Raw genomic sequence first — 56,738 nt, forward strand, 5'->3', positions numbered from 1 at the left:
AGACCGTGACCGCTCGCTCCGGCGCTAGTTACTTCGGCAGCGACGACTCGTTCGCGATGATCCGCGGCGGCCACATCGACCTGGCGATCCTGGGCGCAATGCAGGTCACCGACCGTGGCGACCTCGCCAATTGGATGGTGCCGGGCAAGATGGTCAAGGGCATGGGCGGCGCGATGGATCTGGTCGCCGGCGTCAAGCGGGTGGTGGTGCTGATGGAGCACACCGCCAAGAGCGGCGAACACAAGATACTGTCCGAATGCACGTTGCCACTGACCGGGGTGGGCGTGGTCAACCGGATCATCACCGAGCTGGCGGTGATGGACGTGACGCCCGAGGGGCTGGTGCTGGTGGAAATGGCCCCGGGCGTGGCCTTGGAGGAATTGCGGGATAAGACCGGCGTCCCGCTCCTAGCCCCTGAGGTTTAGTTTACCGAGTGGATGTTTTGTGACGTCGGCGTGAATCCCGGAAGCGGATGGTTGTGCGCCCGTTTATTCTGAACAGGCGGCTTCGCCCTGAAAGCAGGGTTTGACGGGCTTTCCGGGATCGATCCGGATTATTTGCTGGGCGACTGCGATTGGGGGACGATGACCCGGTTCATTCCCGCACAGCCCCGGCCACCGCCAACATGTCCAAGTATCTTTCCGCATCCTTGTTGCTACTTCTCTGTGCGGGATGCGCTGAGGATTGGCGGCCTCGTTCCGCCGGTTCGCGAGACGCCGCCGGCCAGCGTGCCGAAGGTTCGATCGCTCCTGCGCAACCACAGGCCGAATCACGACGCCGCAGTTTCGCCAGCCTGCCTGACAAGGGAAATCTGGTCGGTTATCCGAAACAGCGCGTTGTGCGCCATGACGGCGCCTATACCTGGCACCGCGCGGATATCAGCGAGAGCCATGCCTTGCGTGCCATCGCCGATGGCTCGATGCGCATTACCACGCCGTCTGGCGAGGCTTTGGATTTCAGGTACGAGCGCCACATCGAACACCCGTCGGGCGACTGGACCTGGGTGGGCCGGATCGAGCGCGGTGCCCAATCCGAAGAGGCAATCGTCACGTTCGGTGATCGCGCCGCATTCGGCTCCATCGCACAGCCGGGCAAGGCTCCTTTGAAGCTCACCATCCGCGATGGTGTTGCCTGGCTGGTCGAAACCGATCCGGCCAAGGTCGCGTTGATCGACAACTCCGCGACCAGACCGACGGAAGCCGATTACCTGGTGCCGCCGAAGTTGGCCGCCGTTGGCAACAAGGCTTACGCGTCCAGCCCTTCGATGGAAGCGTCGATTGCGACAGCCGCTGCCACAGCAACGGCCGCCGATACCACCGTGGACGTCCTGCTGGGCTACACGAACGGCTTCGCCGCGGCGCAGGGCGGTCCGTCGCAAGCGGTCACGCGTCTCAACTATCTGGTCGAGGTCTCCAACCAGGCCTATGCCAACAGCCAGGTCGCCCACCGCATCCGTCTGGTCCATGCGGTGCAGGTGAGTTATCCGGACAACACTTCCAATGACACTGCGCTCGAGGCGTTGACCGGTTTCCGGGCGCCTAGCACGCGCACCACGCCCGATCCCGCCTTCGCGGCATTGCGTGCGGCACGTGACCAGTACGGCGCCGACCTGGTCTCGCTGGTGCGTGACTTCCAATCGCCTGAGAACGATGGTTGCGGCATCGCGTGGCTGATCGGTGGTGGCCGGTCGGGAATCGGCCCCAGCGACGAGTACTTCGGCTACTCGGTGGTAAGTGACGGCAGCGATCCTGGGGCCGACGGAAAAACTTACTTCTGCCGCGACGAATCACTGGCGCACGAGCTGGGCCATAACATGGGTTCGCAACATGACAGGACTGCGGCGACCGAGAACGGCACGCTCAAGTACGGTCTGTACGATTTCTCGTTCGGCTACAAGAGCGGTGCCGGCGCCGGCAACTTCTACACGGTGATGGCGTACGGAGATACAGGGCAGACGAGCTATCGGGTCTTTTCCAGCCCACGCACGTCGTTCTGCGGCCAACCCTGCGGTATTGAGGGGCAGGCGGACAACGCGCGCAGCCTGACGCAGGCCATGCCGATCGTCGCGACTTTCCGTTCCACGGTGGTGCCGACCCAGCTTCCGTTGGACCTGTTTGCGATCGCCAAGCTGGGTGGCTCATCGACCAGCGAGGTCCATTCGCTGGGCGGCGCTGGGACATTCCAGTCGTTCACGCGGCACCTGGCGACTGCACTCCACCAAACTGGCTCTAACTACGCATGGCAGTTCCAGCTCGGTGACTACAACCGGGATGGCTTCGTGGACCTGTATGTGATTGCCAAGCAGGGCGGGTCGGGTACCACCGAGGTGCATGTGCTCAACGGCGCCGACGGCTTCCGCACCTACCTGCTGCACGCGGCTTCGGCGCTTCATCCAACGGGCTCCGACAGCGGTTGGGTGTTCAGGGTGGGCGACTACAACCGTGATGGCGTGTTGGATCTGTACGCGATCGGACGCAATGGGGGATCCGGACGGACGGAGGTTCATGTCTTGGACGGCGCCAGCAATTTCCGCTCTTTCCTTGCCCACATCGCCACCGCCCTGGGGCGGACTGGGAGCGATGCCTCATGGGATTTCGCGCTGGGCGACTTCAATCGTGATGGCTTCGTAGACCTATTCTCCATCTCCAAGCTGGGTCCAGGCTCGGGAACGACCGAACTGCATGTCCTCAACGGAGCGAATGGCTTTCAGACATTCATGTTGCAGACCCCGACGGCATTGCACCAAACCGGGTCGAACAATATGTGGATCTTCAAGGTGGCTGATTTCAACGCCGATGGATACCTAGACTTGTACGCGATCAACAAGCAGGGCGCCTCGTCCCGGACCGAAGTGCATGTGCTGGATGGAGCTCGCGGATACCTCGCGTTCTCAGCAAATATCGCCACAGCATTGCATTCGACCGGAGCGGACAACTCTTGGGAGTTCGAGCTGGGTGGTCCGCGTTAACGCGGACCTTGGCTCGGTACCGCATTGCAGAACGTGGCCTCGCCCCACAACCAGTAGGCGCATGTTTTGTTCGGCGGGCAATGCCAGCGGTCTCGCCACCACCGGGCCGCCGGTGACGGGGGCCGCCGACGGTCAATCCGAGGAATGGAATCAGTTGCGTGCGGCGTAGCGGTACGCACTCGCAGAACTCTGCGAGGTAGTGCCTGCAATGGAGGCTGCATCCTTTACGCTGAAGCCCGCATGGGATGCGCACGCGCCGAATAGACGCTCGATAGCATGGGAGAGCGTCCCATCCAACTGGCCGGATTCCTGCTCGAATTCCGAGCCGCGAAGCTGTGCATCAAGCAAGAGACGCAGGGATTCCAGGCGAACCCAGAACATGCTGCCAGCGACGAAATATGCCTGCTTTTTGGGTGGACGCATGCCGATACGGGCTGCCATGTAGTGCACCGCATCCACATTCGCGCCCCAGAAAGTTTCCAGTGGCTGGAGGTGGGCCTCGGGACCGATGAGTCCCAAGTACTCATCTTCATCGAATGCACGGATGATCTGACCTGCACGATCCGGTGACGTAAGGCGGCTGACCATTTCCCGGCGCCACTCGTCGCCATCGGGGCGGTGTAGCGATCGTTTTGTGTGCAGCTTAAGGATGACGTCGACGCCTTCGTCAAGCAATCGGTTCGCTACCCGCAAGAAGGGCAGAATGTCGCGGCCGTGGTTTTCGACGATCTCAATTTCGGCCTGCATGCCGCGTTTCGACAGGCAGTCACGCATGGCCTGCGCCCTGTCCGACGTTGTCGTCACCACCACGCGCCAATCCAGTCCCGTGGCCTGCAGCGAATCCAGGATTTCGCCGAAGACATCCGCGTACCACGCGTGAATCACCACACACGGCCGCAAGGGGTTAGCCAGCCGCGGGCACGTGATAGCCGAGCGTTGCAATGCTCGGCGCGTCGCCTCCAACCAGGCATGGTCGAGCGCTGTGTCCGGTTCGAGAATCGCGCCCTCGGCCCATTCGTTCCAGGCGTTGATGAATACCAGTCGATCTGACGGCGCTTGATCGGCAAGGCGCGAGGCGATGGTCGTGTGCAACCAGTCCCGATAGCCGCGCGGCGATGCATGTAGGTAGACGCGTCCTTTGCCCGGACGGCGCGGCTCGTTGTCCCAACCAGTGTTGACGCCCGGATACAGTTGGTACGCGGGCATGGGACGCGAGGCGTAGTCCTCGGCGAGTTCGCGCCAGTCCAATGTTTGACCTTCGAACTCGGGATTCAGTAGGCGTTGGTCCGCGGTGAGGTTGGTCGGGCTGGACAGGTTTGGGGGGAACTCGACCGCCGCATCGAAGCCGATGTCGCGCGGGTCTGGGCGCTCGAAGCCCTGCACATAAGCAATGTGGATCTCGCCGACCTGGTGGATGCGGCACCAGTCGCGCCAGCGTTCCGCGGTTTGCTTGGCATCGGGCAGGAGGCCGGGACGGTAAACCAGCAATAGCGGCTTGCCATCCACTCTCAGGTAGCGCGGATCGCGAAGGTAAGGCGCGATGTGCTCGATGAAGGCAAGGTCGTCTTCCGGGCTGTGCTGCTGCGCAATCAGGATGTCGTCGCCGCGCCCATCCCAGCGTCGCGACCAGTTCTCGTTGGCCCAGCACAGACAGAAGGGCAGTTGCAGCGTGGGGTCGTCCAACCATTGCCGCAGCGGTTGTTCGAGCAGGGTGCGGCCCGAGAACCAATAGAAGTAGAAGCAGAAGGCGCCGATGCCGTACTCCGTGGCGAGCTTGGCTTGCTCGCGCATCGTGTCGACGTGGCGCAGGTCGTAGAAGCCGAGGTCCGCGGGCAAGCGCGGCTGCGCATGGCCTTCGAACTGGGGCAGCGCCCGCGTGACGTTGCGCCACTCGGTGAAACCCTTGCCCCACCACGCGTCGTTTTCGGCAATGGGGTGGAACTGCGGCAGATAGAACGCGACCAGGGTTGCGGGAAGCGGTGACGGCAGTGGTTCTTGTCGGTAGGCGACGTGGCCGACCGCCGGTTCGTCGGAACGTACGCGCGCGCGTCGAACCGTGGGCGCGCCTTCTTGTCCGCGCGGCCCGCGGGGAACGATGTGCGAGTAGCGATCCAAGAATTTCTGCCGCGCGCGGTCGCGCACCGGCTCGCTCATGGGGATGAGCCGGAAACAGAACCGCAGCGCCTTGAACAGCATCGTCTTGGCGTGTTGGCTGACAGGCATCAGGGCGTCGTCACAGGTTCTGATAGTTCGGCCCGGCACCACCTTCCGGCGTGACCCAGGTGATGATTTCGTACGGGTCCTTGATGTCGCAGGTCTTGCAGTGCACGCAGTTGGCGGCGTTGATCTGCAGGCGCTTGCCGGCGGTGGCGTCGTCGACGATCTCGTAGACGCCCGCGGGGCAGAAGCGGGTGCAGGGGTTGCCAAACTCGGTGGTGCAGCGGGTGATGCAGATCGAGGTGTCGGCGACCTTGAGGTGCACCGGCTGGTCCTCGTCGTGCTCGGTCGCGGCGTAGTAGACCGAGGCGAGGCGGTCACGCGGGGCTAGCGTGCGGTCGAGGTAGTCACGCTTCGGCAACTCGTGCTCGCTCAGCTTGTCCAGCGACGACCAGTCCGGCTTGTTCTTCAGCGTCCACGGCGAGCGGCCGCCGGTGAGGGTTTCCCAGGCGGCGTTCAACATGCCGAACCACAGGCCGCGCTTGAAGCCGGGCTTGATGTTGCGGACCTTCTTCAGTTCGGCCATCGCCTCGGAGGCGCGCAGCTTCGCGTCGAAGCCTTCCGGCGCCAGCGCCGACTGCGCCAGGTGCTCGGCGGCGAGCATGCCGCTGCGGATCGCCTGGTGCGTGCCTTTCACTTTCGGCACGTTGAGCAGGCCGGCGGTGTCGCCGATCAGCAGCGCGCCGGGCATTTCGACCTTCGGCAGTGACTGGTAGCCGCCGGTGACGATCGCGCGCGCGCCGGCGGAGACGATGGTGCCGCCTTCCAGCAACGGCTTGACCATCGGGTGGTTCTTCCATTGCTGGAAGGCTTCCCACGGCTTGTATTGCGGATCCCGGTAGTCGAGGCCACTGACGTAACCCAGCGCGATGCGGCCCTTGTCGAGGTGGTACAGGAAACTGCCGCCGTAGGTGGCGTTGTCGGCCGGCCAGCCGAAGCTGTGCACGATCTTGCCCGGCGACACGCGCTCCTCCGGGACGTGCCACAGCTCCTTGATGCCGATCGAGTAACCCTGCGGGTCGCTATCGGCGTCGAGCTTGAACTGCTTGACCAGGCGCTTGGTCAGGTGCCCGCGCGCACCCTCGGCGAACACGGTGACCTTGGCACGGATGTCGATGCCGGCGGTGTAGCCGGGCTTGTGCGATCCATCCCTGGCCACGCCCATGTCGCCGATGCGCACGCCGATGACCTGGCCGCTGTCGTCGTGCAGGGTTTCGGACGCGGCGAAGCCGGGGTATATCTCCACGCCCAGCGCCTCGGCCTGCGGCGCCAGCCACGCGCACATCGCGCCGAGGCTGACGATCACGTTGCCCCGGTTGTGCATCCCCGGCGGCACCGGCAGCTTGCGGCCGCCGGTCTTGCTCAGCAGCCAGAATTCGTCGTCGGTGGCCGGCACGCAGATCGGCGGCGGGTTGGCGCGCCAGTTGGGCAGCAGCGCGTCGAGCGGGCCGGTCTCGATCACCGCGCCGGACAGGATGTGCGCGCCGATGGTCGAGGACTTCTCGATCACGCAGACCGAGATCTCCGGGTTGAGCTGCTTGAGCCGGATCGCGAACGCCAGGCCAGCCGGGCCCGCGCCGACGGTGACGACGTCGTATTCCATGACGTCGCGCTCGACGTGCTGCGTTCCGGTTGATTCGCTCATGCTGGCTGCTCCGCGTGCGGCTTGCTGGTCTTTGCACCGCGGATTGTCGCGGGTTTGCGCCGGGAGCGCCAAATCGGCCGTGCTAGGGCCCGTTAACGCTCTCGGGAAAGCCCCCGTTGCTTCGCCCAGGCTGTCAGGTGATCGTGCGTAGCGCCCCGACAGGCTGGCCGCCTGTTCAAGTCGCGAGCGGGCGCCTGGCGCCTGGGCGAAGCAACCCGCAGGGCTGCACCTGAGTACGCACGGGGCCGCGTCATCCCTCGGTCGTGTATCGACATACACTCACTCTTCCTTGCCCCGCACGCACTCAGGTGCAGCGGGGCCTATCCCTATAGCGTTAACAGGCCCTTGTCCGGCATGCCCCTGCGCCCGCTGCCGCTGCGCGATGCCGAGCTGGCCTTCGACCCGCAATGGCTGGCCGCGGCGGAGGCCGATGCGTTGCTGGCGGACTTGCGCGAGGCGTTGCCGTGGACGGTCCACCGCATCCGCCTGTTCGGGCGTGAACACGATTCGCCGCGGCTGAGCTGCTGGATCGGCGATCCGGACGCAAGCTACCGCTATTCCGGGACGCGCTTCGCGCCGCAGCCGTGGCCACCGGTGCTGAACCCGGTTCGCGAGCGGCTGGCGACGGAGCTGGGAACCGGCTTCAACAGCGTGCTGGCCAACCGCTACCGAGACGGCCGCGACGCGATGGGCTGGCACAGCGACAACGAGGCCGAACTCGGGCCGACGCCGGTGATCGCGTCACTGAGCCTGGGGGCGACCCGGCGTTTCGTGCTCAAGCACCGAGCGGAGCCGACGCGCAAGCTCGTGATCGAGTTGCCGCACGGGAGCTTGCTGGTGATGGCCGGGGCGACCCAGCAGCATTACCGCCACGCGTTGCCTCGCACCGCGCGGCCGGTGGATGAGCGGATCAACCTGACATTCCGGCGGATCCTGCCGTCCGCGACGAGCTGAATCCGCCGGTTCCGTACGCGCGGCGACAGTCGCAATCGGCGGTTCTCGATGAAGCGCTGCGAACCGCCCAACCTGCCATCGCAGCGTCGCACGGGCAGCAGTGGCTAGCGGTGCACGCCGCCACGCTCGTGGCCATCGCCGCTGGTCAGCACCCATCCTGCCAGGTCCTGGCTGATCGCCCCGAGCGAGCGCTCGAACGCCGTCACCACGTCGGGCACCGCGGTGCTGGCCGAAGGCTGCGCCTGCACGAACGTGTGCGCGGCGACGACCTGCTGGTCCTGCGCGTGCAGCAGCTTGGCGTTGACCTCGATCGTGGCCGCCGGCGTGGCCGCGCCCGGCGCGTAGTCCGCCTCGAAGCGGCGCAGGTCGAGCACCAGCTTGTAATCGGCGCTGATGCCGCTGCCCTGGCGGGCGACGGCCGGAATCTTGCCGGAGTCTTCCAGGGTGCGCAGCAACGTGGCCTCGAGCATGTCGCTGGGTCGCTGCGCCCAGTTCGCGTCCTTGTAGACCTGGATCTCGTTGGGCGTCGGCCGCACCGCGATGCGCAGGCTGTCGATCATCCGCGCCGCACTCGGCGGGCTCATCGACAGCTGCCAGCGCACCGTCGGCCAGCGGGCGTCGGCGGCGACGCGCGGCTCAGGGGCGTAGATCGTGCCCTGCTGGCGTGACTTGCCGCCGAGCAGGGCGCAGCCGCCGAGCAGCACGCCGGCAGCTAGCAGCACGCCGGCGCGGGCCACGCCGCGGAGCGTGGGAGTCGGGATCGTCATGGTCATTGCGGTTCGAACTCCTTGGGGGCGTCGCGACCGAGCAGGTAACCCGCCGGGCCGCCTTCGAGGCGGTCGCTGACCCGACGCAGGTCGCGCACCAGCGAGCGCAGTTCGCCCAGGGTCGGGCCGAGCTGGGCCAGGCCATCGTTGGCGAAGCTGCTGATCGCGGCGCGGTTCTCGTTGACGATGCCGTTGGCGCCGGCCGCCGCCGAATCGAGCTTGCCCAGCGTGCTGTCGAGCTTGGCCATCAGCGCCGGCAGTTTCTGCACGACCTCGCGGTCGATGTCGGTGACCGCGCCGTTGGCGCTGCGCAAGGTGGCCTCGAGTTGCTCGCTGGACTGGCGCGCGTTGACGATTAGCGCGCGCAGGTCCTCGCGCTGGTCGGCGATCGAGCCGGTCAGCGACTCGATGTTGGCCAGCGTGGTCGACACGCGCTTGACGTTTTCCTCGCTGAGCACCTGGTCCATGCGCGCGACCAGCCGGTTGGCGGTGTCGGAGATGTTCTGCAGCGCCGAGGCCTCGGTGCGGATCACCGGGATCTCGCTGCGGTCGACGTCGGTCAAGGCCGGGCTGCCGGGGCTGCCGCCGGTGAGCTGGATGATCGGGCTGCCGGTCAGGCTGGGCATGGTGATCTTGGCGCGGGTGTCGGCCTTGACCGGCGCGTCGGCCTGCAGGCGCAGGCGGGCGAGCACCCGGCGCGGGTCGTCGGGGGCCAATCGCAAGGTTTCCACCGTGCCCACCGAAATGCCGTTGTATTGCACCGAGCTGCCTTCGGACAGGCCGGTCACCGGCTCGTTGAAGATCACCGCGTACTCGCGCCAGCTCTTCTCCGACGAGTACTTCGCGGCCCACAGCGCGAACAGCAGCAGCATCAGCGTCACCACGATCGTGAACGCACCGATGAGGACGTAGTTGGCCTTGGTTTCCATCGTGGAGTCCTAGTTGGCGGCGCTGGTAGGCGGCGGCGCTGGATGGCTGTCGCGGGCCTCGCGCGCGGCGCGGGCGCGGGGGCCGTGGAAGTATTCCTGGATCCACGGGTGGTCCAGGGTTTCGACCTCCGCCAGCGGCGCGCAGGCGATGACCTTGCGGTCGGCCAGCACCGCGATGCGGTCACAGATAGCGTAGAGCGTGTCGAGGTCGTGTGTGATCAGGAACACGGTCAGGCCCAGGGCTTGCTGCAAGGTGCGGATCAGCTTGTCGAACGCAGCTGCGCCGATCGGGTCCAGGCCCGCGGTGGGCTCGTCCAGAAACAGCAGCGGCGGGTCCAGCGCCAGCGCCCGCGCCAGCCCGGCGCGCTTGCGCATGCCGCCGGAGAGCTGCGACGGCAGCTTGTTGAGTGCGTCCGCGGGCAGCCCGGCGAGTTTGATCTTGAGCAGCGCCAATTCGTAGCGCAGCGAGTCGGGCAGGTCGCGGTGGTACTCCTTGAGCGGCACCTGCACGTTCTCGCCGACGGTCAGCGAGGAGAACAGCGCGCCGTCCTGGAACAGCACGCCGGTGTTGCGTTCTATCACGCGGTGCTGCTCCGGATCGCCGGCGCGCGCGTCGATGCCGAGCACCTCTATCTCGCCCTCGTCGGGGGTGCGCAGGCCCAGGATCGAGCGCATCAGCACCGACTTGCCGGTGCCCGAGCCGCCGACCACGCCGATGATCTCGCCGGGTCGCACGTCGAGGTCGAGGCCGTCGTGCACGACCTGTTCGCCGAAGCGGTTGACCAGCCCGCGCACGCGGATGATCGGCGTATCGGCATCGATTCCCTCGCACGGGTCGTGCGGGACGGAGGCGACGTTCGCGCTCACCAGCCCATCTCCATGAACCAGATCGCGAAGAACGCATCGAGGATGATCACCAGCGAGATCGCCTGCACCACGCTGGAGGTGGTGCGTTCGCCGACCGACTGCGCGGTGCCCTTCACCTGCAGGCCTTCCAGGCAGCCGATCAGGCTGATCACCAGCGCGAAGATCGGCGCCTTGACCAGGCCGACCACGAAATGCCGCAGCTCCATCGTGTCGTGCATGCGCCCCAGGTACTGCTGCGGCGGGATGTCGAGGCCGTAGGCGCCGACGGTCAGGCCGCCGAGCAGGCCGAAGATCATCGCCACGAAGGTCAGCAGCGGCAGCATGATCACCAGCGCCAGCACGCGCGGGATCACCAGCAGGTCGACCGGGTCCATGCCCAGGGTGCGGATCGCGTCGACCTCCTCGCGGCTGACCATCGCGCCGATCTGCGCGGTGAACGCGCTGGCGGTGCGGCCGGCCAGGATGATCGCGGTCAGCAGCACGCCGAACTCGCGCAGGAATGCGATGCTGACCAGCTCCACCACAAAGATCACCGCGCCGAAGTCGCGCAGGATGTTCGAGCCCAGGAACGCCACCACCGCGCCGACCAGGAAACACAGCAGCGCCACCAGGGGCACCGCGTCCAGGCCAACCTGCTCCATGTGATGCACGGTCGCGGTGGCGCGGAAACGGCTGGGCTGCTTGAGCGTGCGCAGCCCCTTGACCAGCACCTCGCCGAAGAAGCCCAGCAGCGCCAGGAACTCCTTCCAGTTGTCGGTAATCGCGAAGCCCAGGCGGGCGAGGGCGGCGTTGAAGCCGTATTCGCGCTTGCGCTTGGGGCGGTCGTCGGGGACGTCCTCGATCGCGCTGACCAGCGCGCGGTGAGTGTCGTGGAACACGAACGCGTCGAAGTCGAGCGCATGCCGGCGCGCGAAGCGCATCAGCTGCAGCACGCCGACCGAGTCGAGGCGGTCGACCGCGCTGGCATCGACCTGCTCGACCGAACGCGGTACCTCGCCGAGGCGGTCGCCGATATCGGCCGCGTGTTCGAGGGTCCAGCGCCCACTCAACCGCAGTCGCGAGGGCGGGCCGGCGTCGACATCGATCTGCGGGGGCTGCGCGGTGGGTGCGGTCATAAAGCCCGGTCTGCGGGGTGCACGCGGAGGATACAGGCTGTCCCGTGATGCGGGATCTTCATCCGCGACGCCGCGGTGCTGTTGGCCGGCCACGCGTGCGTGCCATGCTTTGCACATGACGATGCACAATCCCCCGCCGACCCCGGACCTGCTGCCTCCGGGCGCCGCCGCGCCGGTGTCGATCCCGGCGCCGGCTGCGTCGACAATCCCGTCCAGTTCCGCCAGCTACGCGGCGCGCGTGAACTTCGTGATCGAACTGGCCCGCCGCCTGCACGCGTACGGCACCACCGCGCCCCGGCTGGAAGGCGCGATCAGCGCCGTCGCGCATACCCTGCGGCTGGAATGCGAGCCGTGGTCGAACCCGACCGGCATGATCCTGACCTTCAGCGACCCGCAGCGCCCCGGCGACAGCGACACCACCCGGGTGCTGCGCCTGCCGCTGGGCGAGAACGATCTGCACCGCCTCAGCGAGACCGACCGCATCGCCGAGGAAGTGATGGCCGACCGGCTCGACCTGGCCGCCGCGCATGCGGCGATGCGCGCGCTGGACCGGCCGCCGTCGCCGCGCGCGCGCGCGATGCAGGTGCTCGGCTACGGCCTGGCCGCGACCGCGATCGCCGGGCTGCTGCGGCTGCCGTGGCTCGACATCGGCGTGTCGGGCATCAACGGCCTGCTGATCGGGCTGCTGGTGCAGGCCTCGGACATGCGCCCGCGCCTGCGCGAGGGGCTGGAGGCGATCGCGGCGACGCTGGCCGCGAGCGTCGCGATCCTGGTCGCCAGCTTCGTCGCGCCGCTCAACCAGAACACGGTGATCATCGCCTCGCTGATCGTGCTGCTACCGGGGCTGGCGCTGACCAACGCGGTCAACGAGCTGACCAGCCAGCACCTAGTGTCGGGCACCGCGCGCTTCGCCGGCGCGGTGACCACGGTGCTCAAGCTCGCGATCGGCACGGTGATCGCGCTGTACTTCGCCGACCTGCTCGGCCTGCATCCGGATGTGCGCGCCTGGCGGCCACAGCCGGTCTGGGTGGAGTGGGGTGCGCTGGCGCTGGCCGCGTTCGCGTTCGCGGTGCTGTTCCGCGCCGACCGCCGCGATTACCCGAAGGTGATGGCGGCCGCGGCCGGCGGTTACCTTATCTCGCGGTTTGGCGGGCTGGCGTTCGGCAGCCCGGCGGGGATCTTCCTCGCCGCCCTGGTCATGACCGCGGCCGGCAATGCCTACGCACGCTGGTGGCAGCGACCCGGCGCGATCATCCGGGTGCCGGGGATCATCATGCTGGTACCGGGCAGCACCAGCCTGCGCGGCCTGCTGACCCTGCTCCAGCAGCAGGACGTCAACGCCGGCCAGGACGCACTGCTTGCGGTGCTGAATATTCTGCTGGCGCTGATCGCCGGGCTGGTATTCGGCAACCTGCTGCTGCCGACGCGGCGGAATCTGTAGGCGCGGAGCGGGGAAGGGGGAAAAGGGAACGGGGAAGCCAAGGCAAAAACAAGGCGGGCTCGCTGCCCCGGCTTTTGCTTCCCCGTTCCCTTTTCCCTGTTCCCCGTTCCCGCTGTTTACTCTCCAGAAAAACGCCGGCGCGAGGCCGGCATTTTTTCTGTGTTTCCACAATTCCCGAAACTACTTGATCAGGAACTCGTCCAGCGCGCGGCCGGCACCGGTGTGCGCGGCCAGCCAGCGCGGCTGCTTGCCGCGGCCGGCCCAGGTTTCGCCGGCGTTGTCGGGGTTGCGGTATTTCGGCGCGACCTTGCCCAGCGACTTGCCCTTGCTGGTCTTCTTCGCCGCGGGCTTGGCCGTCGACTTCGCGGCGCTGGACGCGGGGCTCCCGCCGAACAGCTCGGCGATGCTGTAACCCTCGGCTTTGGCCAGCTGGGTCAGTTTCTTGCGCACCGCGGCCAGCGGCTTGCGCTTGCTCAGCGTGGTCTTGCGCTTCTTGGCCTGGCTGATCAGCGACTCGAGTTCCTTCGCCGACAGACGGGTGATATCGATGGACATGAAACCTCCGGGGGATTATTGACGGACGCCTGGCGGAAACCTTGGCCATTCGTGGCGTGCCGCGCCATCGTAATGGCGCGGCCAGGTTCCGTAAACCAATGCGCTATTTCCGCAGTTATCGCGACAAGCGCCGTCGGGGGTTTCCGCGGCGGTTATCCGGCCACGCCCAACCGCGCCAGCAACGCGCTGCGGTCGAGGTTTTCGGCCTCCTCGGCGCGGCGATGGCGATACTCGAAGCTGCCCGACGCCAGGCCGCGCTCGGATACCACCACCCGGTGTGGGATGCCAATCAGCTCGATATCGGCAAACATCGCACCCGGGCGCAGGCCGCGGTCGTCGAGCGCGGTTTCCACGCCGGCGGCATTGAGTTCCCGGTACAGCGCCTCGGCCGCCTCGGCCACGGCCGGGTCCTTCTTCGGGTTGATCACGCACACCACCGCCTGCCACGGCGCCATCGCCTCCGGCCAGGCGATGCCGTTGGCGTCGAAGTTCTGCTCGATCGCGGCGGCCACGATCCGCGACACGCCGATGCCGTAACAGCCCATCGCCGGGGTCGCGGCCTTGCCGTTGTCGTCGAGCACCGTGCACTTCATCGCCTCGGCGTACTTGCGGCCGAGCTGGAACACATGCCCGACCTCGATGCCGCGGGCGATGGCGAGGGTGCCGCGGCCGTCGGGCGACGGGTCGCCGGCGACCACGTTGCGGATGTCGGCGACGGTGTCCGGCTCGGGCAGGTCGCGGCCCCAGTTGACGCCGGCCAGGTGGTAGCCGGTCTCGTTGGCACCGACCACGAAATCGGCCATCGCCGCGACGCTGCGGTCGGCGACGATGCGGATCGCGTTCTTTGGCGCCACCGGGCCGAGGAAGCCCGGTTCGCTGCCGAGGTGTTCGGCGATCTCGGCCTCGGTCGCGAGGCGGTAATCGCCCAAGCCCGGCAGCTTGGCCAGCTTGATCTCGTTGACGGCATGGTCGCCGCGCACCAGCGCCAGCCCGAACTGCGGCTTGGCATCCGCGTCGACACCCATCAGCGCAACCGACTTCACCGTGCGCTCAAGAGCAATGCCCATCAGCGCGGCGACCTCCTCGCAGGTCTTCTGGGTCGGCGTGTCGATCTGGTGCATCGCCTCGGTCGCGGCCGGGCGTTCGCCCGGCGCCACGGCTTCCGCCGCTTCCAGGTTGGCCGCGTAGCCCGATCCATCCGAGTCATCCTCGATGCAGTACGCGATCGCGTCCTCGCCCGAGTCGGCGAGCACGTGGAACTCCTGCGAGGCGTCGCCGCCGATCGCGCCGCTGTCGGCCTGCACCGCGCGGAACTTCAGCCCGAGGCGGGTGAAGATGCGGCTGTAGGTGTCGTGCATGTTGCGGTACTCGCGCACCAGGTCCGCGTCGCTGATGTGGAACGAGTAGGCGTCCTTCATCAGGAATTCGCGCGCGCGCATCACCCCGAAGCGCGGGCGGATCTCGTCGCGGAACTTGGTCTGGATCTGGTAGAAGTTCACCGGAAGCTGCTTGTAGCTGGCCAGTTCGTTGCGCGCGAAGTCGGTGATGACCTCCTCGTGCGTGGGGCCGTAGCAGTACTCGGCGTCCTTGCGGTCCTTGATCTTGAGCAGCTGGCCGCCGAATTTCTGCCAGCGCCCGGTCTCCTCCCACAACTCGCGCGGCTGCACCGACGGCATCAGCACCTCGATCGCGCCGGCGGCGTCCATCTCCTCGCGCACCGCGCGCTCGACCTTGCGCAGCACCCGCAGCCCCAGCGGCGACCAGGTGTACAGGCCGGCGGCGAGCTTGCGGATCATGCCGGCCTTGAGCATCAGCTTGTGGCTGATGACCTCGGCGTCGGCGGGGGTTTCCTTGCTGGTGTGGAGGTGGAACTGCGACAGGCGCATCGGCGGGGCTTCTTGCGAGGGAAGCGGCCATTTTGCCGTGCACGGGGCGTCGGCGCGAACCTGCGGACTATTCGCGGTCGCCGTGGACCTCGATGCCCTCGCGCGGCTCCACCGCGATGCGCTCGACCGGATGTCCGGCATCGCGCCCCTGCGGCGGTCGTGAAGTTACGTGCACGACCCCGGCGCGGTCGCGCCAGCGGTACAGCACGGGGCGTGCGTCCTGCGCCTGGGCGCTTCGCGCGGCGGCTGCGCGGGCCTGCTTGCGCTGCGCCTGCGCGGGGGCGTCGCGCGCCACCCACCACGCCAGGCCACCCCCGAGCACGATGCCGCCGACGATCGCCCAAGCCAGCCTCACGCGCTCGCGCCGCGGTCAGTTCGCGCCGCTGGACGCCGGTTCGCTGGCGAGCGCGACCTCGCAATAGGTCTTGACGCCAGCCTCGGCCAACTGGGTGCGGTTGGCGCGTTCGGTTGCGGTGAGGGTGCGGTCGGGCTTGCCGTCCTTGTTCTCGTCGATGCCGACCGGGGCGGTGCCCTGCAGCAGCTTGAGGTTGCTGCGCGCGTTGCTGCAGTCGGCGTTGGCGACCACCGGCTTGGCGGCGACCTGGACCGCGGCGGTGCCCTTGGGGGTGATCGCGCGGCTCTTGTGCGCCTGGTTCGGCGGCGGCGAGTCCGAGTAGTGGGTCACGCCCTTGGCGTCCTTCCACTGGTAGACCTCGCCGGCGACGGCGGGCAGGGCGAGCGCCAGTCCGAGCGCGGCCAGCACGGTGGCGGTAAGCGGCGCCGGGGCGTTCGGGGTGCGGGGTGTGCGGCTCATGGATCGGCTCCGGAACAGCGGGTGCGGGACGGGGGAAGCCGATTGCAGCACCCTGCCGGGGCGCAGGCAAGCGCTACACTTCCGAAATGGAATCAACGCCAAACCCCCGCCCGCGCGGACGCGGGATCTACCTGCTGCCCAACCTGTTCACCACCGGCGGCCTGTTCGCCGGGTTCTACGCCATCATCGCCGCCACCCAGGGGCATTTCGACGACGCCTGCATCGCGGTGTTCGTGGCCGCGATCCTCGACGGCGTCGACGGCCGGGTCGCCCGGCTGACCAACACCCAGAGCGAATTCGGCGTCCAGTACGACTCGCTGGCCGACCTGATCAGCTTCGGCCTGGCGCCGTCGCTGGTGATGTTCCACTGGGCGCTGGCGTCGATGAAGCTCGACGGGGTGACGCCGGGCAAGATCGGCTGGATCGGCGCGTTCCTGTACGCCGCGTGCGCGGCGTTGCGGCTGGCGCGCTTCAACTCGCAGGTCGGGCAGGTCGACAAGCGCTGGTTCATCGGCCTGGCCAGCCCGGCCGCGGCCGGGCTGGTGGCCAGCTTCGTGTGGACCTGCGTCGATTTCGGCTATCAGGGCGAGCCGCTGCGCTACGCGGCGCTGGCGGTGACCGTGGTCGCGGCGCTGCTGATGGTCAGCCGCCTGCGCTACTTCAGTTTCAAGGGCGGGCCGCGCAACGACCGGGTGCCGTTCCTGGCGATCGTCGTGGTGCTGGCGGCGCTGGTCGGGATCGCGATCTACCCGCCGGGCGTGCTGCTGGTGATCACCGGCGGTTACGCGCTGTCGGGCCCGGGTTACTGGGCGTACCGGCGCCTGCGCAAGTTGCCGGCCGAGGTCGGCGCGTGATCGCCGCCGCCGCCGCGTCGGCTGCCAGCGGCTCGCCGTGGAGCGCCGAGCAGTGCGAGTGGCTGCAGGCAATGGGGCACGACGTGCTGGTGCTCGCGCCGCGGCATAGCCCGCCCGCGGCTGCGGTGGCGGCGGCCGAAATACCATCGGCCACGTCCGCGGAACCGAAGGCGCCGAGCCCGGACCACGCGCTGCTGCGCGCGCTGGCGCGCGCCGCCGGAAGACGCGACCCCGCCGACGTGGCTGCGCTGGTGCCGGACCCGGTGGCATTGCGCGGCAACCCGGCGGCCAAGCGCGCGCTGTGGCCGCGGCTGCGCGCGCTGCGCCGAAGGGCGGCGCCGGCATGAGCGCCCGCGCGTCCGATGCCGGCAGCCCGCGCGCCAAGGTCGACCCGGCCACGACCGCGCTGCGGCCGATGCGCGAGGACGACCTGCCGACGATCCAGGCGATCGAGGACCGTGCCTACCCGTTCCCGTGGACGATCGGCATCTTCCGTGACTGCCTGCGCGCGGACTACCCGGCGTGGGTGCTGCACCGCGACGGCGCCATCGTCGGCTACTTCCTGATGAGCCTGGGCGCCGGCGAGGCGCACGTGCTCAACGTCTGCGTCGCGCCCGAGCACCAGGGATGCGGCCACGGCCGCCGCCTGCTGCGCAGCATCCTGCAGCTGGCGCGCGCGCGCGGCGCGCAGCGGGTGTTCCTGGAAGTGCGCCCGTCCAACACCGGCGCGATCAAGCTGTACTTCGACGAAGGCTTCAACGAGATCGGCCGCCGCCCGCGCTACTACCCGGCCAAGGACAGCCGCGAGGACGCACTGGTGATGGCGATCGAGCTGCTGCCGCCGGAGTGACCACAGCGACACCGGAGCAAGGCCCAGTGCAGCACAACAGACGGATTTGGGTGGCAACCGCGTTGGTGGCTGCATTGAGTACGGTGTCCGCGGCCGCCGCCGAATCCGGGGCCGTGGTGCCGGTGCTGTGGGAGTCGCCGGGATGCAGGCATGAAAAGCTCGGCCCGCTCGTAGTCCAGACCGGAGAGCGGGTTAGCGAGATCACCCAGGACGAGCGGGTGCCGACCGTGCGCTACCAACGCGCTGTGGTGCGTCTGGCGGATGCAGCGGCGGCGAAGGGCGCCAACGCGGTGGTGTTGCGCCAGCACCAGGCCGTCTACTTCACCCGGCTGGGGCGGAAAAGCCAGGACCCGGTTTTCATCAAGTTGGATGGCGCCGCGATCCGGCTGCCGGCCGATGCCAGCCACTGCATGTTGGTCGCCGCCGATGTGGCGGAGTTGGAGCGAAGGGCGCGCACCGGGAAACCGGTGAACGTGTCGTCGCGGCACGCCTACGGCGAGTGAGCGTGTAGGCGCCGAGCCGAAACGTGTGAGGCCCTTGTTCGCCAGTGGGACTGCTTCGGGGCGTAGAACTTATAGGGCGGGTTTCAACCCGCCGTAGCCGGTGACCATCTCCGGATCCGCCCGTAGACGCGCGCGATCAGGCGCGATGGCGGGTTGAAACCCGCCCTACGGTTCACCCGAGCTTCGCGCGTTGCGCCGCCAAGCCTTCGCGCTGCACGTTCCAGTCGAACAGGCGCTGGCGCTCCTGTTCGACCACCGCCGGCGGGGCGTTCTGCACGAAGGTCTCGCTGGCGAGCTTGCCGGTGCACTTGGCGATCTCGCCCTCGACGCGCTTGAGCTCCTTGTCCAGGCGCGCGCGTTCGGCGCCCAGGTCGACCAGGCCCTGCAGCGGTACCAGCAGCTTGAGCTCGCCGACCATCGCGGCGGCACTCGCCGGTGCCTCACCCGCATCGGCGAGGAACGCGATCGACTCGAGCTTGTTGAGGAAGCGCAGCTGCGAGTCGAAGCGCTCCACGCGTGCGCGGTCGGCGGCATGGCCGTCGGCGAGCAGCAAGGTGACCAGCTTGGCCGGCGCGACGTTGAGCTCGCTGCGCAGCTGGCGCAGCTTGGACACCATCGCTTTCAGCCATTCGATATCGGCCTCGGCGCCCGACGCGTCGCTGTCGCCGACATCGCCCGCCTGCGGATACGGGCGCAGCATGACCGTCGTCTCGGCGATGCCCAGCTTCGGCGCGACCGCCTGCCACAGCTCCTCGGTCACGAACGGGATCAGCGGGTGCAGCAGCGACAGCAGGCGTTCGAGCACGTACAGCAGGGTGTGGCGGGTGCTCTGCGCCGCGATCGCGTCGTCGCCGTTGAGCGCCGGCTTGGCCAGTTCGAGGAACCAGTCGCAGAAGCTGTTCCAGGCGAACTCGTACAGCGACTGCGCGAGCAGGTCGAAACGGTACGCGGCGAAGTGGGTCGCCGCTTCGGCGGCGGTCTTGTCGAGTTGCGCGAGAATCCAGCGCTCGGCCTCCGTCTTCGGCTGCGGCACACCGCTGAAGCTGGCGGTCCGGCCCACCGGCGTAGCCGTTGGGCGTTCGTCGGGGCGCGAGCCAGTGGCTCGCGAGCGCCCCTCCTCACCCTCGGTGTTCATCAGCACGAAGCGCGTGGCGTTCCACAGCTTGTTGCAGAAGTTCTTGTAGCCTTCGGCGCGGCCCATGTCGAAGCGGATGTCGCGGCCGTGGGTGGCCAGCGCGGCGATGGTGAAGCGCAGCGCGTCGGCGCCGAACGCCGGGATGCCCTCGGGGAATTCGCGGCGGGTGGCCTTCTCGATCTTCGGCGCGTCGGTGGGCTTCATCAGCCCGGTGGTGCGCTTGGCGACCAGTGCATCGAGCGAGATGCCGTCGATGAGGTCGAGCGGGTCGATGATGTTGCCCTTCGACTTGGACATCTTCTGGCCGTCCTTGTCGCGGACCAGGCCGGTGATGTAGACGTCCTTGAACGGCACCTGGCCGGTGAAGTGGTCGGTCATCATGATCATCCGGGCGACCCAGAAGAAGATGATGTCGAAGCCGGTGACCAGCACCGACGACGGCACGAACGTGTCGAAGCCGCGCTGCTGCATCGCCTCCGCGTTCGGCCAGCCCATCGTGCTGAACGGCCACAGCGCCGAGGAGAACCAGGTCTCCAGCACGTCGTTGTCCTGCGACAACGCCACGTCGCTGGCGAGCGAGTGCTTGGCGCGAACTTCGGCCTCGTCGCGGCCGACGTAGACCTTGCCGGTGGCGTCGTACCACGCCGGAATGCGGTGGCCCCACCAGAGCTGGCGGCTGATGCACCAGTCCTGGATGTTCTCCATCCAGTGGCGGTAGGTGTTGATCCAGTTCGCGGGCACGAAGTTGATCTCGCCCGGCTTGCCATCGATGCCGCCGGCCAATTCCAGGCCGCGTGCGGCGAGGCCCTCCATCTGCACGAACCACTGGTCGGTCAAGTACGGCTCGATCGCCTGGCCGCTGCGGTCGCCGCGCGGCACCTGCAGCTTGTGCGGCTTGGTCTCGACCAGCAGGCCGGCGGCTTCGAGCGTGGCGAGCACGACCTTGCGCGCTTCGTAGCGGTCGAGGCCGTGGTACTCGGCCGGGATATTGACCAGCGCGTTGGCATCGTGAATCGCGGCGCCGGGTGCGCCCGTCTGCGCCGAGGACGCGGCGCCATTGACGGTCGTGTCGGCATGGACGCGCCCGACCACCTTGGCATCCGGTGTAAAGATGTTGATCAGGCCGCGGTTGGGCAGCGCGTCGAACACGCCGGTGTTCACGTGCCGCTGCCACACCTGGTAATCGTTGAAGTCGTGCGCCGGGGTGACCTTGACCACGCCGGTACCGAACTCGCGATCGACGTAGGCATCGGCGATCACCGGGATCCGGCGGCCGGTCAAAGGCAGGGTGACTGTCTGCCCGACCAGGTGCGCGTAGCGCTCGTCGTCCGGGTGCACCATCACCGCCGCGTCGCCGAGCATCGTCTCCGGACGCGTGGTCGCGACCACCAACGAACCGTTGCCATCGGACAGCGGGTAGGAGATCGACCAGAGGAAGCCGTCCTCCTCTTCGTTGACCACTTCCAGGTCCGAGATCGCAGTCTTCAGCACCGGGTCCCAGTTGACCAAGCGCTGGCCGCGATAGATCAGGCCCTGCTCGTGCAGCTTCACGAACGCCTCGACCACCGCGTCGGCGGCCATCGGGTCCATCGTGAACACGCTGCGGCTCCAGTCGCCCGAGGTGCCCAGGCGACGCATCTGCCGTTCGATGGTGTCGCCCGAATGCTGCTTCCAGTCCCAGACCTTGGCGATGAAGCCATCGCGGCCGAGCGAGTCGCGGGTCTCGCCGTTGCCTTCCAGCGCGAGGTTGCGCGCCACCACCATCTCGGTGGCGATGCCGGCGTGGTCGGTGCCCATTTGCCACAGCGTGTCGTAGCCGCGCATGCGGTGGTAGCGCACCAGCGCGTCCTGCAGCGTGTGCTGGAAGGCGTGGCCCATGTGCAGGGTGCCGGTGACGTTCGGCGGCGGCAGCAGGATGCTGTACGGCTCGCCCTTGCCGCTGGGCTGGAACACGCCGCTGCTTTCCCACTGCTGGTACAGGCGGGTCTCGAACTGGGTGGGGTCGTAGCTGGGGGAGAGCGTGATCATGGCGGCGTCTGGTTGTTCAGCTGATGCTCGTCATTCCCGCGAAGGCGGGAATCCAGTGACGTTGGTTCTTGCCTTAGCTCTTTCGGGTTGCCAGGAGGAACAAGCGAAAGTCACTGGATTCCCGCCTTCGCGGGAATAACGAGCAAGAACAACTTCAGTATGGATTCCAGCAGCCGCGGGCACGACGAGCGTGGGAGTTGGTGTTCTTCCGCGTTACATGTCGTGCTTTTTCACATCGAAACCACGCGCCTGGTACTGCTTCCAGCGTTCGCGCAGCGGGCCGCGCGCGCCGTCGTCGGCGGGCACGACTTCCAGCACGCGGTCGAAGCCGTCGCCGACCGCCGCGTCGCGCAGGTTGATCACCAGCGCGCGCATCGGCGTGTCGGTGTCCGGGGTTGCGATCAGCACCGGTGCGAGCTCGTCCTCGTCGTCACCGGCGATCTGGTGGGCGATGTAGGCGTCCGGGTCGAACGACCACAGCAGGTCATCGAGTTGTTCGGCCTGCTGCGCGTCGCGCGCCAGCACCAGCGTCGGCAGGTCGGCGTCGTGCGCCTTGCGCGCCAGCTCGCAGACCAGCAGCAGCGGTTCCTCGCGGAACCGCGGCTTCTGGATCAGGTAGAAATCGGCGCGCGGCACGGGGTCAGGCGGCGCGGTCGGCGGCGCGATCAACCAGCCACTGGCTGAGCAATCCGACCGGTCGCCCGGTCGCCATGCCGCGCTTGCCTTCATCGTTGGCGACGCCGGCGATGTCCAGGTGGGCCCAGCGCTGGCCTTCGACGAAGCGCGCCAGGAAGCAGCCGGCGGTGATCGCGCCGGCCCAGCGGCCGCCGATGTTGTAGACGTCGGCGAAGGTCGACTCGAGCTGGGTCTGGTACTCGTCCCACAGCGGCAGGCGCCAGCCGCGGTCGAACACGTGTTCGCCGGCGCTGAGCAGTTCGTCGGCGAGGTCGTCGTCCTTGCTCATGATGCCGCTGGCGTACTTGCCCAGCGCGACCACGCACGCGCCAGTGAGCGTCGCCACGTCGAGCAGCGCCGCCGGCTCGAAGCGCTGCGCGTAGGTCAGCGCGTCGCACAGGATCAGGCGGCCCTCGGCGTCGGTGTTGCCGACCTCGATGGTCTTGCCGGACATGCTGGTGATGACGTCGGACGGCCGGTAGCTATCGGCGTCGGGCATGTTCTCGACCGCCGGCACGATCACCACCAGGTTGACCGGCAGCTGCATGCCGACCGCGGCCACGAACGTGCCCATGACGTTGGCGGCGCCGCACATGTCGTACTTCATCTCCTCGATGCCGCCGGCGGTCTTGAGGTTGATGCCGCCGGTGTCGAAGGTGATGCCCTTGCCGACCAGCACGTAGGGCTTGGCGGCGCCACCGTTGTTGTACTTGAGCACGATCAGCTCGGGCGGGTTGGCCGAGCCGCGCGACACCGCGAGCAGCGAGCCCATGCCGAGCTCCTGCATCTGCGCGCGGTCGAGCACCTCGCAGTCGGTCTTGTCGAAGCGGGCCGCGAACTCCTGCGCCTGCTGCGCGAGGTAAGCGGGGTTGCAGATGTTCGGCGGCAGGTTGCCCAGTTCGCGCGCGAACTTCACGCCGGCGGCGATCGCCTGGCCGTGGGCGAGGGCGGTAGTGTCGCTGCCGGTGAAGCTGAGCTTGCGCAGCCCCGGCTCGTCCTTCTTCTTGGCCTTGTCGCCCAGGGTCGCGGTGTAGCGGTAGCAGGCGTGATCGGCGGCGATCGCGGCCTGGCGAATCGCCCAGCCCGCATCGCGGCCGGTGACCGGCACTTCCGACAGGGTGAACAACGCATGCGCGACCGGACCGACCTTGAGCGCGCGCGCGGCGTCGCCGGCGGCCTTGATGTACTGCGGCACGCCGAACTTGCCGGCATCGCCCAGCCCGACCACCAGCACGCGCGGCGCGGTGACGCCGGGCAGGTCGTGCACGATCGCGGTCTTGCCGGTCTTGCCGCTGACGTCGCCGCGCTCGAGCAGCGCGCGCAGGCGGCCGCCGCTGGCTTCATCCAGTGCGGACGCGGCAGGCGTCAGGCTGCGGTCGGCAAAGGCACCTACCACGATGCAATCGGCGGCGACGGCGGCGGGTGCGTCGTGGTTCAGGTCGAATTCGAGGGTCATGCAACAGATTCCCAACAGATAAAGAGTGGACGCTTTCCGTACAATCCGGCGGTTCAGGCGGTTGGATGGAAGCCCTGCAGCCGCCTGCTCCACGCCGTCGAACGAACCCCCGAGTCTAAAGCAGCGCCCCCCGATGCCCAAGCTTGACCGCTACCTGTTCGGTGAATTCGCCCAATCGACCTTCGCCGCCCTGGTGGTGCTGCTGATCGTCTGCGTGGGCGGCGCCTTCACCGACGTGCTGACCGACATCACCCGCGGCCGGGTGCCGGCCGGGATGATGCTGTCGCAGCTGGGCCTGGTGCTGCTCAACTGGCTGCCGCTGATCCTGCCGCTGGCGCTGATGCTGGGGATGATGCTGGCGGTCGGCCGGCTGTACCGCGATTCGGAAATGCCGGTGATCGCCTCGATCGGTGTTGGCCCGCGGCGCATGCTCAAGCCGCTGCTGATGGTGGTGGTGCCGGTGGTGGCGGTGGTCGCGCTGTGCTCGCTGTGGCTGGGGCCCTGGGCCGAGCGGGTCTCGCGGCAGATGATCAACGAGGCCAACCGCAACCTGCTGGTCGCCGGGCTGGAGCCGGGCCGCTTCACCTCGATCGGCAAGGGCGGGGTGGTGTTCGTGGGCAACATGTCCAACGACGGCAGCCGTTTCAGCCGGGTGTTCGTGTACCGGCAATCCGACGACAGCCTCGACGTCACCACTTCCAACAACGGCCAGCTCACCGTCGGCGACGACGGCCAGCGCTACCTGGTGCTCAACGATGGCTTCGAGGTCCAGGGCCCGCGCACCGAAGGCCGCAACTTCAAGCTGCTGCGCTATGCCCGCAACGAGGTGCTGATGCCGGCCGGCGAGAAGAAGTACGACCCCAACGACCCGGAAACGCTGCCGACCACCAGCTTGTTGGCCGATCCCCGGCGCGAGGCCAACGCCCAGCTTCACTACCGGCTGGCACCGCCGCTACTGACCCTGGCGTTCGCGCTGATGGCGGTGCCGCTGGCGCGCAGCACCCCGCGCCAGGCGCGCTACGGCCGCATGCTGATGGGCTTCCTGGCCTACCTGGTGGGCATGAACCTGATGCTGGTCGGCACCGGCTGGCTGGAAACCGGCAAGCTGGCCCCGGCCCTGGGGCTGTGGTGGCTGGTGCTGCCGCTGCTGCTTGGCGCGGCGGTCCTGTACCTGACCGATGGCCGCATGCGCCGCGCGCGCGGCTTGCCCAAGGCGGCGCGCGCATGATCCGCGCCGCCGCGGCGCCAGGAGCTTGCCGATGAAGCTGGTCCTATGAAACCTTTCCCCAAGATCCACGACCTCTACGTCGGCAAGGTGGTGCTCGGCACCGTGCTGCTGACCTGGACGGTGCTGCTCGGACTGGACGTAATGCTGGCGGTGGTCGGCGAGTTCGGCGACGTCGGCAAGGGCGACTACGGCTTCGCCCAGGCGCTGATGTACATCGCCTACCAGGTGCCGCGCCGCGCCTACCAGCTGTTCCCGACCGCGGCGGTGATCGGCACCTTGATGGCGCTGGGCCAGCTGGCAGCGACCTCGGAACTGACCGCGCTGCGCGCGGTCGGGCTGTCGCGGCGGCGGCTGAGCATCGCCGTGGCCGGCGCGCTGGCGGTGCTAACCCTGGTGATGGTGATCAGCGGCGAGACCGTCGGGCCGATGGGCGAGCGCCGTGCCAACGCGCTCAAGGCCTCGGCCAAGTCGCAGAACATGATCGTCGCCCAGTACTCGGGCCTGTGGGCGCGCGAGGGCGACGTGATCCTCAACGCGCAGGGTGGGCAGGAACGCGACAACGGCAGTGACCGCTGGCTCGAGCTGCGCGACGTGCGCATGTACGAGTTCGCCGACGATGGCCGGCTGCAGTCGCTGGCGCTGGCCAAGGTCGCCGAGCACCGCCCCGGCGGCTGGTTGCTGCGCGACGTCACCCGCACCACGTTCGGGCCCAAGTCGGCCACCCAGGTGCACGTCGCGCAGGAGCGCTGGGCCTCGCAGCTGGATGCGGCCGCGCTGACCGCCGGCAGCGACCGACCGCGCTACTTGGCTTCGCGCGAGCTGCACAGCGCGATCACCTACCGCAAGCGCAACGGCCTGGAGTCCAGCGAGTTCGAGGAGCACTACTGGGAGCGCTGGTTCTACCCGCTCAACGTGCTGGCGCTGTGCCTGGCGGCGATCCCGTTCGCGTTCGGCACCCTGCGCAGCGGCGGGCTGGGCAAGCGCTTGTTCATCGGCATTGTCTTTGCGCTCGGCTTCTGGCTGCTGCAGACCCAGTTCGTGAAGCTGGCCGGGGTGTTCAAGTTCGACTACCGCGTCGCCTACCTGCTGCCGACGCTGATCATGCTGGGCGTGTCGATGTTCCTCTTCAAGCGGCGCTCGGGGTGAGCTGAGGCCGCTTGCACGGCATTGCCGTGCGGCCTGAAGCGAACGCCCGGCGCGCTGCGCCGGGCCGGGGTTCGTAGGATGGGTTGAGCGCAGCGATCCCAATCGCGCGGGTTGATTGGGTTCGACAGGCGAGCAGGATCAAGAGCTTTCGCACGCTGCGCGCGCGAGTCACTTTTGTCTCGGCAAAAGTAACCAAAACCGCTGGCCCCGGACGCTCGCCGCGAGCGATAAAGCTGCTCCCGGTTCCCTGCGCTCCTCGAACAAAGGGTACGGCGCCCAAACTCGCTGCGCTCAAACAAGGGCGCCTTTTCCCCCTTTGCCCTCCGGTGCGGACTTCGGCACATCCATGTGCCTCACCCGCTTCGCGGGCGCCTGCGGCGGTCCAAATCTTTCCAGACGATTTGTCTGGCGAGCTCTACGGCGCGGGCAGAGCAAAGGCTTCAGGCAACGGCAAATCTGGCGGTCATTCCGAAAGCAGTGAGGAACCTGCTGTTCGCGAGGTGATTCAGCCTTGCTTCGGCTCCCGCCTCATCCGCGTACCACTAACGCGGTCGTGCCAAGTCAGCCGTTCGCGGTCCAGCCACGCCCACCAGAAACCCAAGCCACCCAGCAGCAGCGATGCGCTGCCGAACACGTAGCGCAGCCCCAGCGCGCGCCACGTCGGCGCCGCGCCATCGATTCCGACTACGCGCAGGCGCCACGGCCGCATCCCCAGGGTCTGCCCACCGCGGCGCCAGCTCAGCGTGGCGTAGGCGCCGGTCAGCGCCCAGCACAGCGCCCACAGCAGCCATTGCAGCGCACTGAACGGCGCCAGAGGCTGGTTGTGGTGCGCGACCAGGAACGCCGCCGCCACCGCCATCCACAGCGCCGCCGCGGGCCACAGGTCGTAGAACAGCGCGAGCAGGCGCCAGCCGATCAGCGCGGCCGGCGGGTTCGATGCGTCGATGTGGGTGTCGTTCGATGCCATCGCAAAAGGATAGTCGCTAAGCTGCGGCGGTGACTTCGAACGCGTCCTCCCGCGCCAGTGCCAACCCGCGCCGCACGCCCGCCGAACGCCGCACGCAGGCGATGGCGATGCCGCCGACGCCGGACGCCGATGCGCTCGCGATCGAGCGCTTCCTCGACGCGCTGTGGGCCGAACACGGTCTGGCCCGGCCCACGCTGGACAGCTACCGACGCGACCTGCAGGGCTTCGCCCGCTGGCGCGCCGGCCGGCACGGCGGCTTGCCGGCCGCCGATCGCGCGGCGCTGTTCGACTACCTCGCCTGGCGCACCCACGAAGGCTATTCGCCGCGCAGCAACGCGCGCCTGCTGTCGGCGCTGCGCGCGTTCTTCGCCCAGGCGGTGCGCCGTGGCGAGCGCGGCGACGATCCCACCGCCTTGCTCGATCCGCCGAAGCTGCCGCGTTCGCTGCCCAAGGCGCTGACCGAAACCCAGATCGAGGCGCTACTGGCCGCCCCGCAGGTCGACACGCCGGAAGGCCTGCGTGATCGCGCGATGCTGGAGCTGATGTACGCCGCCGGCCTGCGCGTAAGCGAACTGGTCAACCTGCCCGCGACCGCGCTCAACCTGCGCCAGGGCGTGCTGCGGGTGACGGGCAAGGGCGGCAAGGAGCGGCTGGTGCCGCTGGGCGAGGAAGCCCAGCACTGGCTGGAGCGCTACCTCGCGCAGGCGCGGCCGCAGCTAGCGGCCGGGCGCGCGCGGGCACCGTTGTTCCTCGTCGCCAGCGCCACCGCGCCGAGCCGGCAGCAGTTCTGGGTGCTGGTGAAGCGCTACGGCGCGATGGCCGGGATCGAGCCGGGCAAGATCAGCCCGCACGGCCTGCGCCACAGCTTCGCCACCCACCTGCTCAACCACGGCGCCGACCTGCGCGCGCTGCAGATGCTGCTCGGCCACAGCTCGCTGTCGACCACCCAGATCTACACCCTGGTGGCGCGCGAACAGCTCAAGCAGCTGCACGCCAGACATCATCCGAGGGGGTGAGCGGACGCGTTTGCGAGCCGCAGGCTCGCGCGGCCGCGAACGCCCGGCCATGGATGGCCGGGCCGGGCGATCCGAAGCTAGTAAAGTTGCGCCATGGATGGCAGCGAGAAGCCCAAAAATGCGTCGCGTTTGCGAGCCGCAGGCTCGCGCGGCCGCGAACGCCCGGCCATGGATGGCCGGGCCGGGCGATCCGAGCTAGTGAGGTTCCGCCATGGATGGCGACGAGCCCCTCAAAGAAGCGTCGCGCTTGCGAGCCGCAGGCTCGCGCGTCCGCGAACGCCCGGCCATGGATGGCCGGCCCGGGCGATCCGAAGCTAGTGAAGTCGCGCCATGGATGGCAGAGAGAAGCCCCAAAAATGCGTCGCGCTTGCGCGGCACTGCGGCGCGGTCTGCCGAACGCCCGGCCATGGGTGAGCCCAAGGTGTTTGCGAGGCATCGCCTCGCGCCTTGGGTGAACGCCCTGCGCGCTGCGCAGGGCCGGAAAGCCGGGCCGGGCGATCCGAGCCAGTGGGACTGCGCCATGGATGGCAGTGAGGCCCCAAAGAAACGTCGCTGGCTCGCTCATCCGGGGAACACCGCAGCACCCTGCGCTCAGGCCCCGGCAAGGCGGCCCATGCCACAATCGCCAGAACCACTGCCCCAGCCGGCAGTCCAAGCAGTCGTCTCCCGCATGGATCTCTTGATGAAGCGCATCCTTTTCGCCGCGCTCGGCGCGATCAGCCTGTCTGCCTGCGCCCAGGCCCCGTCGTCGGGGAGCCTCGCCAAGCCCGGTGCCGCCGCGGCGACCGCCAGCACGACGGCCGCCGCGCCGGCGCCCCAGGCCGGCACCCCCGACGCCCGCGCGCTCGCGGCGATCCGCGTGCTCAACCCGCAGGTCAAGGTCGATCGCGTCGGCGCGGCGCCGCTGCCGGGCTTCCGCGAGGCCCTGGTCGGTGGCCAGGTGGTGTACGTCAGCGACGATGGCAAGTACCTGTTCCTGCCCGGCGCCGGCGGCGCGTTGTTCGATGTCGGCGCGAAGAAGAACCTCAGCGAGGGCGCGCTGGCGACGATGCGCCAGCAGCTGCTGAAGACGATCCCGGCCAGCGAGCGCATCGTGTTCGCGCCGCCGAACCCGAAGCACACCGTCACCATCTTCACCGACGTGGAGTGCGGCTACTGCCGCAAGCTGCACAGCGAGATCGGCGAGTACAACCGGCAGGGCATCGCGGTCGAGTACCTCGCGTTCCCGCGCATGGGCATCGGCAGCGAGGATCACAGGAAGATGGTCTCGATCTGGTGCGCCAGCGACCGCAAGAAGGCGCTGACCGACGCCAAGGCCGAGCGCACGATCGCCAGCCGCGACTGCAAGAACACCGTCAACATGCAGTACGACGTCGGTCAACGCGCCGGCCTGACCGGCACCCCGATGATTCTGGCCGCCGACGGCACCCAGCTCGGCGGCTACGTGCCGCCGGCCGCGCTGCGCGCGCGCCTGGACGAGATGGCCGCGCCCACGCCGGTCGCACCGGTTGCCGCCGGGGGCTGAGCGTCGAAGCACGTGGGGCCGGGCTTGCCCGGCGCCACGGCAACAAGCCGGACGTGGGCGTTGCGTGGACCTGAGCCGGGCAAGCCTGGCTCTACAAAGTCCGAAGGTCTCGCCGTAGCCTGCAAGGCACCGCGGAACGGCCGGTTGCTACAATCTGCGGCCCGATGCCGCACGGTCCACCGGACATGATCGTCCTCGAGGGCGCCCCCGCCCTGTCTTCGTTCCGCCGCGAACGGCTCCAAGCCCGCCTGCAAGCCCTCCATCCCGAACTGCGCCTGATCGACGCCTGGCCGGTCTACTGGGTCGAACCCGAGGCCGGCGCGACGCCCGACGACGCGACCCTGCGCCGCATCCTGCAGGCGCAACCGGCGGCCGCCCCGCGCGCCGCCGGCGCGGTCTCGCGCTACGTCACCCCGCGCCTGGGCACGCTGTCGCCGTGGGCGAGCAAGGCCACCGAGCTGCTGCACGGCGCCGCGCTGCCGGTGAAGCGCGTCGAGCGCGGCACCCGCTACGACCTGGCCGGCTGGCCCACCGACGCGGCCACCCAGGGCGCGTTGGCGAAGGTGCTGCACGACCCGATGACCCAGTCGCTGCTCGACGCGCGCGACGACGCGGCCGCGCTGTTCGCGGTGCCCGCGCGCGGCGAACTCGAACGCATTCCGCTGGCCGAACTCGAGGCCGCCAACGCGCGCCTCGGCCTGGCCCTGGCCGACGACGAGATCGCCTACCTGCGCGAGCGCTACGCCGCGCTGGGCCGCGAGCCGGCCGACGTCGAGCTGATGATGTTCGCGCAGGCCAACTCCGAGCACTGCCGGCACAAGATCTTCAACGCGTCGTGGACGCTCGACGGCCGCGAGCAACAGCTGCGCGAGACCCAAACCCGTGAACAGCCGGCCTCGCTGTTCAAGATGATCAAGCACACCCACGCGATCACGCCCGAGAACACCCTGTCGGCGTACAGCGACAACGCCGCGGTCGTGGCCGGCTACCCGACCCGGCGCTTCCGCCCGGACCCGGCCAGCGGCGGCTACCGCGCCGAGGACACGGTGGACTCGGCGTTCTGCATCAAGGTCGAGACCCACAACCACCCGACCGCGATCGCGCCGTTCCCCGGTGCGAGCACCGGCAACGGCGGCGAGATCCGCGACGAGGGCGCGACCGGCCGCGGCGGCAAGCCCAAGGCCGGCCTGTGCGGCTTCTCGGTCTCGCACCTGCGCATCCCGACGCTGCCGCAGCCGTGGGAGGCTGAGCGCGCGCTCAACCCGCGCATGGCACCGGCGCTGGAGATCATGCTCGATGGCCCGATTGGCGCGGCTGCGTTCAACAACGAATTCGGCCGCCCCAACCTGGCAGGCTACTTCCGCGCGTTCGAACTCGACGAAGGCACGCACACGCGCGCCTATGACAAGCCGATCATGCTCGCCGGCGGCCTGGGCGCGATCGACCGGGTGCAGGTCGCCAAGCTCGGCCTGAAGCCCGGCCACGCGGTGATCGTGCTCGGCGGGCCGTCGATGCTGATCGGCCTGGGCGGTGGCGCGGCCAGTTCGGTCGCGTCGGGCGACAGCCACGAGGCCCTCGACTTCGCCAGCGTGCAGCGCGACAACCCGGAGATGGAGCGCCGCTGCCAGGAAGTGATCGACCGCTGCGTCGCGCTGGGCGCGCGCAACCCGATCGACAGCGCGCACGACGTCGGCGCCGGCGGCTTGTCGAACGCGATTCCGGAACTGCTGCACGACTCTTCGCTCGGCGGCGTGATCGACTTGGCCCAGGTGCCCAGCGATGACCCGTCGCTGTCGCCGATGCAGCTGTGGTGCAACGAATCGCAGGAGCGTTACGTGCTCGGCCTGCCGGCCGACCGCGTCGCCGAGTTCGCGGCGATCTGCGAGCGCGAGCGCTGCCCGTTCGCGGTGGTGGGGTACGCAACGGCCGAGGAACACCTGGTCGTCGGTTACGGCGCCACGGTCGACAACGCCCGCGACGCCGGTCGCGATTGGCCGATTAACCTGCCGATGGATGTGCTGTTCGGCAAGGCGCCGAAGATGCACCGCGACACCCGCCGCCCGCCGCCCGCGCCGTGGCCGGCGCTGCAGTGGGACGGACTGGACCTGCACGACGCCGCGTTGCGCGTGCTCGCGCACCCGACCGTTGCCTGCAAGAACTTCCTGGTCACGATCGGCGACCGCACGGTCGGCGGCCTGACCGCGCGCGACCAGATGATCGGCCCCTGGCAGCTGCCGCTGGCCGATTGCGCGATCACGCTGTCGGGATTCGACGGATTCGTCGGCGAGGCGATGGCGATCGGCGAACGCACGCCGCTGGCGCTGCTCGACGCGGCCGCGTCGGCGCGCATGGCGGTCGGCGAGGCGATCACCAACCTGTGCGCCGCGCCGGTGGAAGCGCTCAACCGCATCAAGCTGTCGGCCAACTGGATGGCCGCGGCCGGGCACCCGGGCGAGGACGCGCTGCTGTTCGACGCGGTCAAGGCGGTCGGCATGGCGCTGTGCCCGGAGCTGGAGCTCAGCATCCCGGTCGGCAAGGATTCGCTGTCGATGCAGGCGCAGTGGAGTGTCGACGGGACGCCGGAAAAATCCGTATCGCCGGTATCGCTGATCGTCAGCGCGTTCGCGCCGGTGGTCGACGTGCGCGAACAACTCACCCCGCTGCTGTCGCGCGACGGCGAGACCGAGCTGTGGTTGATCGGCTTGGGCGCGGGCAAGCAGCGCCTGGGCGGCTCGGTGCTCGCGCAGTGCCACCCGCACGCGGCGGACCGCAATGGCGGCGGCGCGGACGCCACGCTGCCCGCGTTCGCCGGGCCGGCGCAGGACCGCGGCGATGGCGGCGTGCCCGACCTCGACGACCCGCACCGCCTGCGCGATTTCTTCGAGTTGGTCCGCGACGCGCGCGAAGCCAGGCTGCTGCTCGCCTACCACGACCGCTCCGACGGCGGCGCGTTCGCGACGCTGTGCGAGATGGCGTTCTGCTCGCGGCTGGGCCTGGACATCAGCCTCGACGGCTGGGGCGAGGATCCGTTCCGCACCCTGTTCAACGAGGAGCTCGGGGCGGTCGTGCAGATCGCGTGCGAGGACCGCGCCGAGTTCGCCGACCTGGTCGCGCGCCACGGCCTGATCGATTGCGCGCAGCGCATCGCCAAGCCGACCACCGCGCCGGCGATCCGCGTGCGCGACGACGGCAACACCCTGGTCGAATGGCCCTGGGACGAGCTGTTCGACGCGTGGTGGTCGACCAGCCACGCGCTGCAGAAGCTGCGCGACAACCCCGAGTGCGCCGACGAGGAACGCGCAATCGCGCGCGACTTCAACGCGCCGGGGCTGAAGCCGAAGCTGGCGTTCGATCCGAAGGACGATATCGCCGCGCCGTTTATCAACCTCGGTGCGCGGCCCAAGGTCGCGATCCTGCGCGAGCAGGGCGTCAACGGCCAGATCGAGATGGCCGCGGCGTTCGACCGCGCCGGCTTCGAGGCGTTCGACGTGCACATGAGCGACCTGATCGCCGGGCGCGTCGCGCTCGACGGCTTCAAGGGTTTCGCCGCGTGTGGCGGCTTCAGCTACGGCGACGTGCTCGGCGCCGGCCGTGGCTGGGCGACCTCGATCCTCGAGCGCAGCGCGCTGCGCGACGCGTTCGCGGCATTCTTCGCGCGCCCCGACACGTTCTCGCTGGGGGTGTGCAACGGCTGCCAGATGCTCGCCCAGCTCAAGCCGATCATTCCCGGCGCCGCGCACTGGCCGCGCTTCCTGCGCAACCGCAGCGAGCAGTTCGAGGCGCGCCTGGGGCTGCTGGAGGTGGTCGAGACGCCGTCGCTGTTCTTCCGCGGCATGGCCGGCTCGCGGATTCCGGTCGCGGTCGCGCACGGCGAGGGCCGTGCCAGCTTCGACGGCGATGGCAGCGATCCCTCCGCCGCGCGCGTGGCGCTGCGCTATATCGATGGCGACGGCCAGGTCGCGACCCGCTACCCGGCCAACCCGAACGGCTCGCCCGCCGGCATCGCCGGCCTGACCAGCGACGACGGCCGCGCGACGATCCTGATGCCCCACCCCGAGCGGACCCTGCGCAGCGTCAACCTGAGCTGGGCACCGCGCGAGTGGGGCGAGGATTCGCCGTGGCTGCGGATGTTCCGCAACGCGCGGGTGTTCGTGGGCTGAGCTGCGCATGCAGTCCCGGTGCAGACGGACCTGCGCCGGCCGGCGAATCCGTCGCTGACTGAACCCCGCGTCCGCGCCGGCGGCGAAGCGCCGTTTCAAACTGCTAAAGTCGGAAGATCACGGCTTTGGAGCGCGGTGTGAACGCAGTGGCAGACCCCATCGGCGGCAACGCCGACCGCGGTACCGACGACGGCCTCGACGATCGCCTCGATAACCAGATCGTCGACGCGCTGCTCGCCAAGGGCCGGCTCAAGGAGCCCGACCTGGTGCGCGCGCGTCGCCTCCAGGACGATGCCGGCGGCAGCCTGCTGTCGCTGCTCGCCCGGCTCGGGCTGGTGTCCGAGCGCGACCACGCCGAGACCGTCGCCGAGGTGCTGTCGCTGCCGCTGGTCAGCGCCAAGGATGCCCCCGAGCTGCCGCCCGAAGGCGTCGCGCTGACGCCGAAGTTCATGAAGCAGTTCCACGTCTGCCCGCTGGCTGAAACCGACGCCGCGGTCGACGTGCTGGTCGCCGACCCGCAGGACAGCTACACGCTCGACGCGGTGCGCCTGGCCACCGGCCGCGAGGTGCGCGCGCACGTCGCCCTGCGTTCGGAGATCGACGACCTGGTCGAGCGCTGGTACGGCCAGGGCCGCAGCGCGATGGGCGCGATCGTCGAGACCGCCGAAGGCGAGGGCAGCGACCTGGAGGACGTCGAGCACCTGCGCGACCTCGCCTCCGAGGCGCCGGTGATCCGCCTGGTGAACCTGGTGATCCAGCGCGCGGTCGAGCTGCGCGCGTCCGACATCCATATCGAGCCGTTCGAGAACCGGCTAAAGGTGCGCTACCGCGTCGATGGCGTGCTGATCGAGGGCGAAAGCCCGCCGGCCAACCTCACCGCCGCCGTGATCAGCCGCATCAAGATCATGGCCAAGCTCAACATCGCCGAGCGCCGCCTGCCGCAGGACGGCCGCATCATGCTGCGCGTGCAGGGCAAAGAACTCGACCTGCGCGTGAGCACCATGCCGACCGCGCACGGCGAGTCGGTGGTGATGCGCCTGCTCGACCGCGAGACGGTGGTGTTCGATTTCGAGCGGCTGGGCTTCACCGACGCGTTCCTGCCGCAGTTCCAGAAGGTGCTCGACCAGCCGCACGGCATCCTGCTGGTGACCGGCCCGACCGGCTCGGGCAAGACCACCACGCTGTACACCGCGCTGAGCAAGCTCAACACCAGCGACGTCAAGATCATCACGGTCGAGGACCCGGTCGAGTACCAGATCGAGGGCATCAACCAGATCCAGGCCAAGCCGCAGATCGGCCTCGACTTCGCCCACGCGCTGCGTTCGATCGTGCGCCAGGACCCGGACATCATCATGATCGGCGAGATGCGCGACCTGGAGACGGCGCGCATCGCGATCCAGTCGGCGCTGACCGGCCACCTGGTGCTGAGCACGCTGCACACCAACAACGCCGCTGGCGGCATCACCCGCCTGCTCGACATGGGCGTCGAAGATTACCTGCTCACGTCGACCGTCAACGGCATCCTCGCCCAGCGCCTGGTGCGCCGACTGGAGCCCACGCACGCGGTGCGCCTGCCGGCCACGCCGGAAGAGATCGACCGCTTCGGCCTGCGCAAGTACCAGCCCGACGGCGAGATCTTCCTCTACCACCCGCGCGCGTCCGCGATTGCGCCGACCGGGTATTTGGGCCGCACCACGATCATGGAGTTCATGGTCATGACCGACGCCCTGCGCCGCGGCGTCATGCGCCACGCCGGCATGGGCGAGCTGGAGCAGCTCGCGCGCGAGGCCGGCATGGTCACGATGTACGAGGACGGCATCGCCAAGGCGCTGGCCGGCCTGACCACGATCGAGGAAGTGCTGCGCGTGACCGAGGACGCCTGAGCCGATGCCGCTGTACCACTACAAAGCGCTCAACGCGCGCGGCGAAATGCTCGATGGCCAGATGGAGGCGGCGAGCAACGGCGAGGTGGTGCAACGCCTGCAGGAGCAGGGACACCTGCCCGTAGAAGCGGTGCTGGCCAGCGAGGCCGGCAGCGCGTCGATCTGGAAGGGCCTGTTCAAGCCGAAACCTTTCGCCGGCGAGCGGCTGGTGCAATTCACCCAGCAATTGGCGACCCTGCTCGGCGCCGGCCAGCCGCTCGATCGCGCGCTGACGATCCTGCTCGAACTGCCCGAGGACGAGGCCGCCAAGCGCACCGTCACCGACGTGCGCGACGCGGTGCGCGGCGGCGCGTCGTTGTCGACCGCGCTGGAGCGCCAGCACGGCACGTTCTCGCGGCTGTACGTCAACATGGTGCGCGCCGGCGAGGCCGGCGGCAGCATGCACGAGACGCTCGCGCGGTTGGCCGACTACCTCGAGCGCGCGCGCGCGCTGCAGGGCCGCGTCATCAACGCGTTGATCTACCCGGCGATCCTGCTGGTGATGGTGGGCCTGAGCCTGTTGTTCCTGCTCGGCTACGTGGTGCCGCAGTTCGCGCAGATGTACGAGAGTCTGGACGCCGAGCTGCCGTTCTTCACCAGGATCGTGCTCGGCATCGGTCTGTTCGTGCGCGACTACTGGATCGTGCTGCTGGTGGTGCCGGCGCTGGCGTTGTGGTGGTTCGACCGCAAGCGCCGCGACCCGGTATTCCGCGAGGCGTTCGACGGCTGGCTGCTGCGCCGCAAGTTCGCCGGCGCGCTGGTGGCGAAGATCGAGACCGCGCGGCTGGCGCGCACGCTGGGCACGCTGGTCAAGAACGGCGTGCCGCTGCTGAGCGCGCTGGGCATTGGCCGCAACGTGCTCGGCAACCGCGTGCTGGCCGGCGACGTCGAGGCCGCGGCCAACGAGGTCAAGAACGGCGTCGCGCTGTCGACCGCGCTGGCGCGCGGCAAGCGCTTCCCGCGGCTGGCGCTGCAGATGATCCAGGTCGGCGAGGAGTCCGGCGCGCTCGACGCGATGCTGCTCAAGACCGCCGACACCTTCGAGGGCGAGACCTCGTTGGCGCTGGACCGCATGCTGGCGGCGCTGGTGCCGCTGGTGACGGTGGTGCTGGCGGTGGTGGTCGGCTTCGTGGTGATGGCGATCCTGATGCCGATCTACGGACTGACCGAAGTGATCGGCTGAGCCGCGTTTTTCCCCTGTTTCATCATTCCCCTTGCTACGGAAGAGTGCGATGCGAAATATCCGTTCGATGACCCGTTCCCCGTCCCCCGCCCTGCAGCGCGGCATGAGCCTGATCGAGATCATCATCGTGATCGTGCTGATCGGCGCAGTGCTGACCTTCGTCGGCAGCCGCGTACTCGGCGGTGCCGACCGCGCCAAGGTCAACCTGGCCAAGTCGCAGGTGCAGACCCTGGCCGGCAAGGTCGAGTCGTTCCAGATGGACACCGGCCGCCTGCCCGCCGCGCTCGAAGAGCTGGTCACCGCGCCCGGCGATGCCGCCGGCTGGCTCGGCCCGTACGCGAAGGCCGCCGAACTCAACGACCCCTGGGGTCACGCGATCGAGTATCGCGCGCCCGGCGATGGCCGCGATTTCGACCTGGTGATCCTCGGCAAGGACGGCAAGGTCGGCGGCAGCAGCACCGACGCCGACATCGTCTACGAGTAAGCACGCGAGTTCGCCGAGACATCCCGGATGCACGCTTCGCCACGCCGGGGGAGGCCGCCACGCAACGCAAGACACGGCGTCGCCGGGGTTTCGTTGCTGGAGATGCTGCTGGTGATCGCCCTGATCGGTGCGACCAGCGTGCTCGCGGCGGCGGCGTTCGGTGGCGGCTTCGCGGGCATGCAGCTGCGCTCGAACGCGCGCGAGATCGCCGCGCAGCTGCGCTACACCCGCACCCGCGCGCTGGCGACCGGCCAGCCGCAGCGCTTCACCATCGATCCGGCCGCGCACACCTGGGCCGCGCCGAACGACCATGCCGGCGAGATCCCGGCCGCGCTGGGCGTCACCTTCACCGGCGCGCGCCAGGTGCAGCCCGCGCGCGGCGAGGGCGCGATCGTGTTCTTCGCCGACGGCGCGTCCACCGGGGGCCGCATCCAGCTCAGCGCCAAGCGCGCGGCGTGGAACGTCGACGTGGCCTGGCTGACCGGGCAGGTGACGCTGCGCCGCGTCGAGGCCTCGCGATGAAGCACCCCGCCGGCACTCCACAAGCGAGGCATCGGCTGTCGGATCGCACAGGCCGTGTCGACGGCGCGCGCACCCTCGCGGCGGGTCCAGCGTCGATGCGGGGTTACACCCTGATCGAGGTGATCGTCGCGTTCGCGCTGCTGGCGCTGGCGCTGACCCTGCTGCTCGGTGCGCTGTCAGGCGCGGTGCGGCAGGTGCGCTGGTCCGGCGACGCCGGGCGCGCGGCGTTGCACGCGCAGTCGCTGCTGGACCAGGTCGGGGTCGGCCAGGCTTTGGAGCCGGGTCAGCGCGACGGCGAGTTCGAGGACGGCCGCTATCGCTGGTCGCTGGCGATCACGCCCTGGGCCGACCGCGCGCTGCCGCCGGCCGCGACCCGCGACCCCGCGGCGATGAAACTCTACGAGCTCGCGCTGTCGGTGCAATGGGGCGACGGTGGTCCGCGCGAACGCCTGCAGCTGCGCAGCCTGCGCCTGGCCCCGGCCGGCACCGAGGCAACGCTGTGATGCGGCGCAGCGTCGCGCCGCGTGCTCGCGCACAGGCACGCGGCTTCACCTTGATCGAAGTGCTGCTGGCGACCGTGCTGCTCGCCGCGGGCCTCGCGCTCGCGTTCGCGACCCTGGTCGCCTCGACGCGGACCGCCGGCCGCGGCGAGGCCATCGCGGCGCATAGCGAACGCATGCGCGCGGTCGAGGGATTCCTGCGCAAGCGGCTGGCGGCGACCCGGCCGGTGCCGTTCGGCACCGACGAGAGCAGCGCGCTGCCGCAGCGCTTCATCGGCGAACCCGACCGCGTGCGCTTTGTCGCCGACCTGCCCGACTACCTCGGCCGCGGCGGCCCCTACCTGCACGACTTCACCATCGAGGACGAAGGCGCCGGCGACGGCCAGCGCATCACCCTGGCGCTGACGATGGTGCAGGCCGGCGCGCTGGTCGAGGAACGCGAAGCGCGCGCGCCCGAGGTGCTGGTCGACGGCCTGCGCGAGGCCCGCTTCCGCTACCGCACGCACGCCGAAGACGGCGGCCTGGGCGACTGGCAGGACCGCTGGGAGACGCCCGAGCAGCTGCCGTTGCTGGTCGAGGTCACGTTGACCGATGCCGACGGCCGCGCCTGGCCGCCGCTGGTGGTCGGCCTGCGGCTGGCCAGCACGCACGTGGGCGTCGGCGTCGGGGAGCGGCAATGAGCGGCGCCGTTTGCCGGCGCGCGTCGCCATGCCGCGTGCAGCGCGGCGCCGCGCTGCTGCTGGTGCTTTGGCTGATCGCGCTGCTGACCGCGCTGGTCGGCGGGTTCGCGCTGACCGCGCGGGTCGAACAGATGCAGGGTCGGGTGCTGGTGCGCGGACTGGCCGCGCAGAACGCCGCGCGCGCCGGCATCGAGTACGCCCTGAGCCGCGCCGTGCAGACCGATCCACGCCGGCAGTGGCGCGCCGATGGCCGCCCCTACCAATGGCGCTACGCCGACGCGGCGGTGGAAGTGAGCCTGGTCGACGAGGACGGCAAGGTCGACATCAACCAGGCCGATGCGGCGCTGCTCGCGGCGTTGCTGCGCGCGGCCGGCGCCGAAGCTCGCCAGGCCGAGCAATTGGCCGGCGCGATCGTCGACTGGCGCGACCCGGACCTGCTGACCCAGCCGGTCGGCGGCGGCGAGGATCCCGACTACGCCAGTGCCGGGCTGCCGTACGGCGCCAAGGACGCCGAGTTCGAGAGCGTCGCCGAGCTCGAGCAGGTGTTGGGCTTCACCCCGGCGCTGTACGCATTGATCGAGCCGCACGTAACCGTCTACACCGGCCGCCAGCAGCCGGAACCGACGTTTGCCTCGGCGCAGGTGCTCACCGCTTTGGGCATGGACGGGGCGCAGGTCACCGAGCAGCGACGCCGCTGGGACCCGAGCAGCGGCCCGCCGCCGCCGGGCCTGCCGGGCGGTGCGGCGCTGAATGCCGGTTCGAGTGGAACGTATAGTATCGACAGCCGCGCACGGCTTGCCGATGGCCGCGAGGCGGTACTACGAGTCGTCGTGCGCACGGGGGGCAGCTCGGTGCCGGGCATGGCCTATACCCCGTTGCGTTGGGAGGAGGGAGCTTCACCACGATGACCCAGATTGCAGACAGCCGGTTGCGCGACCGGTTCGGACGTTTTGGCGCCCGGCTTGGCGGTTCGTCGCTGGGCGTCGGCGCGGGCGGCTTTCTGTCGTGGTGGGGCCACGCGTTGGCGTCGTGGTTGCCGCTGCGCGTGCGCCAGGCGCTGGGGTTCGACCGCGGCCGCGTGCTGCTGCAGATCGACCGCGCGCCGATCCCCGCCGAAGCGATGGCCGCCGCCCCCCCCGCCCAAGGCGATGGCCTGCAACTGCGCCTGCAGCAGGGCGGCGAGCTGCGCGACCTCGGCCATGCGCCGGGCCTGGCCGATGGCAGCCACGATCCGATCACGGCGCCCGGCGACCCGTTGGCGGCCTTGCTCGGCCCGCGCCTTACCGACCTGCCGCGCTGGCTGCTGCTGCCCGCGGCCAGCGGCCTGCGCCGGCGCCTGCCGCTGCCGGCGGCTGCGGCCGAGCGGCTGCGCGACGTGGTCGGGTTCGAGATCGACCGGCAAACCCCGTTCAGCGCCGACGCGGTCGCGTTCGACGCGCGCGTGCTCGGCCGCCGCGACAGCGACGGCCAGCTCGACGTCGAGCTGGTCGCGGTGCCGCGCAGCGCGCTGGACCCGCAACTGGCGGCGCTCGGGCTGCTGGCCTCGACCCTGGCCGGCGTCGATGTCGCCGCCACCGACGGCACCCCGCTCGGCGTCAACCTGTTGCCGCTGTCGCAGCGGCGCCGCCATGCCGACCCGTTCCGCGTCTGGAACTGGGCGCTGGCCGCGGTCGCCGTGCTCGCGGTCGCGGCGCTGCTGTGGCAGCTGCTCGAGAACCGCCGCCAGGCCGCCGCCGCGTTCGAGCGCGACATCGCCCGGCGCGCGCAGCCCGCACGCCAGGCCGCGGCGCAGCGCGCCGAGCTGATCGGCCTGATCGAAGGCCAGGCGTTTCTCGACCGCACCCGCGGCGCGCGTCCGACCGCGGTCGAAGTGATGGACGAACTCAGCCGCCGCCTGCCCGATGGCACCTACCTGGAGAAGCTCGCGATCGAGGCCGAACGCCTGACCCTGATCGGCCTGAGCAACGAGGCGCCGGCGCTGATCGGGCGCCTGGATGGCTCGACGCTGTGGCGTTCGCCGGCGCTGGCCGGCGCGCTGCAACCCGACCCGGCCAGCGGCCGCGACCGCTTCACCCTGACCGCCGAGCTCACCGCAGTGGCGCCGGCCGCGACACCCGCGCGCGGCGTCGCGAGCCCCCAGGCACGCACCCCAGACCAGGAGGCCGCGCGTGCCCGCTGACCGCGACCGCTGGATCTCACTGGGCCTGCTCGCGGCCGCGTTGCTGGTCGCCTACGCGGTGCTGGTGCACCCGTGGTGGACCGTGCCGATGCTCGAGGCCAACGCCCAGATCACCACCTTGCAGCAGCGCGAACTGCGCCAGCGCATGGCGCTCAAGCAGGCGCCGCAGGTCAGCCAGCGGCTGACCCAGGTGCGCCAGCAGCAGGCCAACCGCCCGGGGTTCCTCGACGAGACCACGCCCGAGCTGGCCACCGCCAGCCTCGTGCAGCGGCTCGAGACCGTCGTCGCCCAGGCCAGCCCCGGCAACCGCAGCTGCGCGATCACCAACCGCTCGCCGCTGTCGGAGCCCGGCCGCGAGCGCTACACGCGGGTCGTGGTGCAGGTGCGCCTGCGTTGCGGCAGCAGCGAACTGGCCGCGGTGCTGCATTCGCTGGAAAGCGGCGCGCCGCGCCTGTTCGTAGACAACCTCAACCTGCTCGCGCAGCGCTACTTCGCGCCCGGCGGCCTGGCCGGCGACAACAACGCCGGGCGCGACGGCGGCCTCGACGTGAGCTTCGACCTGTACGGCTACCTGCGCCCGCTGCCCGGTGCCAATCCCGCGCCGGGCAACCGCAGCGCGAACGCGGGCGCGACCGCTTTGGGGGCCACCGATGCGCCTTGACGACGCCGGCCCGCGCACCTGGTTGCTGGCCACCGCGGCCGGCTGGGCGGTGCTGGCGTGGGCGCTGGCGCTGGCCGGGATGGGCGGGCGGGTCGCGCCGCTGGCCGACGACCCCGGTCTGGTGCGGCCCCTGCCGCCGTTGCGCGCGGCCACCGCCAGCCGGCTCGGGCCGCTGGAGCAATACAGCGAGATCGGCACCCGGCCGCTGTTCGCGGTCGACCGGCGGCCCAAGGCGTTCTCGCTGCAGGGCGATGCCGAAGGCGCGGACGCCGCGGCGTTCGACTTCGTGCTGACCAGCGTGCTGATCACCCCGCAGGTGCGGCTCGCGATCCTGCAACCGCCCGACGGCAGCCAGTCGCTGCGCGTGAAACTCGGCGACGCGCCCGAATCGCACCCGGCCTGGCGCCTGAGCGCGGTCAACGCGCGCAGCGCGGTGTTCGACGGACCCGAAGGCCAGCGCACGATGGAATTGCGGGTGTTCGACGGGCAGGGCGGGCAACCGCCGACCGCGGTTGCCCGCGAAGGCCAGCCGCCGGTCCGTCCGGCCGGCGTGCCCGCCGGTGGCGCGGTGCCGATCGAGCCACCGCCTTCGCCCACGATGGTTGCCCCCTCGGCACCGAAGCCGGTCACCGCCACCCCGCGCCCGGCCACCACCCCGGCGACCAAGCCGCAGCCGAGCAAGTCGTCGAACACCGATCCGATGCTGACCGAGCAGGCGCAGATGGAAGCCATCCGCCAGCGCATCCAGGCGCGGCGCGAGCAGTTGCGCCAGCAGTCCCAACCACCGCCGCAACCACCGGACAACAGCCGGTAGAGTGCCTCGAATGAATCAACGTCTGCCCCCGTCCTCCGTCCCCGTGATCCGCCCAGCGCCGCGTCGCGCGGCGTTCGATCGCGTGGTCCTCGCCGCGACCATCGTCGCGGTGCTCGCGTCCTGCGCCAGCACCCCGGTGCCGAGCGTGCGCCGCGATGGCAACCCGGCCGCGATGCGCGCCCGCACCGGTGTCGTGGGTACGACTACCGGCGAAGTCGTCGGCGGCGCGCAGGCGCTGCCCGAGGATGTGACCGGACCGCGTCCGCAGATCCGCCGCGGCACCGGCCAGGTCATCAACCGCAGCGCCGCGGCATCGGCACCGCCCGGGATGGGCGGCAGCAACGGCTCGGCGACGTTCAACTTCGAGGGCGAATCGCTGCACGCGGTGGTCAAGGCGATCCTGGGCGACATGCTTGGCCAGAACTACGTGATCGCACCGGGCGTGCAGGGCACCGTGACCCTGGCCACGCCCAAGCCGGTCAGCTCCGCCGACGCGCTCAACCTGCTGGAGATGGTGCTGGGCTGGAACAACGCACGCATGGTCTACGGCGGCGGCCGCTACAGCATCATCCCGTCCGACCAGGCGCTGGCGGGCAACGTCGCCCCGCGCACCGGCTCGGCCGCAACCGCACGCGGCTTCGAGGTGCGCACCGTGCCGCTGCGCTACGTCTCGGCCACCGAGATGGAGAAGATCCTCAAGCCCTACGCGCGCCCGAACGCGATCATCAACGTCGATGGCGCGCGCAACGTGATCAGCATCGGCGGCAGCCGCGCCGAACTCGAGAACTACCTGCGCACGATCGAGATCTTCGACGTCGACTGGCTGTCGGGCATGTCGGTCGGGGTGTTCCCGCTGCAGTCGGGCAAGGCCTCGCGCGTGGTCGCCGACCTGGAGAAGGTGTTCGGCGAGACCAGCAAGTCGCCGGTCGCGGGCATGTTCCGCTTCATGCCGCTGGACGGCGCCAATGCGGTCCTGGTGATCACTTCGCAGCCCGACTATCTGGACGACATCGGCCAGTGGCTCGAGCGCATCGACGGCGCCGGCGACGCTGTGCAGCTGTATTCGTACGAACTGAAGTACATCAAGGCCAAGGACCTCGCCCAGCGCCTGTCGGAGGTATTCGGCGGCGGGCGCAGCAGTGGCGGTGGCGACAACGGCGGCGCGCCGTCGCTGATGCCGGGGCTGGACTCGGTCGAAATCCAGGATGGGGCCAACGGTTCCAGCGCCACCATCGGCGGCGACAAGGCGTATCCCGGCGGTGCGGGCGATAGCGGTAGCGGCGGCGCTGGCGGCGAGATGTCGCTCAACGCCGCCGGCGGCGGCAACGCCGCGGTGACCCTGGAAGTCGACGGCGACCGGGTCGGCGTCGCCGCGGTTGAGGAAACCAACGCGTTGCTGGTGCGCAGCAGCCCGGCGGCCTGGAAATCGATCAAGGACGTGATCGCGCGCCTGGACGTGATGCCGTTGCAGGTGCACATCGAGGCACAGGTGGTCGAGGTGCAGCTCAGCGGTGAGCTCGAGTACGGCGTCAACTGGTTCTTCGAGAACAGCGTCAGCGACTCGCCGGCCAACGGCGGCGCGGGCCTGCCGAACGCGGCCGGCCGCGGCATCTGGGGCGACCTGCGGGGCACCGTGCGCGCGGCGCAGGGCGCCGGCAGCGGCGGCATCGGTGGGCTGGCCTGGACCTTCCTGGGCCGCAATGCGGCCGCGGTGGTCAGCGCGCTCGACCAGGTCACCGACCTGCAGCTGCTGCAGGCGCCGTCAATCCTGGTACGCAACAACGTAGAGGCGACCCTCAACGTCGGCAGCCGCATCCCGATCTCGTCGGTGACGGTCAACCCCGGCACCGGCACCGACACCACCTACAGCCAGGTGCAGTACCTCGACACCGGCGTGATCCTCAAGGTGCGTCCGCGCGTGACCCGCGACGGCATGGTGTTCCTCGACATCGTCCAGGAAGTCAGCTCGCCGGGCGCCGAGCGCGATCCCAACGGCAACGTCCGCATCGACACCCGCAAGGTCAAGACCGAGGCCGCGATCCAGAGCGGCGACACCGTGCTGCTGGCCGGCCTGATTAGCGACGGCGTGACCCGCGGCTCCTCAGGGCTGCCGGGGCTGAGCCGGATCCCCGTGATCGGCGGCCTGTTCGGCACCCAGTCCTCGCGGACCGCGCGCAACGAGGTGATCGTGCTGCTGACCCCGAGCATCATCCGCGACCCGCAGGAAGCGCGCGACCTCACCGACGAGTACGGCGCCCGCTTCCGCGCCCTGGAACCGCTGCACCGCAAGCCGAAGCCATGAGCGGAGCGAACGCGCTGCATGCGTGAACTGCCGATCGTGGTGCTGCCGGTCGGCGTCGACGACGACGCGCTCGACGCCTGCCTGGCCGCGCTCGAGGCCGGTACACCGGCGGGCACGCGGGTGTGGCTGGCCGACGATGCGCAGTCCGGCCCGCGTGGCTACGCGATTGTCGAGCGCTGGATGGCGCGCACCGCGCTGAAGGCCGATTACACCCGGCGCCAGCGCAGCGTCGGCGAGACCGCGCACCTGGACGAGGTGCTCGCCGCGTGCGGCGACGCCGACGTCGCGGTGCTGGCCGCCGACGCGGTGCCCACGCCCGGCTGGCTTGGCGGACTCGCCGCCTGTTTCGCCGGCGATGGCGCGATCGCGACCGCGACCCCGTGGAGCAACGCCGGCGAAGCTGCGGCCTGGCCGCGCATCGGCGAGATCGACGCGCTGCCCGGTGACCTCGAGCGCGTGGCGCGCGCGAGCGCGGCGATGCCGGCGATCGCGCCCGAACTGCCGGCCGCGGTCGGCCACGCGGTGCTGCTGCGCGGCAGCGCCCGCAAGCGCGCCGGTGGCCTCGACGCGGCCAGCTACGGCTCGTGGTACGCGGCGCTGATCGACCTGTCGCTGCGCCTGTCGGGCCTGGGCTGGCGCAACGCGCTGTGCGATACCGCGTTCGTCGGGCGCCGCGGCGAGGGCGCGCCGTTCGACGGCGACATGGACCGGCTCGCGGTGCGCTGGCCGGACTGGCACGCGCGCCTGGCCAATTTCCTGATGCGCGACCCGCTGCGCGATTCGCGCGAACAACTGGTGGCGCTGCATGCCAGCGTCGGCCCCGCGGATGCGCAGCGTGACCTCTTTGTCTGACCGGCGCGCGCTCGACCGCCGCCCGCCAGCCGAGGGCGCATCCAGCCAGCACTTCGATATCGGCGTGGTGGTGGTGAGCTACCAGAGCGCCGCCACCATCGACGATTGCCTGCAACGCCTGCGCGCCTGCGCCGGCGTGGCCGCGATCCGCGTGGTCGACAACCACTCCAGCGACGGCACCCTGGAGATCGTGCAGCGCCACGCCGCCAGCGACGCGCGGGTGCGCTTCGTCGCCAACCCCGACAACCCGGGCTTCGCGGTCGGCTGCAACCAGGGCGTGGCCGACCTGGACGCGGGCGGCAGCGAGGCAGCATGGCTGGCGTTCGTGAACCCGGATTGCCTGCTCGAACCCGACACGCTGTCGCGCCTGCGCGCGCTGGCCGCGCCGCTGGGCGACGCGCTGCTCGGCGCCGACCTGGTCGACGACGACGGCGTGCGCGATGCCGCGGCGCGCCGCCACGACCCCGACTTCGCGGCGATGCTCGCGGCGGTGCTGCGCGGCCCGACCGCGGTGTCGCAACTGGCGGTGGTCGCCGACGACGCGCTGGCATTGCAGCGCGTGCAGGCGGTCTCCGGCGCGTTGATGCTGCTGCCGCACACCTTGTTCACGCGCCTCGGCGGCTTCGACGAGGCCTATCGCCTGCATGCCGAGGACCTCGACCTGTGCCGGCGCGCGCGCGCGGCGGGCGCGGTGATCGCGGTCGCGAACGCGGTGCGGGTGCTGCACGTGCGCGGGGTATCCAGCCGCTCCAACCCGCTGTTCGTCGAGTGGCACAAGCACCGCGGCCTGTGGCGCTACTTCAGCAAGTTCGAGGCGCCGCGCCGCGCGATCCTGACCCGCGCCGGGGTGTTCGCGGCGATCTGGCTGCGGTTTCCGTTCGCGGCACTACGGGCGTTGTTGCGATAGCGAAGGCAATCCTCTTCGGATGCCGGTAGGAAGGCTCAGCGGTGGCGGTTGATCTCGTCGCGCAGCGACTTGGCAGCCTGCGCGGCCGCCTCTGTGTAATCACCACCGTTCGACGCGTACAGGATTGCGCGCGAACTGCTGACGATCAGCCCGGTGCCGTCGCTGGTTCTCGCATTGCTCACCACCGCCTCGACGTCGCCGCCCTGCGCGCCGACGCCCGGCACCAGCAGCGGCATCTCGCCGACGATCGCGCGCACCTCGCGCAACTGCGCCGGCCAGGTCGCACCGACCACCAGCGCGCAGTTGCCGTGGCCATTCCAGTCGCGCGCGACCTTTTGCGCGACGTGCTGGTACAGCGGTCGCGCCACGCCGTCGTCCGACTGCACCAGCAGGTCCTGCAGGTCGCCGGCGCCGGGGTTGGAGGTGCGGCACAGGACCACCACGCCGCGGTCGGCGCGGTCGAGGAACGGCTGCACCGAATCGCGGCCCAGGTACGGATTGGCGGTGACCGCATCGGCGGCATAGCGGTCGAACGCCTCGCCCGCGTAGTGCTGCGCGGTGCTGCCGATATCGCCGCGCTTGCTGTCCAGGATCACCGGGACGCCGGGATGGCGCGCATGCACGTGCGCGACCAGCCGCGCCAGCGCGTCCTCGGCGCCGAGTGCGGCGAAGTGCGCGATCTGCGGCTTGAAGCTGCACGCGTACTCGGCGGTGGCGTCGACGATGTCGCGGCAGAACGCGAACACCGCATCGGGGTTGTCGGCGAATTTCTGCGGGAACCTGGCCGGCTCGGGGTCGAGGCCGACGCAGACCAGCGAGTCGGCGTCGCGCCAGCGGTGCTTGAGGGCGGTTATGAAGTTCACGTCAGCCGTTTCCCGGAAGGATGATTTCTTGCTCGTCATTCCCGCGAAGGCGGGAATCCAGTGACGTTGCCTGTGACTTCAAAAACCCGCGCAGCAGCACCAGCCAAAGTCACTGGATCCCCGCCTTCGCGGGGATGACGCCATGGCAAAGGCGTGCGCGATGCGCACGCGCCATGGCGTCACTTCAACGCCTTGAACCGCAAGCGGTGCGGGCGCGCACCTTCCTCGCCGAGGCGGCGCTTCTTGTCGTCCTCGTACTCGCGGTAGTTGCCCTGGAAGAACTCGACGTGCGAGTCGCCTTCGAACGCGAGGATGTGGGTGGCGATGCGGTCGAGGAACCAGCGGTCATGCGAGATGACCACCGCGCAGCCCGGGAATTCCAGTAGCGCGTCTTCAAGTGCACGCAACGTCTCGACGTCGAGGTCGTTGGACGGTTCGTCGAGCAGCAGCACGTTGCCGCCCTGCAGCAGGGTCTTGGCCAGGTGCAGGCGGCCGCGCTCGCCGCCCGACAGCGTGCCGACCAGCTTCTGCTGGTCCTGGCCCTTGAAGTTGAAGCGGCCCAGGTAGGCGCGCGACTGGATCTCGGTGCCGTTGATGTTGAGGATGTCGGCGCCGCCGGAGATTTCCTGGAAGACGTTGTGGTTGCCCTCCAGCTTGTCGCGGCTCTGGTCGACGTAGGCGATCTTGGTGCTCGGGCCCTGGATGATCTCGCCTTTGTCGGGCTGCTCCTGGCCGGTGATCATCTTGAACAGGGTCGACTTGCCGGCGCCGTTCGGGCCGATGATGCCGACGATCGCGCCGGCCGGGATGATGAAGCTCAGGTCGTCGATCAGAAGGCGGTCGCCGAACGACTTCGACACGTTCTTGAATTCGATCACCGACGCGCCCAGGCGCTCGCCCGGTGGAATGAAGATCTCGTTGGTCTCGTTGCGCTTCTGGTACTCGACCGAGTTGAGCTCCTCGAAGCGCGCCATGCGCGCCTTGCCCTTGGTGCGGCCGCCCTTCGCATTGCTGCGCACCCACTCAAGCTCCTTCGCCAGCGCCTTCTGCCGCGCCTTCTCGCCGGACTCTTCCTGCTTCAGGCGCTCGGACTTCTGCTCCAGCCACGCGGTGTAGTTGCCCTTCCACGGGATGCCCTTGCCGCGGTCGAGCTCGAGGATCCACTCGGCGGCGTTCTCGAGGAAGTAGCGGTCATGCGTCACCGCGACCACGGTGCCGGTGTAGCGGGTCAGGAACTGCTCCAGCCACTCGACCGACTCGGCGTCGAGGTGGTTGGTCGGTTCGTCGAGCAGCAGCATGTCGGGCTTCTGCAACAGCAGCTGGCACAGCGCGACGCGGCGCTTCTCGCCGCCGGACAGCTTGCCGATGATCGCTTCCCACGGCGGCAGGCGCAGCGCGTCCGCGGCGACTTCCAGCTGGTGTTCGAGCGTGTGCGCGTCGCCGCTGGCGAGGATCGCCTCCAGGCGCTGCTGCTCGGCGGCGAGCTTGTCGAAGTCGGCGCCTTCCTCGGCGTAGGCGTCGTAGATCTTGTCCAGTGCGGCCTGAGCGCTGAGCACGTCGCCGACGCCGACCTCGACCGCTTCGCGCACGGTCTGGGTGGGGTCCAGCTGCGGCTCCTGCGCCAGGTAACCGACCTTGATGCCGGCGGCCGGGCGCGCTTCGCCGCTGAAGTCCTTGTCGACGCCGGCCATGATCTTCAGCACCGTCGACTTGCCCGCGCCGTTGAGGCCGAGCAGGCCGATCTTGGCGCCCGGGAAGAACGACAGCGAGATGTCCTTGATGATCTGGCGCTTCGGCGGCACGGTCTTGCTGACGCCGTTCATGGTGTAGATGTATTGCATGGGGGGCTCTCATATCGAGATGCGGCGCCCGAGGGGCGCCGCAGGGCGGACGGCGGCGGCCTGCGCGGGGCAGGGCCACAAGGTGTTCGGGATGGCGCGATTATCCCGGAAGGCCCGCCGCGGCGCCACCCGCGGTGGCCGTAAACCCCCGTCGCCGCTACACTTTCGGCCTTCCCCACACCCCCGGAGCGGCGATGTTCCCGCGCGATGCCCGTATCGAAGGTTTTGACCCCGAACTCGCCCAGGCCATCGCCGCCGAGAATCGCCGCCAGGAAGACCACGTCGAGCTGATCGCCTCGGAGAACTACTGCAGCCCGCGGGTGATGGAGGCGCAAGGGAGCGTGCTCACCAACAAGTACGCCGAAGGCTACCCGGGCAAGCGCTACTACGGCGGCTGCGAGTACGTCGACATCGCCGAGCAGCTCGCGATCGACCGCCTCAAGCAGTTGTTCGGCGCAGGCTCCACGGAACAAATGTACGCCAACGTGCAGCCGCATTCGGGCTCGCAGGCCAACCAGGCGGTGTACCTGGCGCTGCTGCAGCCGGGCGACACCATCCTGGGCATGTCGCTTGCGCACGGCGGGCATCTTACCCACGGCGCCAAGGTCAACATCTCCGGAAAACTCTTCAACGCGGTGCAGTACGGCGTCGATGCCGACGGCATGATCGACTACGACGAGGTCCAGCGCCTGGCGACCGAGCACCAGCCCAAGATGCTGGTCGGTGGCTTCAGCGCCTACTCGCAGGTGGTCGACTGGGCGCGCATGCGCGCGATCGCCGATTCGGTCGGTGCGATCTTCTTCGTCGACATGGCGCACGTCGCCGGCCTGATCGCCGCCGGCGTCTACCCCAGCCCGCTGCCGCACGCGCACGTGGTCACCTCGACCACCCACAAGACCCTGCGCGGTCCGCGCGGCGGCATCATCGTCGCCAAGGATCCGTCCGAGGAGCTGGTCAAGAAGCTGCAGAGCATCGTCTTCCCTGGCATCCAGGGCGGCCCGCTGATGCACGTGATCGCGGCCAAGGCGGTCGCGTTCAAGGAAGCGCTGGAGCCGGAGTTCAAGGCCTACCAGGCTCAGGTCGTCAAGAACGCGCAGGCGATGGCGAAGACCATCATCGCGCGCGGCTACAAGATCGTCTCCGGCGGCACCGAGAACCACCTGATGCTGGTCGACATGATCGGCAAGGGCATCACCGGCAAGGACGCGGAAGCCGCGCTCGGCAAGGCCCACATCACCGTCAACAAGAACGCGGTGCCGAACGACCCGCAGAAGCCGTTCGTGACCTCGGGCCTGCGCCTGGGCACGCCGGCGGTGACCACCCGCGGCTACCTGGAAGCCGACTGCGTCGCGCTGGCGGAGTGGATCTGCGACGTGCTCGACAACCCCAAGGACGAGAACGTCATCGCCGGGGTGCGCGAGAACGTGACCAGGCAGTGCAAGCAGTTTCCGGTGTATGGCTGACGCGTAATCCGTAGGGCGGGTTTTCAACCCGCCCTCTCGAGCATCCCTTCGGAGGCCGGCGGGTTGAAACCCGCCCTACATGCACTGTCCCTTCTGCCAGCACATCGACACCCGCGTCATCGACTCGCGCGTGTCCGACGACGGCGCAACGATCCGTCGTCGCCGCGCCTGCGAGGCCTGCGGCGAGCGCTTCAGCACGCTGGAGACGATCGAACTCAAGTTGCCGGTGATCATCAAGGGTGACGGCCGCCGCGAGGCGTTCGACGCGCGCAAGCTGCGGATCGGCTTTGATCGCGCGCTGCAGAAGCGTCCGGTCGCCGAGGAGCAGATCGAGGCCGCGGTGCGCGCGGTGGTGCACCAGCTGCGCATGACCGCCGAACGCGAGCTCGCCTCGCGCCGCGTCGGTGAGTTCGTGATGGCCGAGCTGCGCAAGCTTGACCACGTCGCCTACGTGCGCTTCGCCTCGGTCTACCGCGCGTTCGAGGACGTGGCCGACTTCCGCGAGGAACTCGACCGGCTCGAGAGCGACAGTTCTGCCGAAGGCCAGCTATCGCTGCTGGATCGCAGCGCACCAGACACCCATAAGCCAGGAAGGCGTTGAATGAACCAGTTTCATCGAGTAGTCGCGATATGCGGGATGCTGTGCTTGGTGGTAGCCGCGAACTTGGCGGCAGCGCGCGGACAGGATGGTGAGCGTGCGGCGGAGGCTGAAGCGGCCGAATCGGTAATTGTTGACGACGGCGTGGATGCCGCCGAGGCGGCAATGATGGCGGCCGTTGCGGAAGCTGTTGCTGAAGCTGAAAGGGAGGCGGCCTACGCGGGCGTCGCGATTGAGGCGGAGCCGCAACGCGCTCCAACCGACGAGCAGTTGCGTCGGGTCGATGCCGGCAGCCACTACTACTTGTCGGGCATCCGCGAGGTCGGCTCGGAGTTGCGGCTGCACCCGGACGGTCGCTTCGAATGGATGCTTGCCTATGGCGCGATGAACCAGTCCGCGAAGGGGCGCTGGCATCGAGAAGGCACGCAAGTGGTGCTGGTTGCCGACATGCCCAAACCCGACGCAACCCTGTTTTCGCTCGTGGGCAGCAGCGAGTGGGATGAGCGTGCAGAGGCCGAGCTTCTGGCGGCACGGGACGAGCGAAAGCGCGGCGCCGTTCTTGCCCGCTGTCCCTTCGTCGCGAAAGAAGATTACGCATCGTCCCCGGACGCGTTCGGCGACCCGCCGCCCAGCTACCGCGCGCTCGCCGATGCGGCCCGGCGATCGGTGCAGGAGTTGGAAGCGACGAGCAAGGCCCTGGAGGTGGCCGCCAGCGCGGCGATGGCGCCTGGCTCGGCATCGCCGGAGGCAGCCCTAGAGACCGCGAAGTCGGCGATGGACGCCTATCAGGTCGCGCTGATCGAGGCGCGCAATGCGCATGCCAACGCGGGACTTGAGTTGCCCCTCCGGCCCGAACCTGTCCTGCCGGCCACCTGCCAGTTGCCAAAAGAAGAGGCGATTCCGTCCGCACCTTCGCAATGGCAACGCGGCATCGCGGTCCGCGTCGGTGATCCGCAGGCGGACGCGCTCTATGGCGGGATCAATGTGTCGGTTCGCTACTCCGATGGACAAACTTCGTTGGCCACTACCAACCAGGATGGGTGGGCGGTGTTCGAGCGACGTCCCGGCGTGCGGCCGGTTGCGCTGACGCTTTCGGTGGAAGAGAGCCAGTTCCCGCCGGAGAACCTCGCGCTGCCGTCTGGCTTGAAAGAGCTGATTCAGATCCGACTCGATAGCCAGGCAGCCACGCCCACGGCATTCGAGTCGATGAGCTTGCGCGTGGATGGCGATGACTTGGTGCCGACGTGGCCCGAGGGCGAGCGGGGGCGCTATTCGCGTGACTGAGACGTTCACCGCCACCGACCATGCGCTGATGGCCCGCGCCCTGCGCCTGGCCGAGCGCGGCACCTACACCACCAAGCCCAATCCGATGGTCGGCTGCGTGCTCGCGCACGGCGACGACGTGGTGGGCGAGGGCTGGCACCAGCGCGCGGGCGAGCCACATGCCGAGGTGCTGGCGCTGCAGGCCGCAGGCGAGCGCGCCAAGGGCGCGACCGCGTACGTCACGCTGGAACCGTGCGCGCACGTCGGCAAGACCGGGCCGTGCGCGGACGCGTTGATCGCAGCCGGCGTGGCGCGGGTGGTCGCGGCGATGCGCGACCCGTTCCCGCAGGTCGATGGCGCCGGCTTCGACAAGCTGCGCGCGGCCGGGATCGCGGTGGAGTACGGATTGATGGAGACGCAGGCGCGTGCGCTCAACCGCGGCTGGTTGTCGCGGATCGAGCGCGGCCGCCCGTGGCTGCGGATCAAGCTGGCGACCAGTCTCGACGGGCGCAGCGCGCTGGCCAGTGGCGAATCGAAATGGATCAGCGGCGAGGCCTCGCGCCTGGACGTGCAGCGTTGGCGCGCGCGCTGCGGCGCGATCGTCACCGGCGCCGGCACCGTGTTGGTCGACGACCCGTCGCTGACCGTGCGCCTGGGCGACGACACCCCGTTCGTCGCGCCACTGCGGGTGGTGCTCGATCCCGGACTGGCCACGGTCGCACGCGGCCGCGTGCGCGAGGGCGACGCACCGACGCTGTACCTGCATGCGCCCGATGCCAAGCCGCCGCGCGGGCTGAGCGCGCAAACCGCGCCGGTCGCCGTGCATGGCGGTCGCTTCGACCTGGACGCGGTGCTCAAGCTGCTGGCCGCGCGCGAGGTCAACGAGGTGCAACTCGAGGCCGGCGCCACGCTGGCCGGCGCGTTCCTCGCCGCCGGGTTGGTCGACGAGCTGCTGCTGTACGTCGCGCCGGTGCTATTGGGTTCGCGCGCGCGGCCGCTGTTCGAGGGCCTCGACATCGATGCGATGACCCAGAAGTTGAAACTGACGGTCGTCGAGTCGCGGCGGATCGGCGAAGACGTGCGCCTGCTGCTTCAGCCCGCCCAGGACGCGCCTAGGCAATGACGAAAACGATGCCGCGCGCGCGGCCGACGGCAATGACCTGCGACGGCTTCTGAACCCATGTCCGCACCGCCATTCAAGGACCATTTCTCCGGGATCGCCGATGCCTACGCCGCTGCGCGCCCCGAGTACCCCGATGCGCTGTTCGACGCGCTCGCCGCCGTGGTTCCCGCAGCAGCGCGGGTCTGGGAACCCGGCTGCGGCAGCGGCCAGGCCACGCGCGGACTGGCCGCGCGTTTCGCGCACGTGCACGCGACCGACCCCAGCGCGCAGCAGCTCGCCCAGCATTGGGCCGCCGCGATGTCCACGAATGGCGGGACGACGAACGTCTCGCTCGCGGTCGAACCCGCCGAGCACGCCGCCTTGCCCGACGCCAGCGTGCAATTGGTCGCGGTCGCGCAGGCATTGCACTGGTTCGACCGTGCGCAGTTCTTTGCCGAATGCGAGCGCGTGCTGGCGCCCGGCGGCGTGCTCGCGGCCTGGGGTTATCCCGATTTCCTCGCGCCCGAAGGCATGGTCGAGGCGGTCGCGGCATTCCGCGCGCAGATCGAGCCGCACTGGCCGCCCGAGCGCGCGCAGATCGACGCGCGCTACGCCGGCTACGACTGGCCATTCCCGGCATTGCCGACGCCCGAGTTATGGCTGGAAGCCGAGTGGTCGCTGCCGCATTTCCTGCGCTACTTGGCGAGCATGTCCGCCAGCGCACGCTGCCTGGCCGAGACCGGCGACGACCCGGTCGCGCGCCACGCATCGGCGCTCGCCGCCGCGTGGGGCGATACGGGCGACGAGCGCACCGTGCAATGGCCGCTGTTCCTGCACCTGCGGCAAAAGCCGTTGTAGTTCCGAGCCTGCTCCGAACGCCTCCCAGCCATGTCCACCGAAGCGTGCCGAGCAGGCTCGGCACTACACAGTCAAGAGTTCTCGGAGACCGGATGTTCACAGGATTGATCGAAGGCGTCGGCACCCTGGCCGCACGCGAATCCCGCGGCGGCGACGCGCGCCTGACGATCGGCGTCGGCAGCCTGCCGTTCGCCGGCGTGCAGCTGGGCGAAAGCATCGCCGTCAACGGCGTGTGCCTGACCGTGGTCGCGTTCGACACCCACAGTTTTGAGGCCGACGCGTCCAACGAGACCCTGGCGCTGACCACGCTCGGCGAGCTGCCAACGGGCCGTGCGCTAAACCTGGAACGGGCGATGCTGCCGACCGACCGCCTCGGCGGGCACCTGGTCAGCGGCCACGTCGACGGCGTCGGCCGCGTGTTGCGGGTGGTCGAGGACGCGCGCGCGCAGCGCTGGCGGTTTGGCGCCGCGCAGGAGCTGCTGCGCTACGTCGCGACCAAGGGCTCGATCTGCGTCGACGGGGTCAGCCTGACCGTGAACGCGGTCGATGACGCCGGTTTCGAGGTTGCGCTGGTGCCGCACACGGTCGCGCACACCGCGTTCGCGACCACCGCGGTCGGCGATGCGGTCAACCTCGAGGTCGACCTGGTGGCGCGCTACGTCGAGCGGTTGCTGCAGGCCCGCCCGGGCTGATTCGATCCGTCCCGACAACGCTGGTTTCCGCGGCGGACCGGGTCCGCCCCGGCACGGGGGCTTAGAATGCCGGCCCCGCTTTCGTTTCCCGACCTGGCCATGCCCTTCAGCCCGATCCCCGAACTGCTCGACGAAATCCGCGCCGGCCGCATGGTCGTGATCGTCGACGACGAGGACCGCGAGAACGAGGGCGACCTGATCATGGCCGCCGAGCTGGTGCGGCCGCAGGACATCAACTTCATGGTCACCCACGCCCGCGGCCTGGTGTGCCTGTCGTTGACCCGCGAGCGCTGCCGCCAGCTCGGCCTGCCGCCGATGGTCCGCGACAACACTTCGCAGCACCACACCAATTTCACAGTCAGCATCGAGGCGGTCGAGGGCGTCACCACCGGCATCTCCGCCTACGACCGCGCCCACACCGTGCGCACCGCGGTGCGGCCGGATGCGCAGCCACGCGACCTCGCCCAGCCGGGCCACATCTTCCCGCTGATGGCGCAGCCCGGTGGCGTGCTCAACCGCGCCGGCCACACCGAGGCGGCCGCCGACCTGGCGCTGCTCGCGGGGCTGGAGCCCAGCGGCGTGCTGGTCGAGATCCTCAACGCCGACGGCAGCATGGCGCGGCGCCCGGAACTGGAGGCATTCGCGGCCGAGCACGGCCTCAAGATCGGCTCGATCGAGGAGCTGATTCGCTACCGGCTGGCCACCGAACACACGGTCGAGCGCGTCGATGCGCGTGAGATCGAGACCGAGCACGGGCCGTTCCTGCTGGTCAGCTACCGCGACCGCCTCAGCCGGGCGCTGCATTTTGCGTTGCTGCGTGGGCAGCCCGATTCCGCCACCCCGACCCTGGTGCGCGTGCACGTGCAGAACCCGCTGGCCGACGCGCTGCACTGGCGCCGCCCGGATTTCGGCCCGGCGGTGGGCGACGTGCTCGCTGCGATTGCGAGGGAAGGCTGCGGCGCGCTGGTGCTGCTCGGCGACAACGCCGACGCCGACGCGCTGCTGGCACGCGTGCGTGCCCCGGCGCAGCCCGATGCCGACGCCACCCCGGCACCGGGCCATGCGCTGGCCGAATGGCGCCGCAACGGCGCCGGTGGCCAGATCCTCGCCGACCTGGGCCTGGGCAAATTGCGCGTGCTCGGCACGCCGCGCAAGCAGATCGGCCTGGCCGGTTTCGGGCTGGAAGTGGTCGAGTACGTCGAGCTGGCCCGCTGAACCGGCGCGCCTGATTGCGCCGGACCGGCCGTCGCCGAGCCGGCACGCGCTAAACTGCCCAGCCTTCACCGACCCCCGTCCCATGGCCCATTACGAAGGCGACCTGCGCAGCCCCCCGGGCGCGCGTTTCGCGATC

The 56,738-nt window shown here is 69.5% G+C and carries 49 protein-coding genes and 1 pseudogene (2 of these 50 only partly in view); 34 read left to right on the forward strand and 16 right to left on the reverse strand.

Going from position 1 to position 56,738, the window contains the following annotated elements:
* Together ACFQZQ_RS07185 and ACFQZQ_RS07190 are read left to right on the forward strand one after the other, a co-directional pair.
* On the forward strand, window positions 1-425 hold the 3' portion of the coding sequence (locus ACFQZQ_RS07185) for a CoA transferase subunit B (protein WP_386812077.1). 214 nt of this gene lie to the left of the window's left edge; only the last 425 of its 639 coding nucleotides appear in the window; its start codon lies off the left edge, out of view; it ends in the stop codon at window positions 423-425.
* Window positions 426-625: 200 nt separating this feature from the next.
* Window positions 626-2,968, forward strand: coding sequence for a reprolysin-like metallopeptidase (locus ACFQZQ_RS07190; protein WP_386812078.1), 2,343 nt, complete (start codon window positions 626-628; stop codon window positions 2,966-2,968).
* A 150-nt stretch (window positions 2,969-3,118) separates the two neighbouring features.
* Here ACFQZQ_RS07190 and ACFQZQ_RS07195 read toward each other — a convergent pair whose 3' ends face one another.
* On the reverse strand, window positions 3,119-5,191 hold the full coding sequence (locus ACFQZQ_RS07195; protein WP_386812079.1) for a glycoside hydrolase family 99-like domain-containing protein: 2,073 nt from the start codon (window positions 5,189-5,191) through the stop codon (window positions 3,119-3,121).
* A gap of 10 nt (window positions 5,192-5,201) precedes the next feature.
* Window positions 5,202-6,830 carry an electron transfer flavoprotein-ubiquinone oxidoreductase gene (locus tag ACFQZQ_RS07200; RefSeq protein WP_386812080.1) on the reverse strand — a complete coding sequence of 543 codons (1,629 nt, stop codon included), beginning with the start codon at window positions 6,828-6,830 and terminating at the stop codon, window positions 5,202-5,204.
* Window positions 6,831-7,184: 354 nt separating this feature from the next.
* On the opposite strand from ACFQZQ_RS07200, the gene ACFQZQ_RS07205 reads away from it, so the two are divergent.
* The gene (locus ACFQZQ_RS07205) at window positions 7,185-7,784 is read left to right on the forward strand and encodes an alpha-ketoglutarate-dependent dioxygenase AlkB family protein (protein ID WP_386812081.1); all 600 of its coding nucleotides are present in this window, start codon (window positions 7,185-7,187) and stop codon (window positions 7,782-7,784) included.
* Between the two features lie 104 nt (window positions 7,785-7,888).
* On the opposite strand, the gene ACFQZQ_RS07210 is transcribed toward ACFQZQ_RS07205, so the two are convergent.
* From ACFQZQ_RS07210 to ACFQZQ_RS07225, 4 genes are read right to left on the reverse strand one after another with little or no spacing between them, the layout of a single operon-like run.
* Entirely contained in the window at window positions 7,889-8,551 is a 663-nt protein-coding gene (locus ACFQZQ_RS07210) for an ABC-type transport auxiliary lipoprotein family protein (RefSeq protein WP_386812082.1), read from the reverse strand.
* 2 nt (window positions 8,552-8,553) lie between these two features.
* Window positions 8,554-9,480 (reverse strand): MlaD family protein, encoded by a 927-nt coding sequence (locus tag ACFQZQ_RS07215; RefSeq protein WP_386812083.1) that lies wholly within the window; start codon window positions 9,478-9,480, stop codon window positions 8,554-8,556.
* 9 nt (window positions 9,481-9,489) lie between these two features.
* The gene (locus ACFQZQ_RS07220) at window positions 9,490-10,302 is read right to left on the reverse strand and encodes an ABC transporter ATP-binding protein (protein WP_386812564.1); all 813 of its coding nucleotides are present in this window, start codon (window positions 10,300-10,302) and stop codon (window positions 9,490-9,492) included.
* Between the two features lie 41 nt (window positions 10,303-10,343).
* The gene (locus tag ACFQZQ_RS07225; RefSeq protein WP_386812084.1) at window positions 10,344-11,462 is read right to left on the reverse strand and encodes an ABC transporter permease; all 1,119 of its coding nucleotides are present in this window, start codon (window positions 11,460-11,462) and stop codon (window positions 10,344-10,346) included.
* Window positions 11,463-11,583: 121 nt separating this feature from the next.
* Here ACFQZQ_RS07225 and ACFQZQ_RS07230 point away from each other — a divergent pair, with 121 nt between their 5' ends.
* Window positions 11,584-12,903, forward strand: a complete 1,320-nt coding sequence (locus ACFQZQ_RS07230) for a threonine/serine exporter family protein (RefSeq protein WP_386812085.1) — start codon at window positions 11,584-11,586, stop codon at window positions 12,901-12,903.
* A 180-nt stretch (window positions 12,904-13,083) separates the two neighbouring features.
* Here ACFQZQ_RS07230 and ACFQZQ_RS07235 read toward each other — a convergent pair whose 3' ends face one another.
* The 4 genes and pseudogenes from ACFQZQ_RS07235 to ACFQZQ_RS07250 form a co-directional block, all read right to left on the reverse strand.
* Window positions 13,084-13,458 (reverse strand): H-NS histone family protein, encoded by a 375-nt coding sequence (locus tag ACFQZQ_RS07235; protein WP_386812086.1) that lies wholly within the window; start codon window positions 13,456-13,458, stop codon window positions 13,084-13,086.
* Between the two features lie 152 nt (window positions 13,459-13,610).
* Complete coding sequence (locus tag ACFQZQ_RS07240) at window positions 13,611-15,344, reverse strand: proline--tRNA ligase (RefSeq protein ID WP_386812087.1); 1,734 nt, start codon at window positions 15,342-15,344, stop codon at window positions 13,611-13,613.
* A 67-nt stretch (window positions 15,345-15,411) separates the two neighbouring features.
* Complete coding sequence (locus tag ACFQZQ_RS07245) at window positions 15,412-15,699, reverse strand: DUF4124 domain-containing protein (protein ID WP_386812088.1); 288 nt, start codon at window positions 15,697-15,699, stop codon at window positions 15,412-15,414.
* A gap of 249 nt (window positions 15,700-15,948) precedes the next feature.
* A pseudogene (locus ACFQZQ_RS07250) lies at window positions 15,949-16,158 on the reverse strand (DUF4124 domain-containing protein); the annotation flags it as partial.
* A gap of 86 nt (window positions 16,159-16,244) precedes the next feature.
* Between ACFQZQ_RS07250 and pssA the strand changes: the two are divergent.
* The 4 genes from pssA (at window position 16,245) to ACFQZQ_RS07270 (ending at window position 18,365) form a co-directional block, all read left to right on the forward strand.
* Window positions 16,245-17,012, forward strand: a complete 768-nt coding sequence (pssA, locus tag ACFQZQ_RS07255) for a CDP-diacylglycerol--serine O-phosphatidyltransferase (RefSeq protein WP_386812089.1) — start codon at window positions 16,245-16,247, stop codon at window positions 17,010-17,012.
* A 71-nt stretch (window positions 17,013-17,083) separates the two neighbouring features.
* Window positions 17,084-17,359: a hypothetical protein gene (locus ACFQZQ_RS07260; RefSeq protein ID WP_386812565.1), complete on the forward strand. Its 276-nt coding sequence runs from the start codon at window positions 17,084-17,086 to the stop codon at window positions 17,357-17,359.
* A complete protein-coding gene (rimI, locus tag ACFQZQ_RS07265) occupies window positions 17,356-17,862 on the forward strand; it encodes a ribosomal protein S18-alanine N-acetyltransferase (protein WP_386812090.1) in 507 nt (168 codons plus the stop codon). The genes ACFQZQ_RS07260 and rimI overlap by 4 nt, the downstream gene beginning before the upstream one ends.
* Before the next feature lie 50 nt (window positions 17,863-17,912).
* Entirely contained in the window at window positions 17,913-18,365 is a 453-nt protein-coding gene (locus ACFQZQ_RS07270; RefSeq protein WP_386812091.1) for a hypothetical protein, read from the forward strand.
* Between the two features lie 172 nt (window positions 18,366-18,537).
* On the opposite strand, the gene ACFQZQ_RS07275 is transcribed toward ACFQZQ_RS07270, so the two are convergent.
* The 3 genes from ACFQZQ_RS07275 to ACFQZQ_RS07285 form a co-directional block, all read right to left on the reverse strand.
* On the reverse strand, window positions 18,538-21,528 hold the full coding sequence (locus tag ACFQZQ_RS07275; RefSeq protein ID WP_386812092.1) for a valine--tRNA ligase: 2,991 nt from the start codon (window positions 21,526-21,528) through the stop codon (window positions 18,538-18,540).
* Between the two features lie 213 nt (window positions 21,529-21,741).
* On the reverse strand, window positions 21,742-22,164 hold the full coding sequence (locus tag ACFQZQ_RS07280) for a DNA polymerase III subunit chi (RefSeq protein WP_386812093.1): 423 nt from the start codon (window positions 22,162-22,164) through the stop codon (window positions 21,742-21,744).
* A gap of 4 nt (window positions 22,165-22,168) precedes the next feature.
* The gene (locus tag ACFQZQ_RS07285; protein ID WP_386812094.1) at window positions 22,169-23,659 is read right to left on the reverse strand and encodes a leucyl aminopeptidase; all 1,491 of its coding nucleotides are present in this window, start codon (window positions 23,657-23,659) and stop codon (window positions 22,169-22,171) included.
* 133 nt (window positions 23,660-23,792) lie between these two features.
* Here ACFQZQ_RS07285 and lptF point away from each other — a divergent pair, with 133 nt between their 5' ends.
* Together lptF and lptG are read left to right on the forward strand one after the other, a co-directional pair.
* A complete protein-coding gene (gene lptF, locus ACFQZQ_RS07290; RefSeq protein WP_386812095.1) occupies window positions 23,793-24,887 on the forward strand; it encodes an LPS export ABC transporter permease LptF in 1,095 nt (364 codons plus the stop codon).
* 45 nt (window positions 24,888-24,932) lie between these two features.
* Complete coding sequence (gene lptG / locus ACFQZQ_RS07295) at window positions 24,933-26,033, forward strand: LPS export ABC transporter permease LptG (RefSeq protein ID WP_386812096.1); 1,101 nt, start codon at window positions 24,933-24,935, stop codon at window positions 26,031-26,033.
* Between the two features lie 505 nt (window positions 26,034-26,538).
* On the opposite strand, the gene ACFQZQ_RS07300 is transcribed toward lptG, so the two are convergent.
* Window positions 26,539-27,000: an RDD family protein gene (locus ACFQZQ_RS07300; protein WP_386812097.1), complete on the reverse strand. Its 462-nt coding sequence runs from the start codon at window positions 26,998-27,000 to the stop codon at window positions 26,539-26,541.
* Window positions 27,001-27,101: 101 nt separating this feature from the next.
* On the opposite strand from ACFQZQ_RS07300, the gene xerD reads away from it, so the two are divergent.
* The 16 genes from xerD (at window position 27,102) to ACFQZQ_RS07380 (ending at window position 46,707) form a co-directional block, all read left to right on the forward strand.
* The gene (xerD, locus tag ACFQZQ_RS07305; protein WP_386812566.1) at window positions 27,102-28,016 is read left to right on the forward strand and encodes a site-specific tyrosine recombinase XerD; all 915 of its coding nucleotides are present in this window, start codon (window positions 27,102-27,104) and stop codon (window positions 28,014-28,016) included.
* 682 nt (window positions 28,017-28,698) lie between these two features.
* Window positions 28,699-29,541, forward strand: coding sequence for a thioredoxin fold domain-containing protein (locus tag ACFQZQ_RS07310; protein ID WP_386812098.1), 843 nt, complete (start codon window positions 28,699-28,701; stop codon window positions 29,539-29,541).
* A gap of 185 nt (window positions 29,542-29,726) precedes the next feature.
* A complete protein-coding gene (gene purL, locus ACFQZQ_RS07315) occupies window positions 29,727-33,701 on the forward strand; it encodes a phosphoribosylformylglycinamidine synthase (protein ID WP_386812099.1) in 3,975 nt (1,324 codons plus the stop codon).
* 137 nt (window positions 33,702-33,838) lie between these two features.
* Complete coding sequence (gene gspE / locus ACFQZQ_RS07320; RefSeq protein ID WP_386812100.1) at window positions 33,839-35,584, forward strand: type II secretion system ATPase GspE; 1,746 nt, start codon at window positions 33,839-33,841, stop codon at window positions 35,582-35,584.
* Between the two features lie 4 nt (window positions 35,585-35,588).
* Complete coding sequence (gene xpsF, locus ACFQZQ_RS07325) at window positions 35,589-36,806, forward strand: type II secretion system protein XpsF (RefSeq protein ID WP_386812101.1); 1,218 nt, start codon at window positions 35,589-35,591, stop codon at window positions 36,804-36,806.
* A gap of 49 nt (window positions 36,807-36,855) precedes the next feature.
* Window positions 36,856-37,290: a type II secretion system major pseudopilin GspG gene (gene gspG, locus ACFQZQ_RS07330; RefSeq protein WP_386812102.1), complete on the forward strand. Its 435-nt coding sequence runs from the start codon at window positions 36,856-36,858 to the stop codon at window positions 37,288-37,290.
* A gap of 27 nt (window positions 37,291-37,317) precedes the next feature.
* Window positions 37,318-37,812 carry a type II secretion system protein XpsH gene (gene xpsH / locus ACFQZQ_RS07335; protein WP_386812103.1) on the forward strand — a complete coding sequence of 165 codons (495 nt, stop codon included), beginning with the start codon at window positions 37,318-37,320 and terminating at the stop codon, window positions 37,810-37,812.
* 95 nt (window positions 37,813-37,907) lie between these two features.
* The gene (gene xpsI / locus ACFQZQ_RS07340) at window positions 37,908-38,315 is read left to right on the forward strand and encodes a type II secretion system protein XpsI (RefSeq protein ID WP_386812104.1); all 408 of its coding nucleotides are present in this window, start codon (window positions 37,908-37,910) and stop codon (window positions 38,313-38,315) included.
* Window positions 38,315-38,992 carry a prepilin-type N-terminal cleavage/methylation domain-containing protein gene (locus ACFQZQ_RS07345; RefSeq protein WP_386812105.1) on the forward strand — a complete coding sequence of 226 codons (678 nt, stop codon included), beginning with the start codon at window positions 38,315-38,317 and terminating at the stop codon, window positions 38,990-38,992. Before xpsI ends, ACFQZQ_RS07345 begins: the two co-directional genes overlap by 1 nt.
* The gene (locus tag ACFQZQ_RS07350) at window positions 38,989-39,900 is read left to right on the forward strand and encodes a type II secretion system minor pseudopilin (protein WP_386812106.1); all 912 of its coding nucleotides are present in this window, start codon (window positions 38,989-38,991) and stop codon (window positions 39,898-39,900) included. The genes ACFQZQ_RS07345 and ACFQZQ_RS07350 overlap by 4 nt, the downstream gene beginning before the upstream one ends.
* A complete protein-coding gene (locus ACFQZQ_RS07355; RefSeq protein ID WP_386812107.1) occupies window positions 39,897-41,171 on the forward strand; it encodes a PilN domain-containing protein in 1,275 nt (424 codons plus the stop codon). The genes ACFQZQ_RS07350 and ACFQZQ_RS07355 overlap by 4 nt, the downstream gene beginning before the upstream one ends.
* Window positions 41,161-41,832 carry a type II secretion system protein GspM gene (gspM, locus tag ACFQZQ_RS07360; RefSeq protein ID WP_386812108.1) on the forward strand — a complete coding sequence of 224 codons (672 nt, stop codon included), beginning with the start codon at window positions 41,161-41,163 and terminating at the stop codon, window positions 41,830-41,832. Before ACFQZQ_RS07355 ends, gspM begins: the two co-directional genes overlap by 11 nt.
* Window positions 41,822-42,646, forward strand: coding sequence for a hypothetical protein (locus ACFQZQ_RS07365; RefSeq protein ID WP_386812109.1), 825 nt, complete (start codon window positions 41,822-41,824; stop codon window positions 42,644-42,646). Before gspM ends, ACFQZQ_RS07365 begins: the two co-directional genes overlap by 11 nt.
* 10 nt (window positions 42,647-42,656) lie before the next feature.
* The gene (gene gspD, locus ACFQZQ_RS07370) at window positions 42,657-44,948 is read left to right on the forward strand and encodes a type II secretion system secretin GspD (protein WP_386812110.1); all 2,292 of its coding nucleotides are present in this window, start codon (window positions 42,657-42,659) and stop codon (window positions 44,946-44,948) included.
* 18 nt (window positions 44,949-44,966) lie between these two features.
* Entirely contained in the window at window positions 44,967-45,800 is an 834-nt protein-coding gene (locus ACFQZQ_RS07375) for a glycosyltransferase (protein ID WP_386812111.1), read from the forward strand.
* A gap of 58 nt (window positions 45,801-45,858) precedes the next feature.
* Window positions 45,859-46,707, forward strand: a complete 849-nt coding sequence (locus tag ACFQZQ_RS07380; protein ID WP_386812567.1) for a glycosyltransferase family 2 protein — start codon at window positions 45,859-45,861, stop codon at window positions 46,705-46,707.
* Window positions 46,708-46,742: 35 nt separating this feature from the next.
* Here ACFQZQ_RS07380 and pyrF read toward each other — a convergent pair whose 3' ends face one another.
* Both pyrF and ettA read right to left on the reverse strand, forming a co-directional pair.
* Window positions 46,743-47,570, reverse strand: coding sequence for an orotidine-5'-phosphate decarboxylase (gene pyrF, locus ACFQZQ_RS07385; RefSeq protein WP_386812112.1), 828 nt, complete (start codon window positions 47,568-47,570; stop codon window positions 46,743-46,745).
* A gap of 179 nt (window positions 47,571-47,749) precedes the next feature.
* Entirely contained in the window at window positions 47,750-49,411 is a 1,662-nt protein-coding gene (ettA, locus tag ACFQZQ_RS07390; RefSeq protein WP_386812113.1) for an energy-dependent translational throttle protein EttA, read from the reverse strand.
* A gap of 194 nt (window positions 49,412-49,605) precedes the next feature.
* Here ettA and glyA point away from each other — a divergent pair, with 194 nt between their 5' ends.
* From glyA to ribH, 8 genes are all read left to right on the forward strand, one after another.
* The gene (gene glyA / locus ACFQZQ_RS07395; RefSeq protein ID WP_386812114.1) at window positions 49,606-50,874 is read left to right on the forward strand and encodes a serine hydroxymethyltransferase; all 1,269 of its coding nucleotides are present in this window, start codon (window positions 49,606-49,608) and stop codon (window positions 50,872-50,874) included.
* Window positions 50,875-50,953: 79 nt separating this feature from the next.
* Complete coding sequence (gene nrdR / locus ACFQZQ_RS07400) at window positions 50,954-51,475, forward strand: transcriptional regulator NrdR (protein WP_386812115.1); 522 nt, start codon at window positions 50,954-50,956, stop codon at window positions 51,473-51,475.
* On the forward strand, window positions 51,476-52,756 hold the full coding sequence (locus ACFQZQ_RS07405) for a hypothetical protein (protein WP_386812116.1): 1,281 nt from the start codon (window positions 51,476-51,478) through the stop codon (window positions 52,754-52,756).
* Window positions 52,701-53,858 (forward strand): bifunctional diaminohydroxyphosphoribosylaminopyrimidine deaminase/5-amino-6-(5-phosphoribosylamino)uracil reductase RibD, encoded by a 1,158-nt coding sequence (ribD, locus tag ACFQZQ_RS07410; RefSeq protein WP_386812117.1) that lies wholly within the window; start codon window positions 52,701-52,703, stop codon window positions 53,856-53,858. The genes ACFQZQ_RS07405 and ribD overlap by 56 nt, the downstream gene beginning before the upstream one ends.
* A gap of 57 nt (window positions 53,859-53,915) precedes the next feature.
* Window positions 53,916-54,695: a class I SAM-dependent methyltransferase gene (locus tag ACFQZQ_RS07415; RefSeq protein ID WP_386812118.1), complete on the forward strand. Its 780-nt coding sequence runs from the start codon at window positions 53,916-53,918 to the stop codon at window positions 54,693-54,695.
* A gap of 92 nt (window positions 54,696-54,787) precedes the next feature.
* On the forward strand, window positions 54,788-55,387 hold the full coding sequence (locus tag ACFQZQ_RS07420) for a riboflavin synthase (RefSeq protein WP_386812119.1): 600 nt from the start codon (window positions 54,788-54,790) through the stop codon (window positions 55,385-55,387).
* Between the two features lie 99 nt (window positions 55,388-55,486).
* A complete protein-coding gene (gene ribB, locus ACFQZQ_RS07425; RefSeq protein WP_386812120.1) occupies window positions 55,487-56,602 on the forward strand; it encodes a 3,4-dihydroxy-2-butanone-4-phosphate synthase in 1,116 nt (371 codons plus the stop codon).
* Window positions 56,603-56,684: 82 nt separating this feature from the next.
* Window positions 56,685-56,738, forward strand: partial view of a 6,7-dimethyl-8-ribityllumazine synthase gene (ribH, locus tag ACFQZQ_RS07430; RefSeq protein ID WP_386812121.1) — the 5' portion only. It continues 441 nt past the right edge of the window; the window shows 54 of its 495 coding nt (coding positions 1-54); it begins with the start codon at window positions 56,685-56,687; its stop codon lies off the right edge, out of view.

This window comes from Lysobacter koreensis (assembly GCF_042677045.1).
Lineage (GTDB): Bacteria > Pseudomonadota > Gammaproteobacteria > Xanthomonadales > Xanthomonadaceae > Lysobacter_K > Lysobacter_K koreensis.

Excerpts from the sequence above, each read along its gene's own strand:
- ACFQZQ_RS07190 (WP_386812078.1), top strand. The coding sequence starts at position 626 with ATGTCCAAGTATCTTTCCGCATCCTTGTTGCTACTTCTCTGTGCGGGA.
- ACFQZQ_RS07195 (WP_386812079.1), bottom strand. The coding sequence starts at position 5,191 with ATGCCTGTCAGCCAACACGCCAAGACGATGCTGTTCAAGGCGCTGCGG.
- ACFQZQ_RS07200 (WP_386812080.1), bottom strand. The coding sequence starts at position 6,830 with ATGAGCGAATCAACCGGAACGCAGCACGTCGAGCGCGACGTCATGGAA.
- ACFQZQ_RS07205 (WP_386812081.1), top strand. The coding sequence starts at position 7,185 with ATGCCCCTGCGCCCGCTGCCGCTGCGCGATGCCGAGCTGGCCTTCGAC.
- ACFQZQ_RS07210 (WP_386812082.1), bottom strand. The coding sequence starts at position 8,551 with ATGACGATCCCGACTCCCACGCTCCGCGGCGTGGCCCGCGCCGGCGTG.
- ACFQZQ_RS07215 (WP_386812083.1), bottom strand. The coding sequence starts at position 9,480 with ATGGAAACCAAGGCCAACTACGTCCTCATCGGTGCGTTCACGATCGTG.
- ACFQZQ_RS07225 (WP_386812084.1), bottom strand. The coding sequence starts at position 11,462 with ATGACCGCACCCACCGCGCAGCCCCCGCAGATCGATGTCGACGCCGGC.
- ACFQZQ_RS07230 (WP_386812085.1), top strand. The coding sequence starts at position 11,584 with ATGCACAATCCCCCGCCGACCCCGGACCTGCTGCCTCCGGGCGCCGCC.
- ACFQZQ_RS07235 (WP_386812086.1), bottom strand. The coding sequence starts at position 13,458 with ATGTCCATCGATATCACCCGTCTGTCGGCGAAGGAACTCGAGTCGCTG.
- ACFQZQ_RS07240 (WP_386812087.1), bottom strand. The coding sequence starts at position 15,344 with ATGCGCCTGTCGCAGTTCCACCTCCACACCAGCAAGGAAACCCCCGCC.
- pssA (WP_386812089.1), top strand. The coding sequence starts at position 16,245 with ATGGAATCAACGCCAAACCCCCGCCCGCGCGGACGCGGGATCTACCTG.
- ACFQZQ_RS07260 (WP_386812565.1), top strand. The coding sequence starts at position 17,084 with ATGGGGCACGACGTGCTGGTGCTCGCGCCGCGGCATAGCCCGCCCGCG.
- rimI (WP_386812090.1), top strand. The coding sequence starts at position 17,356 with ATGAGCGCCCGCGCGTCCGATGCCGGCAGCCCGCGCGCCAAGGTCGAC.
- ACFQZQ_RS07275 (WP_386812092.1), bottom strand. The coding sequence starts at position 21,528 with ATGATCACGCTCTCCCCCAGCTACGACCCCACCCAGTTCGAGACCCGC.
- ACFQZQ_RS07285 (WP_386812094.1), bottom strand. The coding sequence starts at position 23,659 with ATGACCCTCGAATTCGACCTGAACCACGACGCACCCGCCGCCGTCGCC.
- lptF (WP_386812095.1), top strand. The coding sequence starts at position 23,793 with ATGCCCAAGCTTGACCGCTACCTGTTCGGTGAATTCGCCCAATCGACC.
- lptG (WP_386812096.1), top strand. The coding sequence starts at position 24,933 with ATGAAACCTTTCCCCAAGATCCACGACCTCTACGTCGGCAAGGTGGTG.
- ACFQZQ_RS07300 (WP_386812097.1), bottom strand. The coding sequence starts at position 27,000 with ATGGCATCGAACGACACCCACATCGACGCATCGAACCCGCCGGCCGCG.
- xerD (WP_386812566.1), top strand. The coding sequence starts at position 27,102 with ATGGCGATGCCGCCGACGCCGGACGCCGATGCGCTCGCGATCGAGCGC.
- ACFQZQ_RS07310 (WP_386812098.1), top strand. The coding sequence starts at position 28,699 with ATGAAGCGCATCCTTTTCGCCGCGCTCGGCGCGATCAGCCTGTCTGCC.
- purL (WP_386812099.1), top strand. The coding sequence starts at position 29,727 with ATGATCGTCCTCGAGGGCGCCCCCGCCCTGTCTTCGTTCCGCCGCGAA.
- xpsF (WP_386812101.1), top strand. The coding sequence starts at position 35,589 with ATGCCGCTGTACCACTACAAAGCGCTCAACGCGCGCGGCGAAATGCTC.
- gspG (WP_386812102.1), top strand. The coding sequence starts at position 36,856 with ATGCGAAATATCCGTTCGATGACCCGTTCCCCGTCCCCCGCCCTGCAG.
- xpsH (WP_386812103.1), top strand. The coding sequence starts at position 37,318 with ATGCACGCTTCGCCACGCCGGGGGAGGCCGCCACGCAACGCAAGACAC.
- xpsI (WP_386812104.1), top strand. The coding sequence starts at position 37,908 with ATGCGGGGTTACACCCTGATCGAGGTGATCGTCGCGTTCGCGCTGCTG.
- ACFQZQ_RS07345 (WP_386812105.1), top strand. The coding sequence starts at position 38,315 with ATGCGGCGCAGCGTCGCGCCGCGTGCTCGCGCACAGGCACGCGGCTTC.
- ACFQZQ_RS07350 (WP_386812106.1), top strand. The coding sequence starts at position 38,989 with ATGAGCGGCGCCGTTTGCCGGCGCGCGTCGCCATGCCGCGTGCAGCGC.
- ACFQZQ_RS07355 (WP_386812107.1), top strand. The coding sequence starts at position 39,897 with ATGACCCAGATTGCAGACAGCCGGTTGCGCGACCGGTTCGGACGTTTT.
- ACFQZQ_RS07365 (WP_386812109.1), top strand. The coding sequence starts at position 41,822 with ATGCGCCTTGACGACGCCGGCCCGCGCACCTGGTTGCTGGCCACCGCG.
- gspD (WP_386812110.1), top strand. The coding sequence starts at position 42,657 with ATGAATCAACGTCTGCCCCCGTCCTCCGTCCCCGTGATCCGCCCAGCG.
- ACFQZQ_RS07375 (WP_386812111.1), top strand. The coding sequence starts at position 44,967 with ATGCGTGAACTGCCGATCGTGGTGCTGCCGGTCGGCGTCGACGACGAC.
- ettA (WP_386812113.1), bottom strand. The coding sequence starts at position 49,411 with ATGCAATACATCTACACCATGAACGGCGTCAGCAAGACCGTGCCGCCG.
- glyA (WP_386812114.1), top strand. The coding sequence starts at position 49,606 with ATGTTCCCGCGCGATGCCCGTATCGAAGGTTTTGACCCCGAACTCGCC.
- nrdR (WP_386812115.1), top strand. The coding sequence starts at position 50,954 with ATGCACTGTCCCTTCTGCCAGCACATCGACACCCGCGTCATCGACTCG.
- ACFQZQ_RS07405 (WP_386812116.1), top strand. The coding sequence starts at position 51,476 with ATGAACCAGTTTCATCGAGTAGTCGCGATATGCGGGATGCTGTGCTTG.
- ribD (WP_386812117.1), top strand. The coding sequence starts at position 52,701 with ATGACTTGGTGCCGACGTGGCCCGAGGGCGAGCGGGGGCGCTATTCGC.
- ACFQZQ_RS07415 (WP_386812118.1), top strand. The coding sequence starts at position 53,916 with ATGTCCGCACCGCCATTCAAGGACCATTTCTCCGGGATCGCCGATGCC.
- ACFQZQ_RS07420 (WP_386812119.1), top strand. The coding sequence starts at position 54,788 with ATGTTCACAGGATTGATCGAAGGCGTCGGCACCCTGGCCGCACGCGAA.
- ribB (WP_386812120.1), top strand. The coding sequence starts at position 55,487 with ATGCCCTTCAGCCCGATCCCCGAACTGCTCGACGAAATCCGCGCCGGC.